Annotated in this window: 53 protein-coding genes, 1 other RNA gene, 3 pseudogenes and 1 riboswitch (2 of these 58 only partly in view); of the genes and pseudogenes, 24 read left to right on the plus strand and 33 right to left on the minus strand. The window is 65.5% G+C overall.

Features of this window, described 5'->3' with window-relative positions; translation table 11 throughout:
- From bioB to ASE11_RS21820, 8 genes are all read right to left on the minus strand, one after another.
- A protein-coding gene (gene bioB / locus ASE11_RS21785; RefSeq protein ID WP_414842478.1) for a biotin synthase BioB crosses the window boundary here: on the minus strand, nucleotides 1-85 show its start. Its footprint begins 911 nt before the window's first position; 85 of the gene's 996 nt are visible here — the first part of the coding sequence; its start codon is at nucleotides 83-85; the stop codon falls past the left edge of the window.
- Between the two features lie 39 nt (nucleotides 86-124).
- On the minus strand, nucleotides 125-706 hold the full coding sequence (gene cobO / locus ASE11_RS21790; RefSeq protein ID WP_056276727.1) for a cob(I)yrinic acid a,c-diamide adenosyltransferase: 582 nt from the start codon (nucleotides 704-706) through the stop codon (nucleotides 125-127).
- Between the two features lie 24 nt (nucleotides 707-730).
- A complete protein-coding gene (locus tag ASE11_RS21795) occupies nucleotides 731-1498 on the minus strand; it encodes an ABC transporter ATP-binding protein (protein ID WP_414842479.1) in 768 nt (255 codons plus the stop codon).
- Between the two features lie 116 nt (nucleotides 1499-1614).
- Nucleotides 1615-2586, minus strand: coding sequence for a FecCD family ABC transporter permease (locus ASE11_RS21800; RefSeq protein ID WP_056276730.1), 972 nt, complete (start codon nucleotides 2584-2586; stop codon nucleotides 1615-1617).
- Between the two features lie 29 nt (nucleotides 2587-2615).
- Nucleotides 2616-3494: an ABC transporter substrate-binding protein gene (locus ASE11_RS21805; protein ID WP_056276733.1), complete on the minus strand. Its 879-nt coding sequence runs from the start codon at nucleotides 3492-3494 to the stop codon at nucleotides 2616-2618.
- A complete protein-coding gene (locus ASE11_RS21810; protein WP_056276736.1) occupies nucleotides 3491-4054 on the minus strand; it encodes a bifunctional adenosylcobinamide kinase/adenosylcobinamide-phosphate guanylyltransferase in 564 nt (187 codons plus the stop codon). Before ASE11_RS21810 ends, ASE11_RS21805 begins: the two co-directional genes overlap by 4 nt.
- Complete coding sequence (locus ASE11_RS21815; protein WP_056276740.1) at nucleotides 4047-4868, minus strand: ABC transporter substrate-binding protein; 822 nt, start codon at nucleotides 4866-4868, stop codon at nucleotides 4047-4049. The genes ASE11_RS21810 and ASE11_RS21815 overlap by 8 nt, the downstream gene beginning before the upstream one ends.
- 7 nt (nucleotides 4869-4875) lie before the next feature.
- Entirely contained in the window at nucleotides 4876-6819 is a 1944-nt protein-coding gene (locus ASE11_RS21820; RefSeq protein ID WP_056276745.1) for a TonB-dependent receptor, read from the minus strand.
- Between the two features lie 78 nt (nucleotides 6820-6897).
- Nucleotides 6898-7159, minus strand: a riboswitch (cobalamin riboswitch).
- Between the two features lie 50 nt (nucleotides 7160-7209).
- On the opposite strand from ASE11_RS21820, the gene ASE11_RS21825 reads away from it, so the two are divergent.
- The 4 genes from ASE11_RS21825 (at nucleotide 7210) to ASE11_RS21835 (ending at nucleotide 8962) form a co-directional block, all read left to right on the plus strand.
- A complete protein-coding gene (locus tag ASE11_RS21825) occupies nucleotides 7210-7458 on the plus strand; it encodes a hypothetical protein (RefSeq protein ID WP_056276748.1) in 249 nt (82 codons plus the stop codon).
- 52 nt (nucleotides 7459-7510) lie between these two features.
- On the plus strand, nucleotides 7511-7894 hold the full coding sequence (locus ASE11_RS21830; RefSeq protein ID WP_056276750.1) for a cell division protein ZapA: 384 nt from the start codon (nucleotides 7511-7513) through the stop codon (nucleotides 7892-7894).
- A 70-nt stretch (nucleotides 7895-7964) separates the two neighbouring features.
- A non-coding RNA gene (gene ssrS / locus ASE11_RS25590) (6S RNA) lies at nucleotides 7965-8144 on the plus strand.
- Nucleotides 8145-8146: 2 nt separating this feature from the next.
- Nucleotides 8147-8962 (plus strand): sulfite exporter TauE/SafE family protein, encoded by an 816-nt coding sequence (locus ASE11_RS21835; protein WP_056276753.1) that lies wholly within the window; start codon nucleotides 8147-8149, stop codon nucleotides 8960-8962.
- A gap of 87 nt (nucleotides 8963-9049) precedes the next feature.
- On the opposite strand, the gene rraA is transcribed toward ASE11_RS21835, so the two are convergent.
- The gene (gene rraA, locus ASE11_RS21840) at nucleotides 9050-9553 is read right to left on the minus strand and encodes a ribonuclease E activity regulator RraA (protein WP_056276755.1); all 504 of its coding nucleotides are present in this window, start codon (nucleotides 9551-9553) and stop codon (nucleotides 9050-9052) included.
- A 270-nt stretch (nucleotides 9554-9823) separates the two neighbouring features.
- On the opposite strand from rraA, the gene ASE11_RS21845 reads away from it, so the two are divergent.
- The 4 genes from ASE11_RS21845 to ASE11_RS21860 all read left to right on the plus strand — a co-directional run bounded on the left by ASE11_RS21845 (nucleotide 9824) and on the right by ASE11_RS21860 (nucleotide 15370).
- Entirely contained in the window at nucleotides 9824-10273 is a 450-nt protein-coding gene (locus ASE11_RS21845) for an SWIB/MDM2 domain-containing protein (RefSeq protein WP_056276758.1), read from the plus strand.
- A 139-nt stretch (nucleotides 10274-10412) separates the two neighbouring features.
- Nucleotides 10413-12239, plus strand: coding sequence for an adenylate/guanylate cyclase domain-containing protein (locus tag ASE11_RS21850; protein WP_056276761.1), 1827 nt, complete (start codon nucleotides 10413-10415; stop codon nucleotides 12237-12239).
- A gap of 18 nt (nucleotides 12240-12257) precedes the next feature.
- On the plus strand, nucleotides 12258-13373 hold the full coding sequence (locus tag ASE11_RS21855) for a phosphatase PAP2 family protein (RefSeq protein ID WP_056276764.1): 1116 nt from the start codon (nucleotides 12258-12260) through the stop codon (nucleotides 13371-13373).
- Nucleotides 13370-15370, plus strand: coding sequence for a S8 family serine peptidase (locus ASE11_RS21860; RefSeq protein ID WP_056276766.1), 2001 nt, complete (start codon nucleotides 13370-13372; stop codon nucleotides 15368-15370). The genes ASE11_RS21855 and ASE11_RS21860 overlap by 4 nt, the downstream gene beginning before the upstream one ends.
- Before the next feature lie 100 nt (nucleotides 15371-15470).
- Here the strand turns inward: ASE11_RS21860 and ASE11_RS21865 are convergent, their stop codons facing one another.
- The 3 genes from ASE11_RS21865 to ASE11_RS21875 form a co-directional block, all read right to left on the minus strand.
- The gene (locus ASE11_RS21865; RefSeq protein WP_056276769.1) at nucleotides 15471-16121 is read right to left on the minus strand and encodes a Crp/Fnr family transcriptional regulator; all 651 of its coding nucleotides are present in this window, start codon (nucleotides 16119-16121) and stop codon (nucleotides 15471-15473) included.
- A gap of 6 nt (nucleotides 16122-16127) precedes the next feature.
- Nucleotides 16128-16823, minus strand: a complete 696-nt coding sequence (locus ASE11_RS21870; protein WP_056276772.1) for a helix-turn-helix transcriptional regulator — start codon at nucleotides 16821-16823, stop codon at nucleotides 16128-16130.
- Nucleotides 16824-16945: 122 nt separating this feature from the next.
- Nucleotides 16946-18646, minus strand: a complete 1701-nt coding sequence (locus tag ASE11_RS21875) for a thiamine pyrophosphate-binding protein (RefSeq protein WP_056276774.1) — start codon at nucleotides 18644-18646, stop codon at nucleotides 16946-16948.
- A gap of 38 nt (nucleotides 18647-18684) precedes the next feature.
- Between ASE11_RS21875 and ASE11_RS21880 the strand changes: the two genes are divergently transcribed.
- The 10 genes and pseudogenes from ASE11_RS21880 (at nucleotide 18685) to ASE11_RS21925 (ending at nucleotide 29044) form a co-directional block, all read left to right on the plus strand.
- The gene (locus tag ASE11_RS21880; RefSeq protein WP_056276777.1) at nucleotides 18685-19335 is read left to right on the plus strand and encodes a TetR/AcrR family transcriptional regulator; all 651 of its coding nucleotides are present in this window, start codon (nucleotides 18685-18687) and stop codon (nucleotides 19333-19335) included.
- A gap of 77 nt (nucleotides 19336-19412) precedes the next feature.
- Nucleotides 19413-20417, plus strand: a complete 1005-nt coding sequence (locus ASE11_RS21885; RefSeq protein ID WP_056276780.1) for a Bug family tripartite tricarboxylate transporter substrate binding protein — start codon at nucleotides 19413-19415, stop codon at nucleotides 20415-20417.
- Between the two features lie 21 nt (nucleotides 20418-20438).
- Nucleotides 20439-20927, plus strand: coding sequence for a tripartite tricarboxylate transporter TctB family protein (locus ASE11_RS21890; protein WP_056276782.1), 489 nt, complete (start codon nucleotides 20439-20441; stop codon nucleotides 20925-20927).
- A gap of 22 nt (nucleotides 20928-20949) precedes the next feature.
- Entirely contained in the window at nucleotides 20950-22449 is a 1500-nt protein-coding gene (locus ASE11_RS21895) for a tripartite tricarboxylate transporter permease (RefSeq protein ID WP_056276785.1), read from the plus strand.
- A 68-nt stretch (nucleotides 22450-22517) separates the two neighbouring features.
- Nucleotides 22518-23277, plus strand: a pseudogene (locus ASE11_RS26790) (sugar phosphate isomerase/epimerase family protein).
- Entirely contained in the window at nucleotides 23274-24629 is a 1356-nt protein-coding gene (locus tag ASE11_RS21905; RefSeq protein ID WP_056276790.1) for an enolase C-terminal domain-like protein, read from the plus strand. The pseudogene ASE11_RS26790 and the gene ASE11_RS21905 overlap by 4 nt, the downstream one beginning before the upstream one ends.
- 172 nt (nucleotides 24630-24801) lie before the next feature.
- Nucleotides 24802-25772, plus strand: a pseudogene (locus ASE11_RS21910) (tripartite tricarboxylate transporter substrate binding protein).
- A 43-nt stretch (nucleotides 25773-25815) separates the two neighbouring features.
- Nucleotides 25816-26979 (plus strand): Gfo/Idh/MocA family protein, encoded by a 1164-nt coding sequence (locus tag ASE11_RS21915; protein ID WP_056276794.1) that lies wholly within the window; start codon nucleotides 25816-25818, stop codon nucleotides 26977-26979.
- A 2-nt stretch (nucleotides 26980-26981) separates the two neighbouring features.
- Nucleotides 26982-28166, plus strand: a complete 1185-nt coding sequence (locus ASE11_RS21920; protein ID WP_056276799.1) for a dihydrodipicolinate synthase family protein — start codon at nucleotides 26982-26984, stop codon at nucleotides 28164-28166.
- Nucleotides 28166-29044 carry a sugar phosphate isomerase/epimerase family protein gene (locus ASE11_RS21925; protein WP_056276803.1) on the plus strand — a complete coding sequence of 293 codons (879 nt, stop codon included), beginning with the start codon at nucleotides 28166-28168 and terminating at the stop codon, nucleotides 29042-29044. Before ASE11_RS21920 ends, ASE11_RS21925 begins: the two co-directional genes overlap by 1 nt.
- Nucleotides 29045-29053: 9 nt before the next feature.
- On the opposite strand, the gene ASE11_RS21930 is transcribed toward ASE11_RS21925, so the two are convergent.
- The gene (locus tag ASE11_RS21930; protein WP_056276806.1) at nucleotides 29054-30283 is read right to left on the minus strand and encodes an MFS transporter; all 1230 of its coding nucleotides are present in this window, start codon (nucleotides 30281-30283) and stop codon (nucleotides 29054-29056) included.
- Between the two features lie 61 nt (nucleotides 30284-30344).
- Between ASE11_RS21930 and ASE11_RS21935 the strand changes: the two genes are divergently transcribed.
- Nucleotides 30345-31259, plus strand: a complete 915-nt coding sequence (locus tag ASE11_RS21935) for a helix-turn-helix transcriptional regulator (protein ID WP_321166274.1) — start codon at nucleotides 30345-30347, stop codon at nucleotides 31257-31259.
- Here ASE11_RS21935 and ASE11_RS21940 read toward each other — a convergent pair.
- Nucleotides 31226-33703 (minus strand): DUF1631 family protein, encoded by a 2478-nt coding sequence (locus tag ASE11_RS21940; RefSeq protein WP_082585944.1) that lies wholly within the window; start codon nucleotides 33701-33703, stop codon nucleotides 31226-31228. The genes ASE11_RS21935 and ASE11_RS21940 overlap by 34 nt on opposite strands.
- A gap of 223 nt (nucleotides 33704-33926) precedes the next feature.
- Between ASE11_RS21940 and ASE11_RS21945 the strand changes: the two genes are divergently transcribed.
- Nucleotides 33927-34181, plus strand: a complete 255-nt coding sequence (locus ASE11_RS21945; protein WP_056276810.1) for a hypothetical protein — start codon at nucleotides 33927-33929, stop codon at nucleotides 34179-34181.
- Between the two features lie 17 nt (nucleotides 34182-34198).
- Here the strand turns inward: ASE11_RS21945 and ASE11_RS21950 are convergent.
- From ASE11_RS21950 to ASE11_RS21995, 10 genes and pseudogenes are all read right to left on the minus strand, one after another.
- Nucleotides 34199-35564 (minus strand): annotated as a pseudogene (locus tag ASE11_RS21950) (aldehyde dehydrogenase family protein).
- An 86-nt stretch (nucleotides 35565-35650) separates the two neighbouring features.
- Nucleotides 35651-38269 (minus strand): ATP-dependent chaperone ClpB, encoded by a 2619-nt coding sequence (clpB, locus tag ASE11_RS21955; RefSeq protein WP_056277331.1) that lies wholly within the window; start codon nucleotides 38267-38269, stop codon nucleotides 35651-35653.
- Nucleotides 38270-38378: 109 nt separating this feature from the next.
- Nucleotides 38379-39131 (minus strand): GNAT family N-acetyltransferase, encoded by a 753-nt coding sequence (locus ASE11_RS21960; protein WP_056276813.1) that lies wholly within the window; start codon nucleotides 39129-39131, stop codon nucleotides 38379-38381.
- Between the two features lie 17 nt (nucleotides 39132-39148).
- On the minus strand, nucleotides 39149-39706 hold the full coding sequence (locus ASE11_RS21965) for a molybdenum cofactor biosynthesis protein MoaE (RefSeq protein WP_056276818.1): 558 nt from the start codon (nucleotides 39704-39706) through the stop codon (nucleotides 39149-39151).
- Between the two features lies 1 nt (nucleotide 39707).
- Complete coding sequence (locus ASE11_RS21970) at nucleotides 39708-39959, minus strand: MoaD/ThiS family protein (RefSeq protein ID WP_056276820.1); 252 nt, start codon at nucleotides 39957-39959, stop codon at nucleotides 39708-39710.
- A complete protein-coding gene (glp, locus tag ASE11_RS21975) occupies nucleotides 39956-41221 on the minus strand; it encodes a gephyrin-like molybdotransferase Glp (protein ID WP_056276824.1) in 1266 nt (421 codons plus the stop codon). Before glp ends, ASE11_RS21970 begins: the two co-directional genes overlap by 4 nt.
- Nucleotides 41218-41754: a molybdopterin-guanine dinucleotide biosynthesis protein B gene (gene mobB, locus ASE11_RS21980; protein ID WP_056276826.1), complete on the minus strand. Its 537-nt coding sequence runs from the start codon at nucleotides 41752-41754 to the stop codon at nucleotides 41218-41220. The genes glp and mobB overlap by 4 nt, the downstream gene beginning before the upstream one ends.
- Nucleotides 41751-43193, minus strand: coding sequence for a threonine synthase (thrC, locus tag ASE11_RS21985; protein ID WP_056276829.1), 1443 nt, complete (start codon nucleotides 43191-43193; stop codon nucleotides 41751-41753). The genes mobB and thrC overlap by 4 nt, the downstream gene beginning before the upstream one ends.
- Entirely contained in the window at nucleotides 43193-44515 is a 1323-nt protein-coding gene (locus tag ASE11_RS21990; protein WP_056276832.1) for a homoserine dehydrogenase, read from the minus strand. Before ASE11_RS21990 ends, thrC begins: the two co-directional genes overlap by 1 nt.
- A 26-nt stretch (nucleotides 44516-44541) precedes the next feature.
- On the minus strand, nucleotides 44542-45768 hold the full coding sequence (locus tag ASE11_RS21995; protein ID WP_056276835.1) for a pyridoxal phosphate-dependent aminotransferase: 1227 nt from the start codon (nucleotides 45766-45768) through the stop codon (nucleotides 44542-44544).
- 139 nt (nucleotides 45769-45907) lie between these two features.
- Between ASE11_RS21995 and ASE11_RS22000 the strand changes: the two genes are divergently transcribed.
- The 3 genes from ASE11_RS22000 (at nucleotide 45908) to ASE11_RS22010 (ending at nucleotide 48887) form a co-directional block, all read left to right on the plus strand.
- The gene (locus ASE11_RS22000; protein WP_056276838.1) at nucleotides 45908-46288 is read left to right on the plus strand and encodes an Mth938-like domain-containing protein; all 381 of its coding nucleotides are present in this window, start codon (nucleotides 45908-45910) and stop codon (nucleotides 46286-46288) included.
- A gap of 169 nt (nucleotides 46289-46457) precedes the next feature.
- Nucleotides 46458-46934, plus strand: coding sequence for a peroxiredoxin (locus ASE11_RS22005; RefSeq protein WP_056276841.1), 477 nt, complete (start codon nucleotides 46458-46460; stop codon nucleotides 46932-46934).
- A gap of 183 nt (nucleotides 46935-47117) precedes the next feature.
- Nucleotides 47118-48887: a PhoH family protein gene (locus ASE11_RS22010; protein ID WP_056276844.1), complete on the plus strand. Its 1770-nt coding sequence runs from the start codon at nucleotides 47118-47120 to the stop codon at nucleotides 48885-48887.
- A 69-nt stretch (nucleotides 48888-48956) separates the two neighbouring features.
- On the opposite strand, the gene dnaB is transcribed toward ASE11_RS22010, so the two are convergent.
- From dnaB to ASE11_RS22055, 9 genes are all read right to left on the minus strand, one after another.
- Complete coding sequence (gene dnaB / locus ASE11_RS22015; RefSeq protein WP_056276847.1) at nucleotides 48957-50384, minus strand: replicative DNA helicase; 1428 nt, start codon at nucleotides 50382-50384, stop codon at nucleotides 48957-48959.
- A 193-nt stretch (nucleotides 50385-50577) separates the two neighbouring features.
- Nucleotides 50578-51030 (minus strand): 50S ribosomal protein L9, encoded by a 453-nt coding sequence (gene rplI, locus ASE11_RS22020; protein ID WP_056276848.1) that lies wholly within the window; start codon nucleotides 51028-51030, stop codon nucleotides 50578-50580.
- 13 nt (nucleotides 51031-51043) lie between these two features.
- Entirely contained in the window at nucleotides 51044-51325 is a 282-nt protein-coding gene (gene rpsR, locus ASE11_RS22025; RefSeq protein WP_056276851.1) for a 30S ribosomal protein S18, read from the minus strand.
- An 11-nt stretch (nucleotides 51326-51336) separates the two neighbouring features.
- The gene (gene priB, locus ASE11_RS22030; RefSeq protein WP_056276853.1) at nucleotides 51337-51624 is read right to left on the minus strand and encodes a primosomal replication protein N; all 288 of its coding nucleotides are present in this window, start codon (nucleotides 51622-51624) and stop codon (nucleotides 51337-51339) included.
- Between the two features lie 26 nt (nucleotides 51625-51650).
- On the minus strand, nucleotides 51651-52049 hold the full coding sequence (gene rpsF, locus ASE11_RS22035) for a 30S ribosomal protein S6 (RefSeq protein WP_056276857.1): 399 nt from the start codon (nucleotides 52047-52049) through the stop codon (nucleotides 51651-51653).
- A gap of 163 nt (nucleotides 52050-52212) precedes the next feature.
- Complete coding sequence (locus ASE11_RS22040) at nucleotides 52213-54324, minus strand: sodium:solute symporter family protein (protein ID WP_056276860.1); 2112 nt, start codon at nucleotides 54322-54324, stop codon at nucleotides 52213-52215.
- A gap of 4 nt (nucleotides 54325-54328) precedes the next feature.
- Complete coding sequence (locus tag ASE11_RS22045) at nucleotides 54329-54589, minus strand: DUF4212 domain-containing protein (RefSeq protein WP_056277334.1); 261 nt, start codon at nucleotides 54587-54589, stop codon at nucleotides 54329-54331.
- 146 nt (nucleotides 54590-54735) lie between these two features.
- A complete protein-coding gene (locus tag ASE11_RS22050; protein ID WP_056276863.1) occupies nucleotides 54736-55308 on the minus strand; it encodes a tetratricopeptide repeat protein in 573 nt (190 codons plus the stop codon).
- Nucleotides 55305-55601 (minus strand): hypothetical protein, encoded by a 297-nt coding sequence (locus ASE11_RS22055; protein ID WP_056276866.1) that lies wholly within the window; start codon nucleotides 55599-55601, stop codon nucleotides 55305-55307. The genes ASE11_RS22050 and ASE11_RS22055 overlap by 4 nt, the downstream gene beginning before the upstream one ends.
- Nucleotides 55602-55772: 171 nt before the next feature.
- Here ASE11_RS22055 and ASE11_RS22060 point away from each other — a divergent pair, with 171 nt between their 5' ends.
- Nucleotides 55773-55860 carry the 5' portion of a putative nucleotidyltransferase substrate binding domain-containing protein gene (locus ASE11_RS22060; protein ID WP_200959403.1) on the plus strand. 1412 nt of this gene lie beyond the right edge of the window, so 88 of the gene's 1500 nt are visible here — the first part of the coding sequence; its start codon is at nucleotides 55773-55775; its stop codon lies beyond the right edge, outside the window.

Here is a 55860-nt window from a genome sequence, read left to right on the forward strand (position 1 = left end):
CGGCCACATCGTCGACCGACCAGCGTTCGGTGGTCGCGGTTGCAACAGAAGGGCGTGGCACGAGGCGCACAGGTTGTTCGTTCAGGGTCGTCGTGGTCATGGTTCTCTTCTTTCGGGAACAGGGTCAATCTTCGATGCCGCGTTGGGCGGGAATGCCCGCCTTGAACGCATGCTTCACCAGAGTCATCTCGGTCACGGTGTCGGCCAGCTCGATGATCTCGGGCGGGCAGCGCCGCCCGGTGATGACCACATGCACGTGGCGCGGGCGATCACGCAAGGTCTGCAACACGTCATCAAGCGGCAACCAGCCGTAGATCAGCGGGTAGGTCAGCTCGTCGAGCGTAACCATGAAGTACTCACCCCCGAGGATAGCCGCACGCGCTTTCTGCCAGCCGTCGCGCGCCAACTGGGCGGAATGCTCCAGGTCCTGGCTCTTCCAGCTGAAGCCGTCGCCCAAACCTTCGATCGGCAGACCGAGCTGCTCGAAGATGCGATGTTCACCAAAACGCGCAGAGGGCACTTTCATGAACTGAAATATTTTCACCAGCTTGCCGTGCACGTGCGTGCGGCCAAACGCGCGCAAAGCCAGGCCAAAGGCCGCTGTGCTCTTGCCCTTGCCGTCGCCGGTGTGAACGATGACCAGACCACGCCGCTCGCCCTCGGGTTTGTCGTAGCGCTTGTCGGTGGGCGGTGTTTCGATCTGCATGGTCGGTCTCCAGTCAAAAATGGTTCAACGGGGCAGCGCGACCCACTGGTCACCCAGCGGATGGATCGCGACGCGGTGGTCAAAAACTTCCTCCAGCGCCAGGTGGGTGGCCTTATCGTCGCAAGCGCCCTGGTGGACCACCCGGCCGTGCGCCATCACCACCATCTGGTCGGCGTGCAGCGCCATGCCGATCTCGTGCAGCACGCTCACCACGGTCTTGCCACGTGTGACCAGTTCGCGCACGAGCAGCAACCAGTCGGCCTGGTGAGGTGGGTCCAGGTTGGCCAGGGGTTCGTCCATCAGCATCACGTCGGCTTGCACCGCCAGCAGGCGCGCGAGCAGCACACGCTGGCGCTCGCCGCCCGAGAGCGCGCCCAGAGACCGCTCGCGCCAGTCCCAGGCCTGGGTGGCGCGCAGCGCCTGCTCCACGGCAACGCGGTCAGCGTGCGAGGACGGGGCCAACCAAGGCTGGTGAGGCAAGCGACCCAGCATGGCCACGTCCCACACGCTGAGGTCGTCGGCGCCCTGCTCGCCCTGCCCCAGCCACGCCAGGCAGCGTGCGCGTTCGCGGCCGCGCCATTGCGCGAGCGGGCGGTCCAGCAGCTGCACCTGGCCGCTGTGCGGCAGCAAGCCGGCCAGCGCCTTGAGCATGGTTGACTTGCCTGCGCCATTGGGGCCAACCACGCTGGTCCAGCGCGCGGCGGGCAAGGCCACGTCGATGCCGTGCAGCACGGGCGTGCCGCCCAGCGACACCCCAATGCCGCGGGCTTGCAGCGCAACGGGCGTTCGCAACACCTCCGTGCTGCGCACTGCGGTGCGAGCGCCTTCGGGCGGCCGGGCGGCGGGCGTTCGCAACACCTCCGTGCTGCGCACTGCGGTGCGAGCGCCTTCGGGCGGCCGGGCGGCGCTCACAACCCACCCCCCGGCCGGCGGCGCCGGTGCATCAACCACAGCAGGTAGCTGCCGCCGAGCACGGCGGTGAGCACGCCCACAGGCAGTTCCTGCGGCGCGATGATCCAGCGCGCCAGCACGTCGGCGGCCATCAGCAGCAGACCACCCATGAGCGCGCTGAGCACCACCAGCCGGCCGTGCGTGGTTTTGACGATGGAGCGCACCAGGTGCGGTGACGCCAGGCCCACAAAGGCAATGAGGCCGGTCTGCGCCACGGCCGCGCCGGTGGCCAGCGCCAGCACCGCCACGAGCACGCCGCGCACGGCCGCCAGCGGCAGACCCAGGCTCAGTGCCGTGGCCTCGCCCAGGGCCAGTCCATCGAGCACACGGCCCAGCATGGCGGCCACCAGCAAGGCCACCAGCAGCATGGCCGCCATCACGCCGCACGCGGCCCAGCCCACGAATCCGGTGCTGCCCAGCATGAAGCCCTGCATGGCCTGCAGGGTGTCGGGCGAGGCGATGGTGACCAGGTCGCGCCCGGCGCCCAGCACCACCCCCACGATCACGCCGGCCAACAGCAGCCGCAACGTGTGCTGCACACCCTTGGCCAGCGCCAGCGTGAGCACCACGCCGACCACCGCGCCTGCGAAGGCCGCGCTGGTCAGGCCCAGCCGCACCAGCCACTGCGTGGCAAACGGCGAGGCGCCAAACAAGGCCAGCGCCAAAGCCACACCGAGTGCCGCGCCCGAGGCACTGCCCAGCAAGTAGGGGTCGGCCAGCGGGTTGCGAAACAGGCCCTGCGCCACCGCACCGGCCAGCCCGAGCAGGCCACCCGCCACCCAGGCGCCCAGGGTGCGGGGCAGGCGGATGTCCCAGAGGATCTGCCACGCCACCGGATCGCCGCGAGCATTCAGCACGCTGTCAAACCCGGTGCTGCCCACGCCGGCGCCCAGCAGCAGCACGGCCGCTGCCGCGAGCAGCAGCGCCATGCCGAGCCAGAGACTGTGGCGTGCTCCGCTCACGGCAATCCCTTGGACGTGATGCAGCGCGCCATCACACGAGCAGCCTCGGCCATGCGTGGGCCGGGACGCACGAGCACGTCGGACTCGGCTTCGGTGAACACGCACACGCGTTGCTCGCGCAAAGCACGCATGCCGCGCCAACCGGGGCGCTGATCCATGCCCTGCACATTGCGCGAGCCGATCATGATGAGGTCGGGGTTGGCGCGCACCACGTACTCGGGGTTGATGCGCGGGAACGGGCCGAGATCGGGCGTGATGATGTTCTGCACCCCCAGGCGCGCCATCATTTCGCCAATGAACGACTGCGTGCCGGCCGCATAGCCGCCGGTGCTCACCTCGTAGTACACCCGCAGCGAACGCGCCCCGGGCGGCAGCGACTGCGCCGCGGCCGCCACACCGGCGTCGATGGCGCGCCAGATGCGATCGGCATCGGGCACTTCCAGCAACTGGCCCAGCTTGCCCATGACGCGCTGCGCATCGGCCGAGTTTTTGGGCTCCATCGCCAGCACCTTGAGGCCCAGCGCCTCCAGCCGTTGCACGCCGCGCGACGAGGTGGCCATCAGCACCACGTCGGGCCTGAGCGCCACGATGGCCTCGATGTTGGGATCGATACCGCCACCCGCCTTTGGCAGGCCGCGCACGAACGCGGGGTGGTTCGAATACCGGTCCACGCCCACCAGGCGCTCGCATCGACCCAGCTCACACACGGTCTCGGTGAGCGAAGGCAGCAGCGAGACAATGCGTTGCGGCGACTGTGCCAGCGTCACGGTCACGCCGCGGTCATCGGTCAGCTGGATGCCGGCTGCGTGCAGCGCGCCCACCCATACCAGGAGTGCAGCCGCGCTCAACCAGCGCCCGAAGGCAAGGTGTTTCATGCGGATTCTTTCAAGGTCAACGGCAGGCCGGCGGCCATGAGCGTGACGCGAGCGCAGGCGCCCGCCACGGACTGGTTCAGGCCACCGAGCGCATCCACGAAATCACGCACCTCGCGCCCCATGGGGATCACGCCCAGACCGATTTCGTTGCCCACCAGCACCACCGGCCCCTTGGCCTGTTCGATCGCGCGGCACAGCGCTTTCGTCGGAACCTCGGCGTCCAGCGGCGCGCCCTGCGCCGGCATGAGCAGATTGGTGAGCCACAGCGTGAGGCAGTCCACCACCACCAGGGTGTGTGGCGAGCTGTGCCGCTGAAGCTCCTCGGCCAGTGCCACAGGTTCTTCAACCGTGACCATGCCGGGCACACGCACCGCGCGATCGCGCTGGTGGCGTGCGATGCGTTCGCGCATCTCGTCATCCCAGGCCTGGCCGGTGGCGACCAGCACCGCGCGGTGCGCCACGGTGGCATCCAGCCATTGCCGCGCGATCAGCTCGGCGCGGCGCGATTTGCCGCTCTTCTGGCCGCCAAGGATGAATTCGCTGCGCGCAACGTCAACCATGAACGTTCATCCAGTCGGTGACGATGCGGTGCATCTGCGCCACGCCGTCGGTGAGCGCAGCCGGCCCGGGCTGCAGGATGTCGGCCGACTTGATCTCGAACAGTTGCCCGGTCTTCACCGCGGCCACGTCCTGCCAGCCGGCGCGCGCGGCGACCTTCTCGGGCCGGAACTTCTTGCCGCACCAGGAGCCGATGACGATGTCGGGATTGCGGCGCACGATCTCGGCGCCGTCCGCAATGATGCGGTTCTTGCCCAGCGACTGCGTGGCCAGCTCGGGGAAACAGTCGTCACCGCCAGCAATGCCCAGCAGCTCCGAGACCCAGCGGATGCCACTGATGTGCGGCTCATCCCACTCTTCAAAAAACACGCGGGGGCGGCGCTTGCCCTGCACCTGCAGCGCCAGCACCGACTGGCGAATGCCATCGAGCTGCGCCCGGTTGGCCGCGATCCAGGCCAGCCCCGCATCGGCACAGTCCACCATGGCCGCCACCTGGAACAGCATGGAATGGATCTCCTCCACGCTGCGCTGGTTGAACACCGTCACCTGCACGCCGGCGCGGATCAGCAAGGCCGCGATGTCGGCCTGCAGATCGGAAAAGCCGAACACGCAGTCCGGCTGCAACGCCAGGATCTTGTCGATCTTCGCGCTGAGAAAAGCGCTGACCTTGGGCTTCTCTTCCCGCGCCCGGCGCGGGCGCACCGTATAGCCCGAGATGCCGACGATGCGGCTCTCCTGCCCGAGCAGGTAGAGCCACTCGGTGGTCTCTTCGGTGAGACAGACGATGCGCTGCGGACCCAGGGTGGCGGCGTTCATGGCGATATCAGAACGACACCCGCAAGGCGGCGGTGAAGGTCCGACCGGCTTCGGGGTAGATCGACGAGGTCTGCCCGCCCACACAGCCGAACGCCTGGGTGTAGAAATCGCGATCGAACAGGTTGTTCACACCGAACGACAATTCCATGTTCTTCACCTGCACGGCATAGCGCGCATCCGCCGTGGTGTAGGCCGGCATGCGGCAGACATTGGCGAAATCGGGATGCTGCGAACCGACGAAGTTCACGCCGCCGCTGACGCGGTGGCCGGCCAGCGGCACCCAGTCAGCGCGCAATGCCAGGGTGCGACGCGGCGCGAGTGGCACGTCCATGCCACTGTTGGGGCCTTCCCGGAAGGTGGAGCGCCGCAAGGCCAGCCGCGCACCCAGCGAAAGCGTGTTGCTCAGCTTCCAGTCACCATCGACCTCCAGCCCCTGACGGCGGGTCGGGTCGAAGTTGACGTTCGCACCCAGACCAAACGGACCCGGCGCAGTGCGGTCGTAGCCGATCTCGTCGGTGAGGTTGCTGCGGTACAGGCGCGCTTCGAGCTTGTAGGCACCCTCGGCCCAGCGCATCCCGGCTTCCAGGTCGCGAGAGGTCTGCGGACGGATCATCACCGCCGGATTCGTGAAACTGAACTCATCCACGTTGGCCAGGCGGAAGCTGTTGCCCACGCGGCCCCACACCGTCGTGGTGGTGCTCAGCGGCTGGCTCAGACCCAGCTCCCACGCCGTTTCGCGCTCGGACAGGTTGACCGGCGCGAAACCGTCGTCAACGCGCTTGTCGAGCTCTTCCGTGCGCACGCCAGCGGACAAGCGCGTGCCGCTGGCCATGGTGAAATCGTCCTTGAGGTACCAGCCGCGTGCCGTCTGGTCGGCCACCGAACCGAAGGCCCCCTGCACCACGCGGTCCCACTCGCCACGGTCGTGCCCGATCACCAGCGCGTTGCGCGCTGCGCCCCATTGGCTGGTGTGGCGCGCCTTGAGCGCCAGCTGGTGCGACTCCACCTCGTAGGCATACACGGAGGTCGGACGCACGCTGGTGAGCGACTTGTCGCGCGAACCCGCATCCATCCCGAGCTGCCAGTTGCCCAGCATGGCTTCTGCAAACACGCCGCTGCGTTCGTTGCGGATGCTGGCGTGGTTGCTGGGCTGGGTGGTCTGGCGCGGGTTCGCCGCGTACTGAGCCGCGGTCAGCGAACCCGGCAGGCCGGTGTCCAGGGCATCGCGGTCGTGGCGCAGGCCCAGTCGCAACGCGTCGTTGGACCATTGGGCCGTGAAACCGGCACCATCGGTTTCCGAACGGAAGTTGTCCCGGTGGTTGTCGGTCTCGCGCCGCTGGCCGTGCAGATCAAGCGAGAAACCGCCGCTGGCCACGGTGGCATTGGCGCGCAGTTCCCGCAGGTCGTTGCTGCCCACGGCGCCGTACAGCGTGGCGCTGTTGCGACGCGCCGAGCCGTTGCCCGCCTTGGTGGTGATGACGATCACGCCGCCGGTGGCACCTTCTCCGTACAGCACCGAACCGCTGCCACGCAACACCTCGATGCGCTCGATCGCATCGATGGGAATCCCGGCAAGGCGGGTACCACCCAGATCAGCTTCATTGAGGCGCACACCGTCGAGCACCACCACCTGGTTGCTGTCAGACGTCGCGCCGAACCCGCGCAGGTCCAGTGCGTAGTCACCACCACCGTAAGAGTCTTGTCGGCCCGGCACGCCCAGCAGTTTCATCACCGCTTCGTTGACGGTGGTGACACCAGCCGCTCGAATCTGGTCGGCCGTGATGACGCTCACCCCCATCGGCAGCGAGGTCAGCGTTTCATTGAAACGCGTGGCGGTGACCACGGTCTCGGGCAGCTCACTCGAAGCGGCGGTTTGGGCGTGGGAAGGCAGCGCGGCCAGAACGGCCAGCGGCAGCGCGGCCAGGGGCGCGCGCAAGATGCAGTTTTTCATGTTGAAGAAACAAGAGACAAAGCTCTCACCGCCTTCCCCGACGGTGCCTGAGCGTCACGGCGGCGCGCCCGTTGTCAGACACACCACCACCTTGTTGGCCGGTATCCGGGCTGACAGAACAACCTTCATCGCCTTCCCAGATGGCAACGTCCCGTTGGGGCATGCTCTCCAGTGGCTGCGTGATGAAAGCGGAGTGGCCTGATCTGCGTCAGGTCTCTCGTCTGCTTACCGTTGCGGGGGCAGCGCAGGTTAGGTTCGTCCTTGTGGACTCTCCCTCCTGCTTCCCGTTGAACTGCGGCATGTGAACCACACCGCGAGCACCAACAGGCGGCATTCTAATCCGCGCCGGCTTAGGGCAACCCTACAATGCGAAAACTGCGAGTCCCCACCATGGCCGATCCCAAGCACCTTGACCAGATCACCGAGCGTGTCGAACGCCTGCTGTTGCGGCACGAAGAACTGCAGCGCACCAACGCCCTGCTGGTCGAGCAGGTGCACACGCTGCAGGCCGAGCGCGACTCACTCAAGTCCCGCCTGATGGCCGCGCGCGCGCGCATCGATGCGCTGCTGGAGCGCCTCGCACCCAGCCACATCGACCCGGCCAGTGCCCAGTCCGACAACCACAAGGACCGAGCATGAGCGCCGTACTTGAGTCAGCTCGCACTGCAGTGCAAAGCACGGAGGTTTTCCAATGAACAAGCCAGGCAGCAAGCAGATCGAGGTTCAGATCATGGGCCAGAGTTATCTGCTCTCGTGCCCGCCCGGTGGCGAGTCGTCGCTGCTCGACGCGGTCGAACGCGTGGACACCGCCATGTGCCGCATCCGCGATGCGGGCAAGGTGAAAGCACGCGACCGCATCGCCGTGCTGGCCTCGCTCAATCTGGCGTTCGAACTCTCGCAGAAGGAAGCCGAGAGTTTCCAGGCTTCGTCATTTGGCCAGCCCGACAACAGCGCGTTTGCCGAGGCCGGTGGCGCCTTCGACCACGAGCCCCTGGACCCGCAAACCCAGGCCCGCGTTGATGAACTCATGCGCCGTCTGGACCAGACACTCGACAAGGACGGCCGGTTGCTCTGACACCGTCCGTCACTGCGCCCTCTTTTCTTTTCCGCTGGCCCGCACGGGCCTCGCGCAGCACCTACAATTTCCCTGTCTGCAGTGCGCGCCGGGCTTTATATTTCCTTGAACCAATGCTCATAGAGCCCGGGCTTGGTACATTGCGTGGCTGGCGTGAGCGTCTCGCGTCAGACGATCCCAAAGCCACGCTGCCCTTGCCCACCTGAACCCCGGTTCAGGATGCCGGTCCGGCGGCACTTGCAGACACCTTTCATGCCTTTCGATCCCCTGTTGATTCTTGAATTGGCCGTGCTCGGCCTGGGTACCGGTTTTCTGGCCGGCTTGCTTGGAATCGGTGGAGGCATGCTCATGGTGCCCTTCATCACCTTCATTCTCTCGGCTCGGGGTGTGGAGGCTGACCTCGCCGTCAAGATGGCCATCGCCACCTCCATGGCCACCATCATCTTCACCTCCATCTCCAGCGTGCGTGCGCACCACAAGCGCGGAGCCGTGCGCTGGGACATCGTCAAGGGCCTTGCACCGGGCATCGTGCTGGGTTCGATGATCGCCAGCCTGGGTGTGTTCGCCTTGCTCAAGGGCAGTTGGCTCGCCTTCTTCTTCGCCGGCTTCGTGAGCTTCTCGGCCACACAGATGCTGCTGGACAAAAAACCCAAACCCACGCGCACCATCCCCGGCACCCCCGGCCTGCTCGGCGCGGGCGGCGTGATCGGTTTCCTCTCCGGCCTGGTCGGTGCGGGCGGTGGCTTCGTCAGCGTGCCCTTCATGACCTGGTGCAACGTGACCATCCACAACGCGGTGGCCACCAGCGCAGCGCTCGGATTCCCCATCGCACTGGCCAACGCCGTGGGCTACATCATTGCGGGGCAGAACGTGCAGAACCTGCCCGCAGGCGCGGTGGGCTACATCTACCTGCCCGCACTGGTGGTGATCGCTTGCGTGAGTGTGCTGATGGCGCCGCTGGGCGTTAAGGCAGCGCACGCGCTGCCGGTGAAGACGCTCAAGCGCGTGTTCGCCGGCCTGCTCTACATGCTGGCCGCCTACATGCTCTACAAAGGGTTGACGGCCTAGGGGGAGCCCCCACGCTCCGCCGCTGCGCGGGTCGCTGCCCCCCGAGGGGTCTGGCCTTGCTTGGGGCGGCCCTGCGCCGCGGCCCGCTCAGCTCATCGCTCGGTCGGCCACCACGATGCCGTCTTCGTCGGCATAGAGCCAGTCCCCCGGTCTCACCCACACACCCTGGATCTGCACCGCCACATCGCGCTGGCCTTCGTTGCGCTTCTCGGTGGGCAGCGGCATGGATGCCAGCGCGCGGATGCCGGTCTGGCTGGTCACGAGTTCGGCCACGTCACGCACACAGCCATCGATCACCACACCGGCCCAGCCATTGCGCGCAGCCGCTGCGCCCAGGTTGCCGCCCAACAAGGCGCGGCGCAGCGAGCCGCCACCATCGACCACCAGCACACGGCCCTCGCCCGCGCTGTCCACCGCCGCCTTCACCAACGAGTTGTCTTCGAAGCATTTGACGGTGACCACCGGTCCGCAGAAACGGCGCACCGCACCAAAATCGCGGAACACCGGCGGCAGCACGCGAAAGGCGCCAGAGGTCTCGTTCTTGTGTGCATCGCACAGATCGCAGGTCGCAAATGGTGGTGTGTTGGTCATGGTATTTCCTGTCGAAAACTGAAGCGCGGACTGTGAGCAAAACAGCGCCGCATTTGAGCAGATGCGCCTGCACGCCGCGCCGCTGGCGGCTCTGCGTGCGTCGAAGTGTTGTTTTCCCCGCCAAAATGCAGCTTCCTCCCTCTGAAAACGAAGAAAAAACCGCGTCGCCCACCTTGGATTGCAAGTGCATCTCCATTAGCATCCGAGACACCAGTGTGAAAGCGCGTTTTCCACTGGGGACAAGTCAAACTTCTAGAAGGAAATTCAACCATGGCAACTGCGAAAAAAGCTCCCGCTAAAAAAGCGGCCCCGGCCAAGAAGGCTACTGCTCCGGCAAAGAAGGCCGCTCCGGCCAAGAAAGCCGCTGCACCTGCCAAGAAGGCTGCTCCTGCGAAGAAAGCTGCTCCGGCCAAAAAAGCCGCTCCAGCCAAGAAAGCTGCACCCACCAAGAAGGCAGCACCTGCCAAGAAGCGCACCCCCAACGCTGCGTTCATGAAGGCACTGACCCCCAGCGCCGCTCTGGCCGCCATCGTGGGTGCAAGCCCCCTGCCGCGCACCGAAGTCACCAAGAAGATCTGGGAGTACATCAAGAAGAACAAGCTGCAGGACTCGGTGAACCGTCGCATGATCAATGCCGACGCCAAGCTCAAGGAAATCTTCAAGAAGGCCCAGGCCTCCATGTTCGAGATGACCAAGCTGGTCAACGACCACCTGAAGTGATCCTGGCTTTCGCACCCGGTTGGGTGTGATTCCCCCGCAAAGCCGACGCAAGTCGGCTTTGCTGTTTTTGCCATCTCCACAACTGACGCTCGAGAGCAGTTGTGAGAAACTGCAACGCAACCCGCATACCCCCACCGGCATGACAAGCAGCCCCACCCCGAACACCTTGCAGACCCCGGACACAGGGGCTGGGGAGACTGCGCTTGCACTGCCGCAGCAGCGCCACAAGGTGGTGCTGGTGATGGACCTGGTGGAGTCGGTGCGCCTGATGGCCGCCAACGAGGCCGCCGTGGTGAACCAATGGCGCGGCTTCGTGCACCACGCCACCAGCACGGTGCTGCCCGACTGCAAGGGCCGCATGGTCAAGAGCCTGGGCGACGGCATGCTGGTGGAGTTCGACCAGCCCACCGATGCGGTGCGCGCGGCCCTCACGTTGCACAAGTACTTTGCCCCGCTCAACGACACCTTGCCGGTGAACCAGCAGCTGTTTCTTCGGGCCGGGCTGAACGCCACGCACCTGTATGCCGACGAGAACGACGTGTATGGCCACGGCGTGAACCTCGCGGCCCGCGTGGCCGACCTCGCTGCCCCGGGCGAGACCATCATCACCGCCAGCATCTTCGACGGCATCGTGGTCGGCATGGATGCCGAGGTGGAAGACCGCGGCGAAAACTACCTCAAGCATTGGCCCGAACCGGTTCGCACCTGGGCTGTCCATCCCGTGAGTGCGGGGTCGTCCGCGATCCGCGCCCAGGTGCCGGAAGGCACTGCGCTGGACTTCCGCCCTTCAATCGCCGTCGTGCCCTTCGAGACGCGCAGCCACGTCACCGAACAGTTCGTGATTGGCGAACTCATTGCCGACGGCGTCATCGCGCAGCTCGCGCGCAGCCCCGATCTGCGCGTGATCTCCCGCCTGTCCACCACTGCCTTCCGGGGACGCACCTCTTCCGCAGGCGACATCGGTCGACATCTAGAAGCCACGTTTGTGCTGGGCGGCAGCTACGTGACCTACGGCGACAAGGTCGTGATCATGGCGCAGCTCACCGACAACCGCCGCGAAGAAGTGATCTGGGCCGATCGGCTCACAGGCGACGTGCGAGACCTGATGGAAGCCCAGAGTGCACTGCTTGACGCCCTGTGCTCGGCCTGCTCCAAGGCATTGCTGAACGACGTGGTGCAACGCACCCTGGTGCTGCCCTTGCCCCAGCTCGACAGCAACGCCCTTTTGCTCGGTGGCATCACGCTGATGCACCGCTCCACGCCGCGAGACCTGCAACGCAGCCACCAGTTGCTCGAAGCGGTGGTGGAGCGCCACAAGCGCGTGGCTACGCCATGGGCCTGGCTGGCCAAGTGGCACATCATGCAGGTGGTGCAAGGACTCTCGGCCGAACCGGCGCGAGACTTTCAGCGCGCGATCGACACCGCCGACCGCGCACTCGATCTGGAACCTGGCAGTTCGCTGGCCATGGCCATCAAAGGCCATGCGCTGTGCCACCTCGGTGAAGACGTGGACACATCGCGCCGACTGCTGCAGGAAGCCACGCAGAGCAACCCGAACGACCCTATGGCCTGGCTGTACAACAGCGTGTGGTCGACGATGTGGGGAAATGCAGAAGATTCGGTGATGGAGACCGAAAACGCTCTGCATCTCTCGCCGCTGGATCCCCAGAAGTACTACTTCGAGATGATGTTGGCCACCAGCTACCTGGCCGTAGGGCAGTTGGCTCGATCGATCGAAATGGGTCAGTCGTCTTTGAAGAAGAACAGATATCACTTACCGACCATTCGAACCCTGCTGATCGCGCAGTACGAATTCGGTGCGGAGTCTGACGCGATTCAGACCTTTCAATTGCTCAGATCGCTTCAACCCGATCTCACGGTGTCGAAATACCTTGCCTCCGGAAAACAAAGTCCCCTGAGAAGAAAAGGGGCGAAAGTCCTGGCGGCTCTCGGTATGCCCAACTAACAATTTCAAGGAGTAGTCATGAGCGGTGGCCTGAGCGGGGGTTTGAGTGGCGGTTTGAGCGGGGGCCTCAGCGGCGGCCTCAGCGGTGGGTTGAGCGGCGGGCTCAGTGGAGGTTTGAGCGGCGGGCTCGGCACTGCGGTGGTGTCGGCCGACGCCCTGCTCCTGAGTCGCGCAGCGATCGTGGGACCCTTCGTTGGGGCCACTTTGCATGTCAGCGAGCCTGCTTTCGACAAGCCCGACAACCTCAGGCTTTGGGCCGATGGCCCCCGCGTTGAAGCTTGTTTCACCGAACTCGTCGAGGGACTGCTCTTCAAAACGCGAAATGGTCCCAAGGAGGCGGTGCTGGAGTTTGCCAATCTGCAGTCCAACAACATCCAGCGCAAGCCCTTGGTGCACATGCGTGCACCGACCAAGGCGCAGTTCAAGAAGCAGCTCGATCTGGTAGCGGCTTACGCCGACTTGCGCGCCGACCGGGCCGCGGAAATCGTGGATCAACGCACTCCGCCGATCGCATTCTTTTCGTCCGTGATCGGCCTCACGGCGCACCGCCACAAGAAGACGCTGCAGCTGATCGACCTCGTGTTCTCGTTGTGTGTTTTCGTCGAGATGCGCTTCAAGCACATTTTCGCGAGCGTCCGCCCAGTGGCCTTCTCGCCGCAGATCCAACCCATGATCGAAACACCGGGGCACGGCAGTTGGCCCAGCGGCCACGCCACCGAAGCCTTCGCGATGGCAGTGTTGCTCGAAGCACTGCTCAATGCCGCGCCCGGTGCCGGCACGCCCCCCAACGGCACGGAAAGCCGCGAACAATTGCAGCGCCTGGCCGCGCGCATCGCGGTCAACCGCACCGTGGCAGGCCTGCACTTCCCGGTGGACAGTGCAGCAGGTCGCCTGCTCGGCACCGCCCTGGCCGAGTTTCTGGTAGCGCGGGCCACCGGCACCAAGGTGCACGAGCGCGGTTTCGACGGCCGCCTGTTCGAAGGCCCCAATGGCGAACCGCTGGACTTCAGCCTGCACCAGTCGATGGACCACACCAGCGGCCACGCCTACACCCGATCGGCGAGCACCACGGGTGTGGGCAACGCACCCCTGGTTGCCTGGCTCTGGGGGGAAGCGCTCAAGGAGTGGGCATGAGCACAGCGCCGGGCCGCTCCCAAGCAAGCTCGCACCGCAGCCCGCAAGGCGAAGGTACCTCAGTGAGCGGCGCAAGCTGGTCGCCCCTGCCCACAGGCGAATTCACCGGCATCCACTGGAGTGCGCCTGGCGCGATTGACGGGCAAGACCCCTACCTGGCCTGGGCCGAAGCCGACAAGTTCGCCGGCTACCGCGGCAAGCCCAAAGGCAAGCCGCCGAAGTGGCTGCCCATCGTCATCGAGCTCACTGCACCTGCCGATGTTCCGGCGCTGGTGGCTGCCTCCAGCACGAAGTGGCTGCAGATACCGCGCGTGTACCTCAATCTGCCTGCGCTGCGCTTTTGCACGGCGCACGTGAAGCCCAAGTTTTTTCAGCGGCTGCGCTCCGATCCGCAACTGCGCGGCCTGATCCAGCGCCTGGAACTCGGCCTGCCGGTGGGCCACCACACGCAGCCGATCCACGACCCCTGCACGCCCGGCGCACATCCCGTCAACGCACCCGATCGCCTGAACGGAAAGGTATTGGGCCTGATCGATGGCGGACTGGCCTTTGCCAACCAGGTCTTCCTCAACGCCAAAGGCCGCCCACGGGTAAAACACTTCTGGCGCCAGGACGACACGCAGGATGGCAACTGGCCGGGCAACGAACCGCACCACCAGACACCGCTGGATCCAGCTCGCGCCGGCCCCCGACCACGCGACATGGGCTACGGCCACGAACTCTCGGGCGCTGCGATCAACAAAGCCATGGCGGACCACACGCACCATGGCCGGCTGGACGAAGACGCGCTTTATGAGCACCTCCAGCTGTGGGACCTGAGCAAACCCGTCAACCACGGCACACACGTGATGAGCCTGGCCTGCGGCTCGGGCAACCTGCTGCAACTCCGGGACGACGAGGCCAGTCGCTGCGACCTGATCGCGGTGCAGCTGGACTGGTCCAACGTGCTCGATACGTCTGGCGGCGCGATGAACGTGAGCGTGCTCGACGCACTCATGTACATCCTGGCGCGCTGCACGCCCCAAGCCCAACTGGTGGTGAACATCAGCTGGGGCACGTTGGCCGGCCCGCACGACGGCAGCTCCATCCTGGAGGCTGCTATGGACCAGCTGATCGATCTGTGCGAGGGACGTCTGCAGGTGACCGTGCCCGCGGGCAACGCCTACCAGAGCCGCACCCACGCCAACGACACGCTCGCACCGGGCGCATCGGTGCCCTTGCACTGGCGTGTGCAGCCCGACGACCGCACGCAGAGTTTTCTGGAGATCTGGCTGCCCGACGATGCGCAAGGTATCGAGATCAGCGTGACACCACCCGGCCATGCGCAAGCCTTGCCGCCGCTGCGCAAAGGCGCGTCGGGCCTGTGGCTGGGGGCCGACGGCCTGCCGATGTGCGGCCTGATCTTTCCGAACGACTCGGCGCTGGGCATCGGCAGCACCTGCGCCCTGCTGGCGCTGGCGCCCACCTTCAGCCGCAGTGCCAAGGCAGTCACCGCACCGCTTGGCTCATGGCAAGTGACGTTGACCAACACCGGCACCGAGCCCGTGGTGTTCGATGCCTATGTGGAGCGGGACGACGTGGCGCTGGGTCAGAACACCGGCGCGCGGCAGTCCTACTTTGAAGACGCGTGGTACGACACCAGCGGCAACATCGGCAGCTTCGTGGACCACCCGGGCAACCCCACGCCCATCCGGCGCAGCGGCACCTTCAACAGCCTGTCGACCGGGCAGAACACGGTGAGCGTGGGCGGCCTTCGCCAGCACGCATCGCCCAGCGGGCACTTTGCGCTGTACTCCCCGCGCAAGCCCGACCCGGACGCCAGCCGGCCGCAACGCCCCGGCGTGAAAAAGGTGCCCGACACACTGGCCGCGAGCGACACCAACCCCGCCTTGTGGGGCGTGCTGGGTGCCGGCAGCCTCAGCGGCAGCGTGGTGCGGCTGGCGGGCACCAGCTCCGCTGCGCCGCAGGAGGCGCGCCGCCTGATCAATGGCGCTTGAGTGCCAGAACTCTCCAACCGGGAACACCGCGGAACCGGCTTTGCCGGGCCGCAGGTGTTGCCCCCTGGGGGGAAGCGCCGAAGGCGCATCGGGGGGAGCACTACCAGCGGGCCGGCAAGGTCTTGAGCAGCCAGATCCAGCGCTCGCGCACGGCGATGTAACCGCCGGTCTCCAGGTCTTTCAGCAAGCGGCTCACCATCTCGCGTGAGCACGCCAGGTGTTGAGCCATCTGCTGGTGGGTCAGACGCTCCTTGAGCGCGCGTTCACCCCGCTCGTTGGGGATCTGCGCCAGGGTGTTGAGCAAGCGGACCAGGCGTCCATACACGTCTATCAGCGCCACGCTGCGCGCGCTTTCGGTGGCCAGTCGGGCGCGGCGGATCAGGCGCGCCATGAGTTCCAGCGCAAATTCGGGGTGCTCGGCGATGTACGCCAGCAAGGTGGTGCGGGTCACCACCGAACAGGTGCTGGGCTCGGCGGCCTCCACGTTGGCCGAGCGGGGCCCGCCATCGAGCGACATCTCGCCCACGTACTCCAGTGGACCGTAGAGGCCCAACGTGAGTTCGCGGCCGTTGTTGTCCGACAGGAAAGCCCGCAGGCGGCCCTGCAGCACGATGTACAGCGTGTCGCCGGTCTCGCCTTCCTGGATCAGAAGCGTGCCGCGCCGGTAGCGGCGCTGTACACCTTGCGAGGCCAGCGCTTCAATGTGTTGGTTGGGATGGGCAAATACAGAGGCGGAAGGTATGACTGGCATCCATGCTCACGGGTGGATTGACTCCGCGGCATTGTGGGGCATCGGCATCACGATGCGCAAGGCGGGCACAACCGGCGGCAGGCTGTTGATGCGCTGCAGCAGCCGGCGGATGCTGGCCGAGCCCGCCTTCTCGCGCAAGGTCTTGATCTGGCTGCGGATGGTGGACGAGGCCACGCCGTGCTCGGACGCGATTTCCGGGATCTCCAGGCCGCGGCACAAACCCATGAGCACCGCTTCTTCGCTCGGGCTCAGACCAATGGTGCGGGCAAACATGCGCACCGCCAGGTTGTCGCAGGTGCTCTGACGCGACAGCATCACCAGCACGGTGGGCGGGTCGGCTTCTAGCGGGTGACTCAGGGGTGTGAAGGTCATGGCGAGCTCACGCTCACCCTTGTTGAGCAGCGCCAGTCGGCGCTGGCCGCGAAACGCAGCCTCCATGGCCAGTTGCATCTGGGCGGTGAACTCGGCGTTGCTGCCCAGCAGCGTGTTGCCGTACGACATGAGCATGCGTCCGCTGGCGAGTTCGTGCCGCGCCAGGTGGTTGGCATGCAGGATCGTTCCCTGCGCGTCGATGATCAGCATGCCGTAGTCGACCTCATCGAGCACACGCAGCAGGTGTGCGCGTCCCATGGAGGGCTGACCTGGCACCCCGCCCAGCTCGTGAAACTCGGATAGCTTGGTTGCACCGGTTGCTTGCCACATGGCCACTCTCCTTTGATTGGATAAGACCAGTCTAGGCAGGCAGTGCCTCCAGAGGGTGTATGGGAGTGCCAGGGGCTTTGTGATCTATTCACCAAATCGCCACGCGGCCCGGCGTGTGGCGATCAGCCGGGCGACTGCGCGCGCGCGCGGATGGCCGTGAGCGTGCCACGTGTCGTGATCACATCCACATCGATCAACACCTCGATCAAGCTGCCGCCCGGCGCGGCCAGGGCGCGCTGCAGCGCGGGCTCGAACTCTGCCGTGTGCGTGATGCGCTCGGCCGCATAACCATAGGCGCGGGCCAGCGCGCAGAAGTCGGGGTTGGACAATGCCGAGCCGCTGACGTTGGCAGGGTACTCGCGCTCCTGGTGCATGCGGATGGTGCCGAAGCTGCCGTTGTTGAGCAGCAGCACGATGCTCCTGGCGCCGTGCTGCACGGCGGTGGCGAGTTCCTGGCCGTTCATGAGGAAATCACCGTCGCCAGCGATGGTGAAGGCCGTGCGCCCGGTGAGAATGGCCGCGCCGATGCCGGCCGGCACGCCGTAACCCATGGCGCCGTTGGTGGGTGCGAGCTGCGTCTTGTGGCCTTTGGCCAGACCGTGGTGGCGGTAGAAGCGGTGCAACCAGCTGGCGAAGTTGCCGGCACCGTTGGTGAGCACCGCGTCCGCGGGCAGGTGCTTCTGCAGCGTATGGATGACGGCAGGCATGTCGATGGTGCCGGGCAAGGTGATGCCGCCGTTGGCGGGGTCGATGTTGGCCAGGTAGTCGGCGTGGCAAGCCTGCGCCCAGCCGGCCCACCTCACATCGGGTGGCGCGGTGAGCACCTCCAGGCTGCGCGCGGCCGCGTTCATGGTGGCGTTGATCGCCAGCGTGGGCTGGTAGACGCGGCCCAGCTCTTCGGCGCTGGCGTGGATGTGCACCAGCTTCTGTTTCGGCACCGGTGCCTCGATCAGCGTGTAGCCGCCGGTGGTGGCCTCGCCCAGACGCGGCCCGATGGCGATGAGCAGATCGCTCTCGCGCACCCGCGCAGCGAGTGCCGGGTTGATGCCCAGCCCCACGTCGCCAGCGTACAGAGGGTGGTGGTTGTCGAAGGTGTCCTGGAAGCGGAACGCGTTGGCCACCGGCAGTTGCCAGTTTTCGGCGAAGCGTTGCAGCGCGGCGGCCGACTGCGGCGTCCAGCCGCCACCACCGGCAATCACCAGCGGGCGCTCGCTGGCCAGCAGCAGGGTGCGCAGTTCGCGCAGCGCGCCCGGGTCGCTCCAGGCCTGCACCGGCTCCACGCGCGGCAAGGGCTGCGCGTCCACGGTTTGCGTGAGCATGTCTTCGGGCAGCACCAGCACCACCGGACCGGGCCGCCCGTTCATGGCGGTGGCAAAGGCACGCGACACGTACTCGGGAATGCGGCGCGCGTCGTCGATGCGCTCCACCCGCTTGGCCATGCCCTTGGTGGACGGACCGAAAAACGATGCGTAGTCCACCTCCTGGAAGGCCTCGCGGTCGCGTGCGTCGCTGGCCACATCGCCCACGAACAGCACCATGGGTGTGGAGTCCTGGAACGCGGTGTGCAGACCGATGGAGGCGTTGGTGGCGCCCGGGCCGCGCGTCACGAAACACACGCCCGGCCGGCCAGTCAACTTGCCCTGGGCTTCGGCCATGAAAGCCGCGCCGCCTTCCTGCCGGTTGGTGATGAAGCGGATACGCTCGGCGTGGGCGTGAAAGCCGTCGAGCACGGCGAGGTAACTTTCACCGGGGACACCGAAGGCGTGGGTCACGCCTTGGGCAATCAGGCATTCAACGAGCAGATGGCCGGCTATGCTGGGCATGGATTGACTTTATTAACCAAATGGGGAATTATTCCAGCATGAGCACCACACCCACGCCGGTTGCAGAAGAGCGCCTGAGAGACGCCGACCGGTCGCAGAATACCATCCTGAACGCGGCGCGCGACGAGTTCTCGGAGCATGGCCTGGGGGGTGCGCGCATGGACCGCATCGCCGAGCGCGCGGGGCTGAACAAGCGCCTGATCTACTACTACTTCGAAGACAAGGAGAAGCTGTTTCAGGCGGTGCTGGAGCAGGCCTACCGGCAGATCCGCGAGGAGGAGCGCCAGCTCAACCTGCTGCACCTCAAACCCGAAACTGCGCTGCGCCGGCTGGTGGAGTTCACCTGGAACTACTACCTTGAACACCCCGAATTCCTCACCCTGCTCAACAGCGCCAACCTGCACCGCGCGCGGCATCTCGAACAATCGGAAAGGGCGCGCCAGCTCAACTCGCCGCTGATCGCCACACTGGGCGAAATCCTGGAGCGCGGCCGCGCAGACGGCACGTTTCGCGGCGGCGTCGATCCACTTCAGCTCTACGTGTCGATCGCCGGGCTGTCGTACTTCTACCTGTCGAACAACCACACGCTGTCGGCCATCTTCGGACGCGATCTCATGACGCCCAAGGCGCACAGCGAAAGGCTCTCCCACATGTGCGACGTGATCCTAGGGTATGTCCTGATGAACTGAGCGGTTTTGCGGCTTGACGTTGGGCGGGTGGATTTTTAGTATTAACCGTTCGGTGAATTAACTCCAGGAGACATTGCATGACAACCGTTCCCCTCCGCCAACTGCTCATCACCTCCCTGCTAGCTGTGGCCTCGGCCAGCGCGATGGCCCAATGGAAGCCCGACCGACCGATCACCTTGATCGTGCCCTGGGCCCCGGGCGGCTCCACCGACCAGGTCTCGCGCGTGACCGCGGCCGAGCTGGAGAAGCACCTCGGCCAGAAGATCGTCATCATGAACCAGCCCGGCGCCTCGGGTTCGGTGGGCACCAAGAACGCCATGGCCGCACCGGCCGACGGCTACACCTGGACCGCCGGTGGCGCCAAGGACCTCGGCACCTACAAGGTGCTGGGCATGCTCGACACCTCCGCCAGCGACTGGAACCTGTACCTCAACGTGGCGCACATCGCAGTGGTGGGCGTCAACGCGGACACGCCGTACAAGACCATGACCGAACTGCTCGCGGCCATGAAAGCCAACCCGGGCTCGGTCTCGGTGGCCACCGCGGGCGTGAACTCCAGCGGCCACTCGGCCATCGAAGCCATCGCGCGCGCCGCTGGCGTCACCTACAAACACGTCACCTACGACGGTGGCGCACCCGCTGCCGTGGCCGCCGCCTCTGGCGAGACCCAGGTAACCACACAGCTCGCGGCCGAGCAGACCGACATGATCCGAGCCAAGAAGATTCGCCCGCTGGCGGTGGTGGGCGACAAGTCGATCGAGATCGAAGGCTTCGGCACCATCCCGCCGCTGTCTCAGTTCATCCCCGGTTTCAAGGATCCGATCAACTACTTCGGCATCTTCGTGCCCAAGGCCGCACCGCCCGAGGTCAAGCAGACGCTGGACAGGATCTGGGCCACCGAAATGGTCAAGAGCGATGCGCTGAAGAAGTACGCGCAATCGCGTGGCGCCATGTTTGCGCCGATGGCGGGCGAGGAAGCACAGAAGGCGGTGTTCCCGGCCATCCAGTCGTACGCCTGGACGCAGCAGGCCGCCGGCAAGGCCAAGGTGTCACCCGACACCGTGGGCATCCCCAAGCCCTGATTCCCCCACACGGAACACCGCATGACCGAGGGTGAAACATCCGCCCGCTCCGACCTCTGGGGCGGTGCGGGCTGGGCGGGCTTTGGCCTGTTGATCGTGGTGCTGGCGTGGCGCATGGAGCGCTTCGAGTCCATGGGCGCCGAGCTCTACACCATGCCGGGCTTCGTGCCGGGCATGCTGGGCGGTGTGCTGCTGTTGCTGGGCACCGTGCTGATGCTGCGCAGCTGGCTGCGCATCCGCCAGCAGAGCGGCACACCAACGGCCCAACCTCTGTTCAATCGGCGCATCGGCATCACGCTGGCGCTCTCGCTGACCTACGCCGCCGGGCTGATCGGCCGCGTGCCGTTCTGGTTCGCCACCGGCGTGTTCGTCGCCGCCTTCGTGGCGCTGTTCACGCCGCCGGAGCATTCCGCCGCGCGCCGCCTCACCGTGTCCCTGCTTGCTGGCGTGCTCACCTCGGCCGTGGTCACCACCGTGTTCCAGCAGATCTTCCTCGTCCGTCTCCCCTGAGCCTTCCCCAGCACACCACGCCATGTTTGACGGACTGATCCTCTTCGGTGAATCGATCGTGCGCTTCAGCACGCCCGAGGCCATCGCCTACGCCCTGCTCGCCTCGCTGGTCGGCGTGATCATGGGCGCCCTGCCCGGCCTCACCGCCACCATGGCGCTGGCGCTCATGACCACGCTCACGCTCAAACTGCCGCCCAGCCAGGCGCTGCTGATCCTGATCTGCACCTACGTGGGCTCCATCTACGGCGGCTCGCGCTCGGCCATCCTGCTCAACATCCCGGGCACGCCCGCGTCGGCGGCGTCGTGCCTCGACGGCTACCAGCTCGCTCGCCAGGGCATGGCCGGTCGCGCCATGGGCATCGCCACCACCGGCTCGGTCATGGGCACGCTGATCGGCATGTTCTTCCTGGCCACCTTCACGCCGGTGCTGGGCGGCCTGGCGCTGAAGTTCGGCGCCTACGAGTTCTTCTGGCTGGCGCTGTTCGGCGTCATCATTGCCGGCACGCTCACCGGCGACGACCCGCTCAAGGGCTGGATCGCCGGCATCGCGGGCCTGTTCGTGGCCACCATCGGCCAGGAGCCTCAGTACGGCTTCGAGCGCTTTGCCTTCGGCGTGCGCGACCTGGCCGGCGGCATCCAGCTCGTGCCCGCGCTGGTGGGGGCCTTCGGTTTCGCCGAGCTGCTCACCGCCATGCGCCAGCGCCAGCTGCCGGTGAAGATCAGCGCGTTCGACACCGTCATCCCCAAGCTGCGCGACGTGACCCAGTACTGGCGCACCATCCTGCGCTCGGGCCTCATCGGCACCGGCGTGGGCATCGTGCCCGGCGTGGGCGAGGACGTGGCGGCCTGGTCGTCGTACGCCGCGGCCAAGCGCGCGAGCCAGGAAAAGGAGAAGTTCGGCAAGGGCTCGGTGGAAGGCCTGATGGCCGCCGAGACCGGCGACAACGCCTGCGTGCCCGGCGCCATGATCCCGGTGCTCACGCTGGCCATTCCGGGCTCGGCACCGGCCGCCGTGCTGATGGCGGCCATGATCATCCACGGCATCAAGCCCGGCCCGCTGATCATGGTGGAGAACCCGCAGTTCGTGTACGACGTGGTCGCCATGATGCTGTTCGCCACCATCGGCATCCTGATCTACGGCCTGCTGCTCACCAAGGCGCTGGTGCAGGTGTTGCGCGTGCCGCAGCACCTGATCGTGCCCATCATCTTCGTGCTCTGCGCGGTCGGCAGCTTTGCCATCGCGGGGCGGTTGTTCGATGTCTACGTGATGCTGGCCTTCGGCGTGATCGGCTTCTTCCTGCGCCACTTCGGCTACCCCATGGCGCCGCTGGTGCTGGGCATCGTGCTGGGCGACCTGATGGAGAAAAACCTGCGCCGCGCGCTCATCCTGTCCGACGGCAGCCTGGCGCCTTTCTTCACGCGCCCCATCGCCGGCACGGTGGCCGCGATGATCTTCGCCACCATCGGCTGGAAGCTCTGGAGCCTGTACCGCCGGCCGGTCCAACGCAAGGCCGCGGCATGAAGCTGGCGCTGTGCAACGAGGTGCTGCTGCCGCTCAGCCTCGTCGAGCAATGCGAGGCCGCCGCACGCATGGGATACGACGCACTCGAGATCGCGCCCTTCACGCTGACCAACGACCCCACGACGCTCGACGCTGCGGCCGCGAACCAGGTGCGTGCCACTGCGAACAGCCATGGCCTGGTGGTCTCCAGCCTGCACTGGTTGCTCGTCAAACCCGAGGGGCTGTCGCTGGTGACGGACGACGCGGCCCTGCGTCGCCGCACGCTTGACCTGCTGCGCAGACTGATCGACTTCGCGGCCGCTTGCGGCGCGCGCGTGCTGGTGCACGGCTCACCCAGGCAGCGCTCCCCGGCACCAGGCCAGAGCGTGCTGGAGGCCACCGCGCGGCTGGAAGCCGCGCTGGCCGAACTGGCGCCGCACGCGGCCGCGGCCGGCGTCGTCTATTGCATTCGAACCGCTCGGGCCTTTCGAGACGAACGTGATCAACACCGTGGCCGAAGCGGCCGCGCTGGTGGACCGCATCGGCTCGCCCGCCATCCGCACCATGCTGGACGTGAGCGCCGCATCGCACAGCGAAAGCGATCCCGTGCACGAGGTGCTGCGAACCTTCCTGGCCAGCGGCCACATCGCCCACGTGCAGGTGAACGACAAGAACCGTCGCGGCCCCGGCCAGGGCGACACCGATCAGCGCCCGGTGCTGCAGGTGCTGAAAGACATGCGCTACACCGGCTGGGTGGCCGTGGAGCCTTTTGAATACCTGCCCGACGGACCGGGCTGCGCCGACATCTCGGCGCGCCATGTGCGCCACATCTGGAGAGACCTGTCATGACCGCCGTGAGCCTGCGCATCCACGAGGTGCAGCTGTACCAGCGCCACGTCACGCTGCGCCTGCCGTTCCGCTTTGGCGCGGCCACCGTCACGCAATGCCCGCAGGCGTTCGTGCGGGTGGTCGGCGACGTCGACGGGCGCAGTTTCGAAGGCGCCAGCGCGGAGCTCATGGTGCCCAAATGGTTCGACAAGTCGCCCGCGCTCACGCACGAACAGAACTTCGAACAACTGCGTGAGTCACTGCGCAATGCGCGCGATGCGGTGTTGGCAGCCCGCGAGCCCATGAGCCCGCACGCGCTTTCGCAGACGGCCGGCGACAACGCCATCGCCGTATCAGTGGCGCGCGGTCTGCCCCGCCTGGCCGCGCAGTTCGGCCCGGCCCTGCTCGACAAGGCGGTGGCCGACGCGGCCCTGCGCGCGGCCAACCGATCGTGGGTCGATGGGCTGCGCGCTGGTGTGCTGGGCGACCCCTGGAGCACACAACTGGAACTGGTGCGACCCACCCAGGTGGTGCTGCGCCACACCGTGGGCCTGGCCGACCGACTGACCGCGCACGACGCAGGCACCGACCCGCAAGACGGCCTGCCCGCCACGCTGGAAGCGGCCATCCAGCGCCACGGCCTGCACCATTTCAAGCTCAAGCTCTGTGGACAGATCGACGCCGACGTGGAACGGCTCACGCGGATTGCCGAGGTGCTGGCGCGCCTGGGCGGCAACCACCGCGTCACGCTGGACGGCAACGAAACCTTCACCGACGCGGCCAGCCTGGGCCGCTTCTGGCAGGCGCTGCAGGCCACCCCCGCCCTGGCCGACCTGCTCGAGCGCACCCTGCTGCTGGAGCAACCGCTGGCGCGCGCCGTGGCGCTGCGCGAGTCCATTGCATCGCTGGGCATTGGCGTGCCGGTGATCCTGGACGAGTCCGATGACCACGCCGGTGCGCTGGAAGAAGGCCTGGTGCTGGGCTACCGTGGCATATCGAGCAAGGCCTGCAAAGGCATCTACCGCTCGCTGGCCAACGCACACCGCATTGCGCAAGACCCGCGCCTGCTGCTCTCGGGCGAAGACCTGACCTGCCAGGCGGGCCTGGCGGTGCAGCAGGACACGCTGCTCGCAGCCAGCCTGGGCGTGCGCCACATCGAGCGCAACGGCCATCACTACGTGGACGGCTTCGGCACCGCGCCAGCGGCCGAGGCGCAAGCCTTCGCCGAGGCCCACCCCAGCCTGTACGACACCGCCTCGGGCCGCGCGCACCTGAGCGTGCGCCATGGCCAGCTCGACCTCACCTCATTGCACGTCACCGGCTTTGCGTCGGCCGCCGTGCCGCAGTGGCGCAGTCTGCAGACCATCGCCTGATCATTCACCATTTGGTGAATTGATGCGCCGATCAGAATGCGAAGTCTCAGTACAAACCCTAACATCTATCCCGTAAAAGTCCATTGCAGCGAGCAGATTCCATTCCTATAATTTCCTCTATTCACTGAATGGTGAATTAAAACAGCGACTGCACAACACCCCGAAGACCAGCATGAAACTCATCCACGCGACCGCCCTGACCGTTTTCGCCCTCGCCGCCGGCCTGCCCGCCTCCGCGCAGCAGGCCTACCCGAACAAGGCCATCCGCGTGATCGTGCCGTTTGCCGCCGGAAGCACCACCGACATCATTGCGCGCGCCATCACCGACAAGATGAGCCAGAGCATGGGCCAGCCCATCGTGGTGGACAACCGCGGCGGCGCCAGCGGCACCATCGGCCAGGCGGCGGTGGCCATGGCCGCGCCCGACGGCTACACGATCATGATCCACTCGTCGTCGCACACGGTGAGCCCGTCCACCTTCGCCAAGCTGTCGTTCGACACCGCGACCGACTTCGCCGGCATCACGCCGATCACGTCCACGCCCAACGTGCTGGTGATCGCCCCCGGCAAGAACATCAAGACGCTGCCGGCACTGCTGGCCTACGCCAAGGCCAACCCGGGCAAGATGAACTTCGCCTCCGCCGGCCAGGGCAGCGCCACCCACCTGAACGCCGAGAAGTTCAAGATGGCCGCGAAGATCGACGCGCTCAACATCCCGTTCAAGGGCTCGGCCGAAGCCGTGACCGAAGTGCTCTCCGGCCGCGTGGACTATTACTTCTCGCCCATCGCTCCGGTGATCGGCCAGATCAAGGAAGGCCACCTGCTCGCCCTGGCCGTGGGCTCGCCGCGCCGCGCCAGCGCCCTGCCCGACGTGCCCACCACCACCGAGGCTGGTGTGCCCGGCTCCGAATTCAACTTCTGGATCGGGATGATGGCCCCGGCCAAGACGCCGCGCGACATCGTCAACCGCCTGCACGACGAGGTGGTGAAGGCCCTGGCAACGCCCGAGGTGAAGAACGCTTCCTCAAGCTCGGCGCCGACGCCTGGACGCTCTCACCCGAGCAGTTCGATGCCTACATCAAAGACGAAATCAAGAGCAACGCCGTGCTGGTGAAAGCCGCCGGCCTGCAAGTGGCCCATTGAATCTGAACCCGCTGAATTTTCAAAGAAAGAGAAGGACCTGACGATGGCTGTTCAACAACTTGGGATCATCATGCACGGCGTCACCGGGCGCATGGGCATGAACCAGCACCTGATCCGCTCCATCTGCGCCATCCGCGCACAAGGCGGCGTGACGCTCTCCAACGGCGACCGGGTCATGCCCGACCCCATCCTGATCGGCCGCAACGCCGAGAAGATGGAAGCGCTGGCCAAGACCCACAACATCGCGCGCTGGGGCACCGACCTCGACGCCGCGCTGGCCAACAAGAGCGACACCATCTTCTTCGACGCCGGCACCACGCAGATGCGACCCACCCTGCTGGCCAAGGCGATCCGCGCCGGCAAGCACGTGTACTGCGAGAAGCCGATCGCCACCAACCTCAACGAGGCCGTGGAGATCGCGCGCCTGGCAGAAAGCTCGGGCCTCAAGCACGGCGCCGTGCAGGACAAGCTGTTCCTGCCCGGTCTGCGCAAGCTCGACATGCTGCGCCGCGCCGGCTTCTTCGGCCGCATGCTCAGCGTGCGCCTGGAGTTCGGCTACTGGGTGTTCGAAGGCGACCTGCAGCCGATCCAGCGCCCCAGCTGGAACTACCGCAAGGAAGACGGCGGAGGCATGATCCTGGACATGATGTGCCACTGGCGCTACGTGCTGGACAACCTGTTCGGCGAAGTGAAGTCGGTCTCGTGCATCGGCACCACGCACATCCCCACGCGCTGGGACGAAGCCGGCAAGCCTTACGAGTGCACCGCCGACGATGCGGCCTACGCCACCGCCGAACTGGTCGGCCACAACGGTGAGAACGTGATCGCGCAGCTCAACATGAGTTGGGCCACCCGCGTGAATCGCGACGACCTGGTGACCTTCCATGTCGACGGCACGCACGGCTCCGCTGTCGCCACGCTGACCGGTTGCAAGGCCCAAAGCCGCGTGAACACGCCGCGCCCGGTGTGGAACCCGGACGTCAAAAACACCATGGATTTCTCCGATCAGTGGCAGGACGTGCCGGACACGCAGGTGTACGACAACGGCTTCAAGATCCAGTGGGAACACTTCATCCGCCACGTGGTGGAGAACGAGCCCTACAAGTGGACTCTGCCCGAAGGCGCCAAGGGTGTGCAGCTGGTGGAAGCCGCGCTGGACAGCTGGAAGGAACGCCGCTGGGTCGACGTACCTCCACTGAAAGTTTGAAGATGGCACTGTCCCTGAAACTGCCCAACACCTCGGGCCAGGTCGAGGCCTACGCGCTGCGCGGCACCACCCCGGTGAAGCCCGCAGCGGGTGTGAAGTTCAACCGCATCGCCTACTCGGCCGCCCACGTGGTGGCCGACCCGCTGGCCGCCATCGACCCCTGGTTGCAGTGCGCGGTGGACTGGGACGAAACCATCGCTTACCGCCAGCGGCTCTGGTCGCTCGGCCTGGGGGTCGCCGAGGCCATGGACACGGCCCAGCGCGGCATGGGCCTGGACTGGCCCACCTCGCTGGAGCTGATCGGCCGCTCGCTGGACGCCGCGAAAGACGTGCCCGGGGCGCTCGTGGCGTCCGGCTGCGGCACCGACCACCTGATGCTGGAGAACGTGAAGACGGTCGATGAAGTCATCGCCGGCTACGAGGAACAGATGGCCGCGATCGAGAAACTCGGCGGCAAGCTGATCGTGATGGCCAGCCGTGCGCTGGCCCGCGTGGCGAAAAGCCCGGCCGACTACGAGCGCGTGTACGACCGCATCCTCAGCCAGGCGAAACAGCCGGTGGTGCTGCACTGGCTGGGCGACATGTTCGACCCCGCGCTCAAAGGCTACTGGGGCAGCAACGATGTCGACCAGGCGATGGACACCGCGCTCGCCGTGATCGCGGCGCACCCGGACAAGGTGGACGGCATCAAGATCTCCCTGCTCGACAAGGACAAAGAGATCGCCATGCGCCGCCGCCTGCCGCCAGGCGTGCGCATGTACACCGGCGACGACTTCAACTACGCCGAACTCATCGCTGGCGATGGTGTCGGTAGCGAAGTCACGCATGGTCAGAGCGATGCGCTGCTGGGCATCTTCGACGCCATCGCACCGGCCGCCAGCGCTGCGCTGGGCGAGCTCGCGCAGGGCAATGTGCAGAAGTTCCACGACATCCTGGGCCCCACAGTGCCGCTGTCGCGCCACATCTTTGCCGCGCCCACGCGCTTCTACAAGACCGGTGTGGTCTTCATGGCCTGGCTCAACGGCCACCAGAAGCACTTCACCATGGTCGGGGGCCAGCAAAGCACACGTTCGCTGCAGCACTTCGCCGAGCTGTTCCGCCTGGCCGACGCGGCCAACCTGCTGGAGCAACCTGAGCTGGCGGTGCGGCGCATGGGCACGCTGGCCGCGTTGCATGGGGTGGAGTGATGCGTGATTTCTCGCAAGACCACCGCTGGCTCTCCATCAACACCGCCACGGTTCGCAAGAGCCGGGGCAAGGATCTGCCGCTGACCGACATCCTCGACGCCTGCGCGCGGCATGGCATCGGCGCCATCTCGCCCTGGCGTGATCAGGTCGCGGCCGTGGGACTGAAAACCATCTCGGCCCAGGTGAAGGCGCTGGGTCTGAAGCTCTCGGGCTATTGCCGCGGCGGCATGTTCCCGGCGGTGGACGCCGCTGGCCTGCAGGCCGCACGCGATGACAACCGCCGCGCCGTCGATGAGGCCTGCGAACTGAATGCGGCCTGCCTGGTGCTGGTGGTCGGCGCCCTGCCCGGCGCGCTGGCCGGTCAGGCCGCGCACAAGGACATTGCGCGCTCGCGCCAGCAGGTGAGCGACGGCATTGCCGAGCTGCTCGACTACGCGAAGGCCGCCGGCATGCCGCTGGCCATCGAGCCGCTGCACCCCATGTACGCGGCCGACCGCGCCTGCATCAACACCCTGGAACAGGCGCTCGACGTCTGCGACGCGCTTGACCCGGGCCAGACCGGCGCGCTCGGCGTGGCGGTGGACGTGTACCACGTGTGGTGGGACCCGAAGTTGCGGGCGCAGATCGAACGCGCGGGCCAAAGCCGCCTGCTCGCCTTTCACGTGTGCGACTGGCTCACCCCCACCACCGACCTGCTCAACGACCGCGGCATGATGGGCGACGGCGTGATCGACATCCCGCGCATCCGCGGCTGGGTGGAAGCGCAGGGCTTCGCGGGCTTCAGCGAAGTGGAGATTTTTTCCACCGGCAACTGGTGGCAACGCGATCACGACGAGGTGTTGACCACCTGCATCGAGCGGCACCGCAGCGCCGTGTGAAGCACGGCTTCAGGCGGTGCGCCGGCCCACGCCCAGCGCCGCCACCACCGACAGCCCCAGAAACACGGCGCTGCCCACCAGCGTGGCAGCGAACCAGCCACGGTCCATGAACAGGCCGAACAACAAGGGCGCGGCGGCAAAGCCCACGTCCAGCCCGGAGTACACCGTGCCATAGACACGGCCGGTCGCACCCTTGGGCGTGGCGCGCTTGATCATCAGGTCGCGGCTGGGGCCACCCACGCCCACGGCAAAACCGGTGGCGGCCAACGCCACCAGCGTCCCGATGGAGCCCAGCCAACCGGTGGCGCACACCAGCAGCAGCACGGCACCCAGCGCCATGGCCCAGGCCACCACGTGGTCGCTGGAGAGCTGATGCTGGTGGCTGTACGCCGCCACGAAGCCGCCCACCAGCATGCCGAAGGCCGCGCACAGCATGTAGGCGCTGATGGTCAGCGTGGCCACTTCCATGCTCGTGCTGTGCATGGCCTTGAGGATGGACGGCGCAAAGCTCTGCACCACCGCCAGCGACATGGTGGAGAGCAGAAAGAAGGCAAAACACCACCACACCACCGGCAACCTCAGAAAGCCGAGATCACCCCCGCGCGGCGCGCCCGCCGCTTGCACCACCACCTCGGTGCGCAGCTTGTCGCGCTGCCAGAACATCACACCCAGGATCACGAGGTACAACAAGGCCGCCACCTGGTAGGCCACGCGCCAGTCGGCCCAGGCCGAGATGCCCACCAGCAGCGCGGGCGCCAGCGCCCAGCCCAGGTTGCCGGTGAGGCCGTGGGCGCTGAAGGCATGGCCCAGCCGGGGCGCCGACACGCGCTGGTTGAGGATGGTGAAGTCGCAGGGGTGCAAGGGCGCGTTGCCCGTGCCAGCCAGCACCGCCACCAGCATGAGGCCCGCGTAGCTGTTGGCCTGCGAGGCGGCCACGGCAGCCAGGAAGAACATGCCGATCGCCCCAAACAGCACCGGGCGCGCGCCGATGCGGTCCACCACAAACCCGGCCATGGCCTGGCCAATCCCGGAGATGACGAAGAACACCGTCATGAGCAGGCCCACATCGGCAAACGAGAGGCCGAACTCGCGGATGAACACCGGGAACAGCGGCGCGAGCAGCAACTGCGAAAAATGCGAGGTGCCGTGGACGAGGCCCACCAGGCCGATGACGGCGGCGTCCTGTTTGAGCGGAATGGGATTGGCGGGCGCGGCAACGCGCAAGGTGGCGGTGTTCATGGACACGATGGTAGGGCGGGTGGAGAATGCGCAATCGCGACAGAACGACAAACATCGTCGAATGTCAGCCAACCCCAGCCGGGAGCCCACCATGCGCCGCCCATCCACCCACCGCCGGCTTCTGCCAACAACCGACACCGACCCGTATTGCCCCACGCCGGCGCATCCAGTGCGCTGCCGTGCGCGCCAGGTCGACAGCGACGACCAGTTCGAACCGCACCACCATGCCTGGGGGCAATTGGCCTACTGCGCACGTGGGCTGCTGCAGGTGACGGTGGTCCACACCGACGCGGCTGACGAACACTCGCCACTGGAGACCACCACCATCGTGCCGCCCTCGCGCGCGGTGTGGATCCCGCCGCTGGCGCGCCACGCGGTGACCATCGTGGAGTCGGCCCAGCTGCTCACTCTGTACATCGACGCCAGCGCCGTGCCAGCGCACTGGACGCGTTCGCGCGTGCTGGTGGTCTCGCCCCTGCTGCGCGAACTGGTGCATGCCCTGAACCGGCCGCTTCGGCCGTCGGGCGAAGCCGGGCGCGCGCTGCACACCCTACTGTTTGACGAGATGGAGCACGCCGACACCCAGCCGCTGGGTGTGCCCATGCCGAGCGCCACGGGCGGCGATCGACGGCTGCGCAACCTGTGTGAAGCGGTGATGGAGGCCCCGGCCCAGCACGCCACGCTGGCAGCCTGGGCCACGCACGGCGGCGCCAGCGAGCGCACCCTGGCGCGGCTGTTTCGCGACGAACTGGGCACGAGCTTTCAGCGCTGGCGCCAGCAGGTGGTGCTGGCGCACGCCCTGCCCATGCTGGCGCGCGGTGTGTCGGTGGGGCGGGTGGCCGAAGCCAGTGGCTATGCGAGCGAGAGCGCGTTCTCGGCCATGTTCAAGTCGGCCATGGGCCTGCCGCCGACGCGTCTTCGCGAGCAGGCCAGGGCACAACCTCAGGCCGGCACGGCCTCTTCGACGCGGGCCTGATCGGCCGCGATGGCCTCGATGGCCTTGCGCACCACGCTCTGACCGTCCACCGGGCGCAGCAGGCGGTTGGCAATCAGGCGTTCGCAGCTGCGTTTGGTCATGGAATGGGGGCGACCACCGCGGCTCACGAACATGAAAAGCGTGCCGCGGTTGCTCGCCCAGATGAGCTGGGCACGCAGCCATTCGCGGTGCGAATACAGGTCGACCCAGTCGCCTTCGCGCAAGCCCGCCAGCACCGTGATGGCGTCGAACGGAATGCCCTCTTCGCTCTCCGCTTCATCCACGCTGGTCGCCTCCGCCGGCGTCACCTCGGGCACGCCCCGGTTCTCGGTGAGCTCGGAGAAATCGGTTGGCATGGTGTCTTCAAAACCCGCCGCCTCCAGCTCTTCGCGTCCCAGCCAGGGCTGGGCGGCCTTGCGCGGCTTGCGCTGCTCGGGTGTGGCCGGCAAGGTCTCGTCGAGCTCCATCGACATCGACGAGGTGTCCAGCGGAACCGGATTCGACGCGCTCGCGTCGGCCCGTGCGCGCGCGCGCCGCAGACCCAGCACCGGCTGATGCAGGCGCATGAGGGCGTCAAAGAAAGGTTTGGTTTCGTCGCGGGTCTTGCCCAGCGACTCCAGCCCGGCGTGCAGCGTGGCCAGCATGCCCGGCACCATTTCCAGCAACTGAGCCGGCAGGCGCAGCGTGACGTCCTTCTTGGTGCTCCACAACAGGTTGGAGACCACCTTGCGGTAGCCCCCGGGATCGACCTGACCCTTCTGCGCTTGAAGCTGGGCGGAGGCAATGGCCAGCGACCAGGGGCCGTAGAGAAAGTCGAGGATGAAGCCGGGCACGTTGTCCACATCGGGGCGCTGGCTCAGGTCCCACGCCACCTGGTCGGCCAGGGTCTGGCGCGCTTCGGCGTGGCGGATCGCCTGCAGGTTGTTGTCCTGCGCCGCCACGTCCTGGCGGTCCTGGCTTTCCCATTCCTGCAGCAGCTCGTCGAGCGCGATGGCAAAGGCCTGTGGATCTTCTGTCTCCAGCTCGTTGAGGGCGTTGAACGCCTGCTGCACCGGCTGGAAGAACTCGGCGAACTCGCTGGAGAATTCGTCGTTGTATTTGAAGCTGCGCTGCGCCACGCACTCCACCAGGCGGCGGGCCGGGTGCGCGTCTTCGCTGAAGAAGCGCGGATTGGCCATGGCCAGGCGCAGGAGCGAGGGCTCCAGCGCGACCACCGCTTCGCGCACCGGTGCCAGCAGCAGCGGGTCTTGGGCCACCTGGTTGACCAGCTTTCGCACCACGTCCAGGCCCATGGCCTGCGCCACGCGCTCGGCCTTCTGCTTGAGCTGCATGAGCACACGGGCGCGCTCGTGGGCCGCTGCGAAATCGCCCCAGGTCTTCTGGCTGAGCTGGGTGCCGATGTCCACCGCGCGCGCGGGCCGGTCGACCACGGGCAGCGCCTTGTATTGCTCGCTGCGCCGCACCACCATCGACTCGTCAAGCGTGGGGATGGCGGCAAACGCCTCAATGGCCGCGAGTTCCTCGCTCACCTGCTCGTAGTACTCGGGCGCGAGCGACTGTTCGTAGCGCTGCCCACCCTTCTCCAGGAAGTTGTGCAGGTACTGGTTGTCCACCGGTGTCTGCAAGCGCGCCAGTTGCGGCATGTCGGGCATGGAGTCGCCAAAATGCGCATCGCGCGTGCTGTCGCCGCGATAGTCCAGTGGCGCCGGGCCCGACGGGTTCCATTCGGTGGCGGCCGGGCCGGCGCCGCGCGCAGCCCGGGCTGCACTGGCCGCAGAGCGGGCCGCCGCGCCCGGGGCCTCGGCGATCAGCCGCACGCGGTAACCGGCTTCCTGCACGTTGGCGCGCTGCAGCACCAATGCCAGGCGGGCATACAAGCCCTTGAGTTCATGGCCGATGGTCTTGCCGCAATGGCGCAGCCACAGGGCGCGCATCTGCGAGTCCGGCTCGTCGAGCGACATCATCTCGCGCAGCGCCCGCACGAAAACCGCCGGGCGCAGCGGGTTCATGTCGGCCTGCACGGTCGAGAGCCCCTGCAGCGAACTCATGAGGGCATCGAGCACCTTGAGTTCCTGCTCCAGCGGCGGCAGCAGGCTTTGCAGCAGACGCGCGGATTCAATGGATTCGGTGACCGTGTCGTCTTCCACCAGCGAGAGGTAGGTGGATTCGCTCAGCAGCGAGGTGCGCGAGGACTGAGGGGCATCGGTGGGCACTGCAAACGCTTCACGCAGGCGCTGCGGGAAATCGGCCACCCAGCCTTCCTTTTCCTGGCGCATGCGCCACCAGGCGCTGGCCAGGCGGTCGCGCTGAGCGACTTCAAGGCACTGCTTTTCGGCCTCCTGCAGGCTCACCACCGCCGCGTCAAGACAGCGCCCCAGCATCGCGGGGGCGTCTTCAAGCGCCTCGGACAGGCACTGTTGCAGCAATCTGGGGGGTACCGTCATCGCCTGGTTGCGGCGCTCTGCCGCTGGGTCGGAGTGTGAAACACGTCACGGTTATACCTGCGCAAGCCACCGAGGGCACGACACCGCTGAGATAAGGCAGATATCGGTCTCCGAACGGTCAACCGGTCCGCCGAATGGCCCCGGCGTCAAGACACTGTCACAACTGGCATGCAACATGCATGGGTGCTGTCCACACACGCGCAGGCTTCAGGGAAACACAACAATGATGCAAACCATCCGGCGTTACGCCAAGACGAACATGGCATGGGAGGCCCTCTCACGACCCGACGCCGTGGGCCGCCAGGCCCACACGCTGCTGCTCATGGCCAACGGCCGGCGTAGCGAGCAGGAGTTGTCCCTGCTGCTGGGCTCGGATGTGTCCGAACTGGCCTATGGGTTGATGCAAAAGGGTTACCTGCAGAACACGGCGGCCGTGGTGCAGCCCGAGGCCGACGACGACGCGCTCGCTGGCGTCTGAGCGGGCTCAGCCGCGGATCACAGCCAGCGCTTGAGCAGGCCCATGATCTGGTCGAAACGCGGGCCATAGGGCGGGTAGAACAGATGCCCCATCGAGAAGCGCGACTGCACCAGAACAGGTTTTTGCTGGGTAAGGCGCAGGAAGCCGGTTTCACCGTGGTACGCGCCCCAGCCGCTCTCGCCCACGCCTCCGAAGGGCAGGTTCTCGTGGGCCACGTGCATGAGGGTGTCGTTCACGCTCACGCCGCCACTCACGGTGTTGTTCATCACCCGGTCGCGCGCGGCGGTGTCGGTGCCGAACCAGTACAGCGCCAGCGGGCGCGCGGCGGCGTTGATGCGTTTGATGGCCTCATCCAGCGAGTCGTAGCTCAACACCGGAAGGATGGGGCCGAAGATTTCTTCGTCCAGCAGCCGAAGGCCCGGACCGGGGTTGAACACCAGGGTGGGGTTCATCTGGCGCGCGGTGGAGACTGCAGCCGCCGCGCCGGGTGGCGCCACGTCGACCACACGAGCGCCCTGCGCCGAGGCTTCACTCAGCAGGGCTTGCAAGCGGACATGGTGGCGGTCGCTCACGATGGCGGCGTAGTCGGGGTTGCCGGCGATGGTGGGAAACAGGCGCGCCACGGCGGCCGTGTAGGCGCGCTCGAAGGCGGCCTCCTGGCCGCGCGGCAGCAGCACGTAGTCGGGCGCGATGCAGGTCTGGCCAGCATTGAGCAGCTTGCCGTGCGCGATCTTCACGGCCGCCTCATCCAGATTGCAAGACGCATCCACAACGCAGGGCGATTTCCCGCCGAGTTCCAGCGTCGTGGGCGTGAGATTGACCGCGGCGGCCGCCGCCACCGTGGGCCACATCGGCGCCGCCGAGCACCACGCTGAATTCTTCTGCCGAGAAGGCGCCCTGCACCAGCGAGGCCATGAGGGCCGAGGTGTGGGGCGTGAGTTCACTGGGCTTGAGCATCACCCGGTTGCCCGCGGCCAGCGCTGTGGCGGCGGGCCCCAGCGTGAGCTGCAGCGGGTAGTTCCAGGGGCCGATGATGCCCACCACGCCGAGCGGCTGGCGCTGGATGTGCGCCCGGGCGGGCTTGAGGTACAGCGGCGTGGCCACGCGCCGGGTCTTCATCCAGTGCGGCAGTTCCTTGTGCAATTGGCCGATGGCCGCGCGCAGCACGAACAGGTCGGCCACCTCGGTGAGCTGGCGCGAGCGCACGCCGAAGTCGGCTTGCACCGCGTCGGACAACGCAGCGCCGTGCGTGTCGATGAGTGCCTTCAGGCGGGACAGCCGCTCGCGGCGCAGCGCCAGCGGCACATCGATCTTGGCGCGGCTGGCATGCTGCTGGGCGTCAAACAGCGCACGCAAGGGAAGGGTCGGGGGTATCTGGGTCATGAGCCGGATGATAGGTCTGGCGCCCCGGCAGTGGTAGGGGCAGTCCCCCATCCCGACGGATGGAGGTCTGCCGCTTCAGGCTTGGCTCAGGCCTCGGCGACGGCGTCGCCGAACTCGAACACGCCCGGGTTCTGCACCGGGTCCACGTCCACCGGAATCGACGACTTCGGCGGGTAGCGCCCTTCGAGCAGGAACTTCGAGAGCGGGTTCTCGATGCGCTGCTGGATCGCGCGCTTCAAGGGCCGCGCACCGAACACCGGGTCGAAGCCGACCTTGGCCAGTTCGGCGAGTGCTGCCGGCGAAACCTGCAGGTGCAGGTCCATCTTGGCCAGGCGCGCTTCGAGCACCTTGAGCTGGATCGCGGCGATCGACTCGATGTGTTGCGCGTCCAGCGCGTGGAACACCACCGTCTCGTCGATGCGGTTGAGGAACTCTGGCCGGAAGTGGTTCTTGAGCTCGGCCCACACGGCGTCCTTCACGTCCTCGTAGGGCTCGCCCACCATGGCCTGGATCATGTGCGAGCCGATGTTGCTCGTCATCACGATCACGGTGTTCTTGAAGTCCACGGTGCGGCCCTGGCCGTCGGTCAGGCGGCCGTCGTCGAGCACCTGCAGCAGCACGTTGAACACGTCGGGGTGGGCCTTCTCCACTTCGTCGAGCAGCAGCACGCTGTAGGGCTTGCGGCGCACGGCCTCGGTGAGGTAACCGCCCTCCTCGTAACCCACGTAGCCGGGCGGCGCGCCGATGAGGCGGGCCACGGAGTGTTTCTCCATGAACTCGCTCATGTCGATGCGCACCAGGTGGTCTTCGCTGTCGAACAGGAAACCGGCCAGCGCCTTGCACAGCTCGGTCTTGCCCACGCCGGTGGGGCCGAGGAACAGGAAGGAGCCGGTCGGACGGTTCGGGTCGGAGAGGCCCGAGCGCGAGCGCCGGATGGCGTTGGCCACCGCGCCGATGGCCTCGTCCTGGCCGACCACACGCTCGTGCAGCTTGCCTTCCATCAGCAGCAGCTTGTCGCGCTCGCCCTGCATGAGCTTGCTCACCGGAATGCCGGTGGCGCGCGCCACCACCTCGGCGATCTCTTCGGCGCCGACCTGGGTGCGCAGCAGCTGCGGGCGGCCCTTGCCGTCCTTGTTCTGCGCCTTGCCGGCTTCAACCGCCTGCGCGTCCTTCAGCCGCTTTTCCAGCTCGGGCAGCTTGCCGTATTGCAGCTCGGCGACTTTGTTGAAATCGCCCTTGTCGGTGAAGGTCTTGATCTGCGAGCGGATGCGATCCATCTCTTCCATCACGTCCTTGGAACCGAGCGCGGCGGCCTTCTCGGCCTTCCAGATTTCGTCGTAGTCGGAGATCTCCTTCTCCAGCCGGCCGATCTCTTCCTCGATCAGGCCAAAGCGCTTCTGCGAGGCCTCGTCCTTCTCGCGGCGCACGGCTTCGCGCTCGATCTGCAGCTGGATCAGGCGGCGGTCGAGCCGGTCCATCACCTCGGGCTTGGAGTCGAGTTCAATCTTGATCTTGGACGCGGCTTCGTCGATCAGGTCAATCGCCTTGTCGGGCAGGAAGCGGTCGGTGATGTAGCGGTGGCTCAACTCGGCCGCGGCCACGATGGCCGGGTCGGTGATCTGCACGCCGTGGTGCACCTCGTACTTCTCCTGCAGGCCGCGCAGGATGGCGATGGTCGCCTCCACGCTGGGCTCGCCCACCAGGATCTTCTGGAAGCGGCGTTCCAGCGCGGCGTCCTTTTCGATGTACTTGCGGTATTCGTCGAGTGTGGTCGCGCCCACGCAGTGCAGCTCGCCACGCGCCAGCGCCGGCTTGAGCATGTTGCCCGCGTCCATCGCACCTTCGGCCTTGCCCGCGCCCACCATGGTGTGCAGCTCGTCGATGAAGACGATGGTCTGACCCTCGTCTTTCGCCAGTTCGTTCAGCACGGTCTTGAGGCGTTCTTCGAACTCGCCGCGGAACTTGGCGCCTGCCAGCAGCGCGGCCATGTCCAGGCTCAGCACGCGCTTGCCCTTGAGCGAATCGGGCACCTCACCGGCGACGATGCGCTGCGCCAGGCCCTCGACGATGGCAGTCTTGCCCACGCCGGGTTCGCCAATGAGCACCGGGTTGTTCTTGGTGCGGCGCTGCAGCACCTGGATAGCGCGGCGGATCTCGTCGTCGCGGCCGATCACCGGGTCGAGCTTGCCCATGCGGGCGCGCTCGGTGAGGTCCATGGTGTACTTCTTGAGCGCCTCGCGCTGGCCTTCGGCCTCGGGGCTGTCCATGGACTGGCCGCCGCGCACCGCGGTGATGGCCGACTCCAGGCTCTTGCGGTTCAAGCCGTTTTCATTGGCCATGCGGCCCAGCTCGCCCTTGCTGTCGGCCACGGCCAACAGGAACAGTTCACTCGCGATGAACTGATCGCCGCGCTTGATCGCTTCCTTTTCGGTGGCCTGCAGCAGCTTGGCCAGATCCTGGCCGACCTGCACCTGGTCTTGCCCTTGCACCTCAGGCAGGCGCTTGATCGCCGCCTCGGCGACCTTGGCCAGGCCAGGCACATTGACGCCCGCGCGCTGCAGCAGCGACTGGGGACCATCGGCCTGACGCAGCAGGGCCAGCAGCAGGTGGGAAGGCTCGATGTAGGCGTGGTCGGCGCCCAGCGCCAGCGTCTGGGCTTCGCTCAGCGCTTCCTGAAATTTGGTGGTGAGTTTGTCGAGTCGCATGAAAGTGCTCTCCGGGTGATCTGAACTGTTGGGCATGTGGAGCTGCTCCACAGGTTTTCAAGCCAGCAACCAGCTTGCGCCCGCCCGCGGCATGCAGGCTTGACGCAGATCAATCCACCAACGGTGGGCGCCAGTAGGCGTAAGGCCAGGCCAGGGTGAGACCTGCGCGGTGGTACAAGGCCTGCGCCGGCAGGTTGCTCGCATCGACCTGCAGGAACACGCCGGCCAGACCACGACGGAGAGCCTCGAGCGCCATGGCATGCAGGACGCGGCCCGCCAGACCCTCGCCGCGCCGGGCGGCCGCTGTGCGCATGCCGTGCACGCCCAGCCAGCCGTGGCTGAACGACGCAGCGCCGCAGGCCACCGTCTGCCCGTGCTCCCGCACCGAGGCGTAGAGGGTGTCGGTGGCACGGCTGAGCGAACGCGAACGGCTGGCACCATCGGCCGGGTCCAGGCCCTCGCCCAGGAACATGGCCATCCACCCAGCGTCGGGCCTGGCATCCAGTTCACCTGGCGGGCCGGGGTGCAGATCCATCAGCCGGTGGACCTCTCCCGTCATGGTCAGGGTCGGCTGGTCGCGCTGCCAACCTCGCAGCCTCAAGGCCTCATGCCACGGCTGAAAGGAAGGCAGATCGGGCAGGCGGAACCGCGGTTCGAATCCCAGCGCGGCGTAGCGCGCCAGAATGGCGGGCAAGCGTTCGGTGTCGTGTGTCCCGTGATGCAGTGGCACGGCGCTGCGGGCACGGCCCACGGTCCCGTGGTCCATGGCCAGCAGCCAGCCATCCATGGGCTCCACCACCTCGGGAGCCACCGCTTGCAGCGTGGCACGCTCGATCGATTCGATGTCTGCAGCGCTGAGCATGGCCTCGCTGCGGCTGTTCAGCTGTTGGTGGCCGCGATGCCCCAGCGCGCCAGGGCTGCGTCGTCGCTCACGCGGGCATCCACCCAGCGCGCGCCCTCGGGGGTCTGCTCCTTCTTCCAGAACGGCGCTTGCGTCTTGAGGTAGTCCATGAGGAACTCGCAAGCCTGGAAACTCTGGCCACGGTGTGCAGAGGTCACGACCACGAGCACGATCTGATCCAGCGGCTGCAGCAGTCCCACGCGGTGGATCACGCGGGCGCCGAAGATGTCGAAGCGCTGGTGCGCCGCGTCGATCATGGCTTCGATGGACTTCTCGGTCATGCCGGGGTAGTGCTCCAGCTCCATGGCAAGCACTTCCTCGCCGTCGCGCTCCGCCGCCGGGCCGCCCCAAGGCGGAGCAGCCCCCTCGGGGGGCAGCGAACCACGCGTAGCGGGGAGCGTGGGGGCCATGTTTCTGTCGCGCACCGTGCCGATGAAACTGCAGACCGCGCCCACGCCTTTGTCGGCTTTGCGCAGCAGCGCCACCTCGGCGCTGAGGTCGAAGTCCTCGGTCTGAATGGAGACGCGAGTGCCCATCTCAGCCGCCCGTGACAGGAGGAAAGAAGCCGACTTCGGCGCCCTCGCTGAGCGCAGCGGTCTCGTCGCTCATGGTCTGGTTGAGCGCCACACGCACCGAGCGGCCTGGCGCGAGTGCGTCAGCGTAGGCGCCACCGCGAGCCACCAGCTCGGCCCGAAGGGCGGCCAGCGTGTTGGCTTGGGTGTCGAAAAATTCGCCCCCCATGCCCAGGGCCTCGCGGATGGAAGCGAAATAGCGCAGTTGGACTTTCATGCAAACAGGTCCGCAAAAGAGATGAAGGACACGAGGTCTCCGTGGGCGATGGTTTTGCCAGCGGGGTTGTCCACCAGACCGTCGCCCCACACCGTCGAGGTCAGCACACCCGAGCTCTGATTGGGAAACAGATCGAGACCACCGGCAGCATTGCGTCGCACGCGCAGGAACTCACGGCGCTTGTCGGCCTTGCTCAGCGTGAAGTGCGCGGGCAGCATGGTGGCTTTCAATGCAACCGTTTCGACCCCTTGCAAGCGCAACAGGAAAGGCCGCACCAACAGCAGGAAGGTAACGAAGCTGGACACAGGATTGCCCGGCAGGCCGATGAAGTGGCAGGCCTCGCCAGCATCGCGCTTCACGGTGCCGTAGGCAAACGGCTTGCCGGGCTTCATGGCGATCTGCCAGAGATCGAGCCGGCCGAGTTGTTGCACGGCCGGCTTGATGTGGTCTTCTTCCCCCACCGACACGCCGCCACTGGTGAGGATGAGATCGTGGTGATCGGCCGCGGTCTTGAGTGCGGCCAGCGTGGCCTCGCGCTGGTCGGGCACGATCCCCAGGTCGCTCACCTCACAGCCCATGCGGTGCAGGAGCGCCCGCAGGAAAAAGCGGTTGGAGTTGTAGATGGCACCGGGCTTCATGGCCTCCGGCGCAACCTCGCCCGGCATCACGAGTTCGTCTCCGGTGGAGAACAGCGCCACACGCGGGCGCGCCACCACGTTCAGGTGCGCCAGGCCCAGGCTCGCGGCCAGGCCCAGGCTCGCTGGCGACAGGCGTTCACCACGGGTCAGCACCACCGCGCCGCGCGTCACGTCTTCCCCCGCACGCCGTACCCACTGACCCGGCCGGGGCACGGCCTGGATGTGCACACCGTGGATGTTGCCTCCCACTTCGACCGTGTCTTCCTGCATCACCACCGCATCGGCCCCGGCGGGCATGGGCGCTCCTGTGAAGATGCGCGCGCAGGTGCCAGGCTCCAGTGGCTCGCCCGAGTGGCCGGCGGCGATGCGCTGCGTCACCGGCAGCACCTTGCCCGCCTCAGTCACGTCGGCAGCGCGCAGGGCGTAACCGTCCATGGACGAGTTGTCGTTGGGTGGCACCTGCAGCGCAGACACGAGGTCTTGTGCCAGCACGCGGCCGTCGGCATCGAAGGTGGCCACCGCTTCGGTGGACTGCAACGGCCCGACGTGCGCCAGCAAGCTCACCATCGCGTCGTCCAGCGACATCAATGGCACACGGGTCTGTGATGGAGGGGGCGTGGTCATGGCAGGCTCAACGGGGTGCAGTATTGGAATCGCACTGCATTGTCGACCAACCAGGCGGCTACGTCATCGGCACGGTTCAAATCCAGCACGGTGCAGTGGACGGACATCGGCAGGGTGTCCGGGGTGTCGGTGGCGATGGCCACGATGTGTTGGTCGTCGGGAAAGCGCAGCGGCTTGCCATGGGCCTGCCGCCACACCTCCACCTTGGGCAGATCGCTCTGCTTGAAACCCTCGACCAGCACCCAATCGACGTCTGCGCGCAACTGGGCAAGGAGGTCGTGTACCGAATGCTCGACGACGGTCTCCAGTTCACGCATGAGCACCATCCGTTTGGGCGAAGCCGCAAGCACCTCGAAGGCTCCGGCTTCGCGGTGGCGCCAGGTGTCCTTGCCGGGGTGATCGATGTCAAAACGGTGGTGCGCGTGCTTGACCACGGACACGCGCTGCCCGCGCAGCTTGAGCTCGGGAATCAGCTGCTCGACCAGCGTGGTTTTGCCCGATCCCGAAAAGCCCGCAAACCCGACGACCTTCATGCCCGGGCGCAATGCTCGGCGATGAAGGCCTGAACGGCAGCCGTGCTTGCCGGCATCACCCGCACGCGCTTGGGCAGATCCTCGATGCCCCGGAACTGCGGCGGACGGTGCGGTTGCTGTCCCAGGGCCTCGACGATGGTCTCGGCGAACTTGATCGGCAACGCAGTCTCCAGCACGATCATCGGTACGCCGGGCTGGAGATGCTCACGCGCCACTTTCACGCCATCGGCCGTGTGCGTGTCGATCATCACGCCGTGGCGCTTGAAGGTGTCACGAATCGTCTCGAGGCGGTTTTCGTGCGTGCTCGTGCCACTGCGAAAACCATAGTGGCTGGCGGCGCCCGCAAACGCCGGATCTGCGCTCAGGTCGAAACGACCTTCACGCGACAGCACGTCGCCGAACAATGCCTTGACGCGCTCGCCGTCACGACCCAGCAGGTCGAACACGAAGCGCTCGAAGTTGCTGGCCTTGGAGATGTCCATCGACGGGCTGGAGGTCTCGTGCGTGTCGGCGCTGGCCCGCACGCGGTACACGCCTGTGCGAAAGAACTCGTCAAGCACGTCGTTCTCGTTGGTCGCGACCACGAGCTGCTCGATCGGCAGGCCCATCTGGCGCGCCACGTGGCCGGCGCATACGTTGCCGAAATTGCCACTGGGCACGGTGAACGAGACCTGCTCGGTGTCCTTGGTGGTGGCTTGGAAGTACCCGGCGAAGTAGTAGACGACCTGGGCCAGCAGCCGCGCCCAGTTGATCGAGTTCACGGTACCGATTTTGTGGCCGCGTTTGAATTCGAGGTCGTTGCTGACGTTCTTGACGATGTCTTGGCAGTCGTCGAACACGCCTTCGATCGCGATGTTGTGGATGTTCTCGTCCATCAGGCTGTACATCTGCGCCTGCTGGAACGGGCTCATGCGGCCATGCGGGCTCAGCATGAACACGCGCACCCCGCGCTTGCCGCGCATGGCGTACTCGGCCGCGCTGCCGGTGTCACCCGAGGTCGCACCCAGGATGTTGAGTTCCTCGCCACGGCGCGCCAGTTCGTATTCGAACAGGTTGCCCAGCAACTGCATGGCCATGTCCTTGAAGGCCAGCGTGGGGCCGTTGGACAGAGCTTCGAGGTGGAAGCCCGGTTCGAGCTGCTTGAGCGGCACGATCTGCGGCGTGCCGTACACCGCTTCGGTGTAGGTCTTCTCGCACAGCGCACGCAGGTCGGCGGGGGGGATGTCGTCGATGTAGAGCGAGAGGATCTCGAACGCGAGCGCTGCGTATCCGCCGGTCGCGCCGCCGTTGAATGTGGCGCGCAAGTGCTGAAGCGCCGTGGCATCCAGTCGGGGATACGCCTCGGGCAGGTACAGGCCGCCGTCGGGTGCCAGGCCTTCCAGCAGGATCTCGCAAAAGTGCTTGCGCCCCGGGTCGCCACGGGTAGAGAGGTACAGCATCAGTTCAGCTCTTCCTTGCGGATGCGCACGATGGGCGCGAGCACGGTGGGCAGTTTTTGCAACTGCGCCAGGGCATCGTTCATGGTGCCTTCGCGCGTGTCGTGCGTGAGGATGATCAGGTCGGTGGACGTGCCGCCTTCGCCGCTCACCTCGTCGGCCTCGCGCTGCAACACCGCGTCGATGCTGATGCCGGCTTTGGCCAGCAAGCCTGTCACTTCGGCCAGCACGCCGGCCTCGTCGGCCACGCGCAGGCGCAGGTAGTAGCTCGTCACCACCTCGCTCATGGGCAGCACGCTCAGGTCGCTCATCGCATCGGGCTGGAAAGCCAGGTGCGGCACGCGGTGGTGCGGGTCGGCGGTGTGCAGGCGTGTGATGTCCACCAGGTCGGCAATCACGGCGCTGGCGGTGGGCTCGCTGCCCGCGCCCTTGCCGTAGTACAGCGTGGTGCCCACGGCGTCGCCCTGCACCACCACCGCGTTCATCGCCCCTTCCACATTGGCGATCAGGCGTTTGGACGGCACCAGGCTCGGGTGCACGCGCAATTCGATGCCTTGGGCCGTGCGCTTCGTGATGCCCAGCAGCTTGATGCGGTAGCCCAGCTGTTCGGCGTACTTGATGTCGGTCGCGCCGAGCTGCGTGATGCCCTCCACGTAGGCCTTGTCGAACTGCACCGGGATGCCGAAGGCGATCGCGCTCATCAGCGTGACCTTGTGCGCCGCGTCCACACCTTCGATGTCGAAGGTCGGATCGGTCTCGGCGTAACCCAGGCGCTGCGCTTCCTTGAGCACGACGGCAAAGTCCAGACCCTTGTCGCGCATCTCGGAGAGGATGAAGTTGGTCGTGCCGTTGATGATGCCGGCGATCCACTGGATGCTGTTGGCAGTCAGTCCTTCGCGCAGCGCCTTGATGATGGGGATGCCACCGGCCACCGCCGCTTCGAACGCCACCATCACGCCCTTGGCCGAGGCCGCGGCGAAGATCTCGGTGCCGTGCACCGCCAGCAAGGCCTTGTTGGCGGTCACCACGTGCTTGCCCGCGGCAATGGCTTCCAGCACCAGCGCCTTGGCGATGCCGTACCCGCCAATGAGCTCGATCACAATATCGATCTCGGGATTCGCGATGACCGTGCGTGCGTCGTTCACCACCTTCACGTTCGGGCCCACGATGGACTGGGCGCGCGCGGTGTCGAGGTCGGCCACCATGGTGATCTCGATGCCACGACCGGCACGCCGGCGAATCTCTTCCTGGTTGCGCTGGAGCACGTTGAACGTGCCACTGCCCACGGTGCCTATGCCCAGAAGGCCTACTTGGATCGGTTTCATGTCGGTCATGGTTGGGGAGCAAAAAATCAGGTGCCGTGGCGTTTACGCCAGCCTTCAAAGAACTTCGCGACGCGGTTGATGGCCTCGCGCAGATCGTCTTCGTGAGGCAGGAACACGATGCGGAAATGCTGGTTGTCGGGATAGTTGAAGCCCGAGCCCTGCACCAGCATCACGCGCGTTTCCTGCAGCAACTCCAGGAACATCTGCTGGTCGTCCTCGATCGGGTACATCTTCGGGTCGAGCTTGGGGAACATGTAGAGCGCGGCCGACGGCTTGACGCAACTCACGCCCGGAATCGCGGTGATGAGCTCGTAGGCCAGATCGCGCTGGCGGCGCAACCGGCCGCCCTCGCCCACCAGATCGTTGATGCTCTGGTAACCGCCCAGGGCCGTTTGAATGGCCCACTGACCCGGCACGTTGGCGCACAGGCGCATGTTCGAGAGCATGTTCAGGCCCTCGATGTAGTCCTTGGCCGGCTTCTTGTCGCCCGAGACGACAAGCCAGCCCGCGCGGTAGCCGCACGAGCGGTAGCTCTTGGAGAGCGAGTTGAAGGTCAGCGTGAGCACGTCTTCCGACAGGCTGGCGATCGCGGTGTGCTTCACGCCGTCGTACAGCACCTTGTCGTAGACCTCGTCGGCAAAAATCACCAGGCCGTGTTCGCGCGCGATCTCCACGATGGACTTGAGCAATTCGTCGGAGTACAGCGCGCCGGTCGGGTTGTTGGGGTTGATGACCACGATGCCTTTGGTGGCCGGCGTGATCTTGCGGCGAATGTCGTCGAGGTCGGGCATCCAGCCATTGGATTCGTCGCACATGTAGTGCACTGGCGTGCCGCCAGACAGGCTCACGGCGGCAGTCCACAGCGGGTAGTCGGGCGCGGGTAGCAGCAACTCATCGCCGTCATCGAGCAGCGCATTGGTGGCCATCACGATCAGTTCGCTCGCCCCATTGCCGAGGTAGATGTCGTCGAGCGTCACGCCCTTGATGCCCTGCGTCTGGGTCTCGTGCATCACCGCCTTGCGCGCGCCGAAGATGCCTTTGCTGTCCGAATAACCCGCCGAGTTCGGCAGGTTGCGGATCATGTCCTGCTGGATCTCCTCGGGCGCGTCAAAACCAAACACCGCCAGGTTGCCAATGTTCAGACGAATGATCTTGTGACCCTCGTCTTCCATCTTGCGCGCGGCATCCATGATCGGGCCCCGGATGTCGTAGCACACGTTGGCCAGCTTGGCGGATTTCTGAATGGTCTTCAAAGTCACTCCCTGGGTGTTCTGGGGTCGTGCGGGGCGGGGTTCCCGGTGTGCTGCACCGGGCGTTATATTCGGTCTTGTCTGCAGGGAAAACCTGCAATTTGACCACAGTTCCGCACCCCGTCCGATTGGCTGCCGCCCCATGAAACTGCACTCCGACAAGCTGGATATCCAGTCCTTCACAGGCTATGGCGATGGCTGGATCGCAGTGAACGGCCAGCGCCATTCCCACAGCCTCATGCTCACACCCAAAGGCCAGTTGCAGCCCTGGCCATGTTCGCGTTTTGAGTTGCTGGAAACCTCTCACTTCAACATGCTCATCCAGCTGGCCGCCGAACCTCCCGAGCTCATCGTGTTCGGCAGTGGTTCACGGTTGCGCTTCGCACCCCCGGCCTTGCTGCGCGACCTGATGGCACAGCGCATCGGTGTTGAAACCATGGACACGGCCGCCGCCTGCCGCACCTACAACATCCTTGCGGGAGAGGGTCGTCGAGTGGTCGCGGCCTTGTTGCTGGAGACCTGAGCCCCCCCCGGCAACCACCCTGGGTTGCCACTGTGACGGCTGAGTCCAATCAGGGTAAAATACCGGATTGTTTCCTGCCACGGGTCCCATTGCTGCAATGCAGGGCTCGCCGTGAAACAGCCGGGAAGCCAACGCATCACCACCAACTTACGTCAGGGGTCCACGCAGTATGGCAGTCGTTGTCAATAAACCCATTCCCGAATTCGAATCGATGGCCACGGGCGGCATCAAGGTCAGCAACCAGACGCATCTGGGCCAGACCATCGTGCTGTACTTCTATCCCAAGGACAACACGCCCGGCTGCACCACCGAAGCCATGCAGTTCCGCGACAAGTACAAGGATTTCGTGAAGGCCGGTGCCCAGGTGTTCGGCGTCTCGCGCGACAACATGAAGTCGCACGACGACTTCAAGACCAAGCTCGAACTCCCCTTCGAGCTGATCGCCGATACCGAAGAAAAAATGTGCCACATGTTTGGCGTGGTCAAGAACAAGATCATGTACGGCAAAAAGGTCAAGGGCATCGAACGCAGCACCTTTCTGATCGGCCCAGACGGCGTCCTGAAGCAGGAATGGCGTGGCCTGAAGGTGCCGGGTCATGTTGAAGACGTGCTCAAGGCCGTGAAGACACTGAAGAAAGCTGCCTGATCTGCATCAGGCCAAGGGCTGTGGGCGTGGAGTTTGCGTCACGGGACTCATGCATAATGAATTCATGACGCCGGGAAGCCTCTCAGCCCCACCCCTTCTGCATTCTTCCAGCAGCCCCGAAAGCCGCCCGGTCACCCCGGCGGCTTTTTGTTTTCCAGCCCTGCGCTGAACACACAAGCCCACATGCCACTGCCTCCCGCTCCCTCCAAACGCGCCGCCCTTCTTTCACCTGAGGCCTACAGCCTCAAAGCAGCCGACGAACCGTTTGATCTGCCAACAACAGATGCCGCACCCGTGCCGCCAGCGCCGGCCCCTGCGCCCGCGCGGCCGGTCGAGCGCGGAACAGCCACATTGGCACCGCCCGCCGGCAAGCCGGCTGGCCGGGGTCGCAAACCGGCTGCAGCGGCTCCTGTTGCTGAGTCACCGAAAGTTCAGCCCGTTCAGGAAAAAGCCATTCCAATCATGGCGCTGGTGAACAGTCAAACCACGAAAAGCCCGGTCGCCGCTCAAGTCACCGCCTCATCCGGTAGCCGCCGGCGCTCTACGGGCAAGGCGAGTTCTGGACCGGCCAGGCTCTTTGTGCTGGACACCAACGTGTTGCTGCACGATCCGATGAGCCTGTTCCGCTTCGAGGAACACGACATCTTCCTGCCGATGATCGTGCTCGAAGAGCTCGATGGTCACAAGAAAGGCATGACCGAAGTGGCGCGCAACGGGCGCCAGACCAGCCGCACGCTCGATGCCTTGGTGGCCCAGCAAGGTGGCGACATGACCAAGGGCCTCAAGCTCTCGGCCACCGGTCACCACGGTGCGCGCGGCCTGCTTTTCTTCCAGACCGAACCGCTGGAAAGCAACCTGCCGTCCAGCCTGCCGCAAGGCAAGGCCGACAACCAAATCCTGGGCGTCGTGCATTCGCTGCGCCAGCGCCATCCCGAACGTGAGGTCATCCTGGTGTCGAAAGACATCAACATGCGCGTGAAGGCCCGCGCGCTGGGCCTGGCCGCCGAAGACTACCAGAACGACAAGACACTGGACGATGGCGAGTTGCTGTACGCCGGAGCACTGGCACTCCCACAGGACTTCTGGACGCGCCAGAGCAAAACCATCGAGAGCTGGCAAAGTGGAAGCCACACCTTCTACCGCGTCAGCGGCCCGGCGGTGGGTCAGTTCTACATCAACCAGTTCGTCTACTTTGAAGCACCCGGCGAGCCTTCGTTGTACGCCCGTGTGACCGAGATCCGCGACAAGACAGCGGTTCTCAAGACACTCAAAGACTACACCCACTTGAAGAACGCGGTCTGGGGCGTGACCAGCCGCAACCGCGAACAGAACTTCGCGCTCAACCTGCTGATGGACCCGGAGATCGACTTCGTGACGCTCGCCGGCACTGCAGGCACAGGCAAGACGCTGATGGCCCTGGCCAGCGGTCTCACGCAAGTGCTCGACGACCGCCGCTACACCGAGATCATCATGACCCGCGCCACGGTGAGCGTGGGCGAGGACATCGGTTTCCTGCCCGGCACCGAAGAGGAAAAGATGGGCCCATGGATGGGCGCACTGGACGACAACCTGGAATTCCTGGCCAAGGGCGACGGTGGCAATGCCGGCGAATGGGGCCGCGCGGCCACGAACGAACTCATCCGCAGCCGGATCAAGGTCAAGAGCATGAACTTCATGCGCGGTCGCACCTTCATGAACAAGTACGTGATCATCGACGAGGCACAGAACCTGACGCCCAAGCAGATGAAAACGCTGATAACGCGTGCAGGCCCGGGGACCAAGATCATCTGCATGGGCAACCTCGCGCAGATCGACACGCCCTACCTCACCGAAGGTTCGTCGGGTCTGACCTTTGCGGTGGACCGCTTCAAAGGCTGGCCGCACGGTGGGCACATCACCCTGGCGCGCGGCGAGCGTTCGCGTCTGGCCGACTTCGCGAGCGAAGTGCTCTGAACCCGAGGATCACGCTCCCCATGAAAAACCCGGCCTCGGCCGGGTTTTTCATGCGACCCAACGGGTCGGTCAGAAATCGCCGCCGCCCGCGAGACTCTCGAACCGCGTAAGCATGTTCAGGAAGGCCAGCTTGACCGTGCCCGTGGGCCCGTTTCGCTGCTTGCCGATGATGATCTCTGCCACGCCAGGTTCCTTGCAGGCGTCCTTCGTGTAGTACTCGTCGCGGTAGATGAACATGATGATGTCCGCGTCCTGCTCGATGGCGCCGGACTCGCGCAGGTCGCTCATCATGGGGCGCTTGTCGGTGCGCGTCTCCACGCTGCGGTTGAGCTGCGATAGCGCGATCACCGGGCACTGCAGCTCCTTGGCCAGCATCTTCAGGCCTCGCGAAATTTCACCGAGCTCCGAGGCGCGGTTGTCACCGTCACCCCCACTGCCGCTCATGAGCTGCAGGTAGTCGACCACGATCAGGCCGAGCTTGCCGCACTGGCGCGAGAGCCGCCGGGCGTTGGCGCGCAGCACGCTGGCGGTCAGGCCCGGGGTCTCGTCGATGTGCAGTGAGACGTTTCGCAGCTTTTCAATGGCTTCTGTCAGGCGCGGCCACTCGTCGTCGGTGAGCTTGCCGTTGCGCAGGTGGGACTGGTTGATGCGGCCGATCGAACCGACGATACGCACCGCCAGCTGGGAGGCGCCCATTTCCATCGAAAAGACCGCCACCGGCAGACCCTCGTTGAGCGCCACGTGCTCGGCGATGTTGATCGCGAACGCGGTCTTGCCCATGGACGGGCGCGCGGCGAGCACCACCAGGTCGCCGGCCTGCAGGCCGGAGGTCATGCGGTCCAGGTCAACAAAGCCGGTGGGCACGCCGGTGACGTCGTTGGGGTTGTCGGCCATTTCCTGCACACGGTCGAGCAGCTCGACCACCAGCGTGTCCATGCCTTGGAAGCCCTCCTTCATCCGCGAACCTTCTTCGCCGATGTTGAAGATCTTCTGCTCGGCCTCGTCCAGGATCTTGTCGACCGACTTGCCCTGAGTGTTGAAAGCTGCCGTGGCGATCTCGTCGCTGGCGGCCACCAGCTTGCGCAGGATGGCGCGCTCACGCACGATCTCGGCGTAGCGGCGGATGTTGGCCGCGCTCGGCACGTACTGCGCCAGCGAGTTGAGGTAGGCCAGGCCACCCGCCTCTTCGGCCTTGCCCAGATTTTGCAGATGCTCAAACACCGTTACCACGTCGGCCGGCTTGCTGGCGTTGACCAGCGTGGCGATCACCGAGTAGGTCAGGCGGTGTTCGTAGCGGTAGAAATCGGAGTCGTTGAGAAGGTCCGCCACCCTATCCCAGGCGCCGTTGTCGAGCAACAGGCCGCCGAGCACGCTGGACTCGGCTTCAATGGAGTGTGGGGGGACGCGCAACTGCGCGATCTGGCGGTCGGCACCACCAACGCCCTCATCCAAGCCGGCATCAAAGGAAGTGAAAGTACTGGAAAAAACGGCGGACATCGGCGTGGAAAAAGTAAAGGGCCATGGTACGCGCTGGCCTCTCGAAAGTCATGGGACAAGTCTGTGGACAAGTCCGGTAAAAGAGGTGGATGACGGACGGGCCCACCGCGACACATGGATCGCATCCCAAGAAAAAAGCCGCGGCCCGAAGGCAGCGGCTTTTGAGCGAAGCGCCTGAGCGCTCGCGCGGAATTCAGGCGGTTTCGCCGAGCACCGAGACGTTGACGTCCACCGTCACGTCCGTGTGCAGGTTCACGCTCACCGTGTAGTCGCCCACGTTCTTCAAGGGACCATTGGGCATGCGAACTTGCGACTTCGCGACCTTGAAGCCTTGTTTGTTCAACTCTTCAGACACGTCGTGGTTGGTGACGGAGCCGAACAGGCGACCGTCAACGCCGGCCTTCTGCGACAGCTTGACCGTCACAGCGGCGATTTTTTCACCCAAAGCCTGGGCTTCGGCGTGTTTGGCTGCTGCCACTTTTTCGAGTTCGACGCGGCGTGCTTCGAATTCGGCGATGGCGTTTTGCGTGGCACGGCGAGCGCGGCCGGACGGGATCAGGAAGTTGCGGGCGTAGCCGTCTTTGACCTTGACCACATCGCCGAGGGCGCCGAGATTGACAACTTTGTCGAGCAGGATGATTTGCATGTCAGGCTCTCTTTCAGACGCGGTGCTGGTCGCTGTAAGGCAACATGCCGAGGAAGCGCGCGCGCTTGATGGCGGTGTTGACCTGACGCTGGTAGAAGGCACGCGTGCCGGTCAGGCGCGCGGGAATGATCTTGCCGTTCTCGGCGATGAAGTCGCGCAGGACATCAACGTCCTTGTAGTCGACTTCTTCGACGTTGGCCACGGTGAAGCGGCAGAAGCGCTTGCGCTTGAACAGCAGCGATTGGGTGTTGCGCTTGGGGCGCTTGTCTTTGTTGAAACGTTTGGGTGACGCCATGATGGGCCTTCCTATGTCTTGCTGAAATCTTGGATGTGGAACACCACGCCTTTGCCATTGCGCGCATTGGTCAAGAAGCCGTGAAACTCACAGACCGAATCGAGTCCCTGTCGGGAGAGGATTTCGGCGTGCGACCCGAAGGCTATCGCCCTGAGTTGCAGCTTCACTTGCCTGGGGGTGTCCAGTTCGACGATCTGTGACTCGTGTTCGAGCACGAGGTTGACGGCCGGTATGCCTGCCGGTGTGTACCGCAGGCTCTGAACCTGCACCACCACGGCCGACAATTGAGTCTGGTTCACCCGTTGACGTTAACGCGCACCGGGCATCAAGCCTGGGCCTGTTCCTGCGGTTGGTGCTGCTGGGGGCGTTGCTCTGGCTGCTGAAGCTTGCGGGCTTCTTCGCGCTCGACCGACTTCATCATCGACGATGGGCCGGTGTCGGCTTTCTTGCGCAGCACGGTCAGGTGGCGCAGCACGGCGTCGTTGAACTTGAAGGCATGCTCCAGTTCAGCCATCACGGCCTGATCGGCCTCGATGTTGACGCACAGGTAATGGGCCTTGGACAGCTTGTTGATCTGGTAAGCCATCTGGCGACGACCCCAATCTTCAACGCGGTGGATCTTGCCGCCGCCGGCGGTGATCATGCCCTTGTAGCGCTCCAGCATGGCTGGAACCTGTTCGCTTTGATCCGGATGGATCAGCAAAACGATTTCGTAATGACGCATGGACTCTCCTTGTGGATGAAAAAGCTACCCCCAGCGTCGGTTGGGGTGCAGCAAGGCAAGCCCGCGATTCTAGCAAATAACCCGGCCAGTCGCAAAACTGGCCGGGTTCGGAGGATCCACCGGGCGCCAAGGCACTGGGTGGATAGGGTTCAAGCGCTACGGATCAGGACATGCGCAGGTTGGGGTAACGCACGTGCTCCACCAGTTCCTGCACCTTGCGGCTGGGCGCCGGGGTGACCAGGCTCAGCAGGATGATGATGGCAAAGCCGACTGGCACGCCGAACAACCCGGCCGAGATCGGCTGGATGCCCCACCAGAGTTCGATCGGCGAGGTCACGCCAAAGACGCCGCGCAACCAGGGCTGGGTGGTCACCATGTAGTAGAAGGTGATACCCAGACCAGCAGCCATGCCGATCGATGCGGCGATACCGGAAGCTCGCTTCCAGAAGATACCGAGCACCAGCGCCGGGAAGAACGCCGCCGCCGCGAACGAGAACGCCGCCGAGACCAGGAACAGGATGTCCGCCGGTTTCTGCGCCGCCACGTACGCTGCACACAGTGCCACGATCAGCAGGAGCATCTTGGAGATGGTCACGCGACGGGCAGTGGAGGCGTTGGGGTCGATCATCTTGTAGTACAGGTCATGCGACAGCGCGTTGGCGATCGTCAGCAGCAGGCCGTCGGCGGTCGACAGTGCGGCGGCCAGACCACCTGCTGCCACCAGACCGGAGATGACGTACGGCAATCCGCCAATGGCAGGCGCCGCGAGCACGATGATGTCGCCACCGATGCTCATCTCGTTGAGCTGCAGCAGGCCATCCTTGTTGATGTCCGTCACCGACAGCAGGCCCGGGTCCACCCGGTTCCAGGCACCGATCCACTCCGGCAGGCTGTTGAATGGTGTACCGACCAGCACCGTGAACACCTCGTATTTCACCATCACGGCCAGAGCCGGGGCTGTGAAGTACAGCAGGAAGATGAAGAACAGCGACCACGTCACCGACTGACGCGCTTCCTTCACACTGGGCACCGTGTAGTAGCGCATCAGGATGTGAGGCAACGCTGCCGTGCCGATCATCAGGCAGAAGATCAGGGCCAGGAAGTTGCGCCGCGACGTGTCGAAGGTCGCCTTGGCTGCTGCATCGCCATTGGGGTCTCCTGCAAACTGCTGCGCGTGCGGCGGCATGCCATTGAGCGGCTTGGCCTTGGTGTCGGCACCGGCCTTGGCAGCCGTCCAGGCGGTCTTGGCTGCAGCGGCGTCCTTGGGCAAGGCGGAGATCGCCTTTTCCGCCGCCGCGATGTCGGCCGACGGCGCATTGGCAGCACGCAGTTCGGTCAGCTTGGCCTCGGCAGCAGCCTTGTCGGCAGCCAGCGCGGCGGCAGGATCCTTCAGCTTCTCGGCCAGGGCCGCGGATCGTTGCTTGAAGAGCTCGCGAACTTCAATCTCTTTCGGATCCGCCGTGAGCTTGGCCTCTGCCTGCGTCACCTTCAGCAGTTGCTGACCATAGATGGCCTGCGGCACCGGCACGCTGGTCTGCTTCACGGACAGCCACACCACCGGGATCATGTAAGCCACGATCAGGATGATGTATTGCGCCACCTGCGTCCAGGTCACCGCGCGCATACCACCCAGGAACGAGCACACCAGAATGCCGCCCAGGCCCAGGAACACGCCCAATTCGAACGCCACGCCGGTCAGGCGCGAGGTGATGATGCCCACGCCGTAGATCTGAGCCACCACGTAAGTGAACGAGCACAGGATGGCGGCGAAGATGCCGATGAAACGCGGCAGGTTGCCGCCGTAGCGTTCGCCCAGGAAGTCGGGGATGGTGAACTGGCCGAACTTGCGCAGGTAGGGCGCGAGGAACAGCGCCACCAGACAGTAGCCACCGGTCCATCCCATGATGAAGGCCAGGCCACCGTAACCCGTCAGGTACAGGGTGCCGGCCATGCCGATGAAGGACGCGGCAGACATCCAGTCCGCGCCCGTGGCCATGCCGTTGTAGACCGCTGGCACGCGACGCCCCGCGACGTAGTACTCCGCAGCGTCGGTCGTGCGGCTCATGATGCCGATGCCCGCGTACAGGCCGATGGTGGCGAGCAGGAAGATGAAGCCAATCCACTCGCGAGACAGACCCATCTGCTCGAGGATGGCCAGCGCCACCACGAAGATGAAGAAGCCCCCGGTGTACCACGTGTACACCTTGTTGAGCTGTTGTTTGAAGGCCTTGTTGCCTTGGCCACCGCCGGCTTGGGTTTCGAACATACCTGCCATGGTGTTACTCCTCGGTCTCTTCGACACCGTGTTCGATGTCGAGTTTGTTCATGTACCAAGCGTAGTACCCAATGATCAGGCAGTACACCACCAAGGCGCCTTGGGCGCCCATCCAGAAACTGAACGGCCAACCGAAGAAGTTGAAGCTCAGTTCACGTGCGAAGTAGCTCACCACGAACGTCACGACGAACCAGATTGCGAGCAATATGGCTGTGATGTTCAGGTTTTTCCGCCAGTAACGGCGGTGCTTGTCAGTCAGTTCCATGCGATCGTCCTCCATCAAGAACACCCTCTCGGGCACGCCACGAACACCGCCTTTGTCCCCCAGGCAGCCTGCAACCGGTCCGCGTTTCTCGGAAACCGGCTCCCACCGGCTTCCCCTTTTGAAGGCTGCGCAGCAGCAGCGTGAAATCAGGCCTGGGCTTGCCCAAGACCGGTCTCAAGCTCCAGCTGAGCTGCCACTTTGGGCTCGAACTTTCGGAGATGGCGAATGATCTTCGCCGCCTCGTCGGGCTCTTGCCGATCTACATGAACCCGGGCCAGCTGATACCAGCCGTAGGGGCTCATGGGTTGCAGTTCGGTGTTCTTCCGCAGGGCGGGGATCGCTTCATCGAAGCGTCGCTGGCGGATGAGGCTCAGGGCCAGGCCGTACCAAGCCCGGTCGAGCTGGGGATCTATCTCGGTGGCACGGCGAAAGGAAGACTCGGCCTCTTCCAGCTGACCCATCTCTTCGCTGAGAAAGCCCAGGTTGAACCAAGGCGCGGCCTGAGCGGGCTGGAGGTCCACCAGACGCTTGAGCACCTGCAGCGCACCCGCTTTGTCGCCCAACTCGGCCAGCACGTGGGCACGTGTGGCCAGCGCGTAAACATCCGACGGGTTGGCAACCAGCAAGGCGTCCAGTTGTTCGAGTGCTGCAGATCGGCGCCCAAACACCAGCAGGCCTTTGACCTGCCAACGGGCAAACCAGTGATTGACAGGGTTCATTGACACAGGCTCACCCCGATCTTGAGACAGTGGTTGATCTTGGCGATCGTCACACCCACCCACACAAAGGCCAGAATGAAAAACGCCACCAGCGGCAGGTGGCGTTCGAGCACAAACTTCGGGGTCACCAGCCGTGCCACCTGAACGAAAGGTTTGCCGACTTGCTGGAGCACTTGATAGAACAGATTCTGATCTTTCTTCTGGCCCGCGAGCAGGCCCAAAACCCACTGACCGAACAACGACAGCAGCGCGATTTCGGCGATCAGCTTGACTGAAGAAATGAAGAAGAGCATGGTGCCTTCGGTTGGTTTGGGGTCATTCTGGATTTGCACCTTACCGACTTCTTACAAACGGACTTGCAGCCCGCTTGAGGCAGGTCAAACCCTCTAAGGATTTACCCGAGGTTTTCATCGCAGGCACGGTATAGGATGAAGAACGGATTCTTAAGTCCTACAACACCCATCATGACCACTCTTCCGACAGAAGAATCCCGCTTCACCCCAGCCCCGAGCGAGGCAGCCGCCCCACTGGGCGACGCTGCGCTCAACCTCA

The organism is Hydrogenophaga sp. Root209, assembly GCF_001428625.1.
Taxonomy (GTDB): domain Bacteria; phylum Pseudomonadota; class Gammaproteobacteria; order Burkholderiales; family Burkholderiaceae_C; genus Hydrogenophaga.

Bases quoted from the DNA above. Each gene is read 5' to 3' on its own strand.
- ASE11_RS21965 (WP_056276818.1), bottom strand. From the start codon at position 39,706: ATGGGCACTCGCGTCTCCATTCAGACCGAGGACTTCGACCTCAGCGCC.
- clpB (WP_056277331.1), bottom strand. From the start codon at position 38,269: ATGCGACTCGACAAACTCACCACCAAATTTCAGGAAGCGCTGAGCGAA.
- ASE11_RS21945 (WP_056276810.1), top strand. From the start codon at position 33,927: ATGATGCAAACCATCCGGCGTTACGCCAAGACGAACATGGCATGGGAG.
- mobB (WP_056276826.1), bottom strand. From the start codon at position 41,754: ATGAAGGTCGTCGGGTTTGCGGGCTTTTCGGGATCGGGCAAAACCACG.
- rpsF (WP_056276857.1), bottom strand. From the start codon at position 52,049: ATGCGTCATTACGAAATCGTTTTGCTGATCCATCCGGATCAAAGCGAA.
- ASE11_RS21885 (WP_056276780.1), top strand. From the start codon at position 19,413: ATGACAACCGTTCCCCTCCGCCAACTGCTCATCACCTCCCTGCTAGCT.
- ASE11_RS21810 (WP_056276736.1), bottom strand. From the start codon at position 4,054: ATGGTTGACGTTGCGCGCAGCGAATTCATCCTTGGCGGCCAGAAGAGC.
- ASE11_RS21805 (WP_056276733.1), bottom strand. From the start codon at position 3,494: ATGAAACACCTTGCCTTCGGGCGCTGGTTGAGCGCGGCTGCACTCCTG.
- rraA (WP_056276755.1), bottom strand. From the start codon at position 9,553: ATGACCAACACACCACCATTTGCGACCTGCGATCTGTGCGATGCACAC.
- ASE11_RS22010 (WP_056276844.1), top strand. From the start codon at position 47,118: ATGCCACTGCCTCCCGCTCCCTCCAAACGCGCCGCCCTTCTTTCACCT.
- ASE11_RS21865 (WP_056276769.1), bottom strand. From the start codon at position 16,121: ATGCCAGTCATACCTTCCGCCTCTGTATTTGCCCATCCCAACCAACAC.
- ASE11_RS21820 (WP_056276745.1), bottom strand. From the start codon at position 6,819: ATGAAAAACTGCATCTTGCGCGCGCCCCTGGCCGCGCTGCCGCTGGCC.
- ASE11_RS22045 (WP_056277334.1), bottom strand. From the start codon at position 54,589: ATGGAACTGACTGACAAGCACCGCCGTTACTGGCGGAAAAACCTGAAC.
- ASE11_RS21875 (WP_056276774.1), bottom strand. From the start codon at position 18,646: ATGCCCAGCATAGCCGGCCATCTGCTCGTTGAATGCCTGATTGCCCAA.
- ASE11_RS21870 (WP_056276772.1), bottom strand. From the start codon at position 16,823: ATGTGGCAAGCAACCGGTGCAACCAAGCTATCCGAGTTTCACGAGCTG.
- ASE11_RS21890 (WP_056276782.1), top strand. From the start codon at position 20,439: ATGACCGAGGGTGAAACATCCGCCCGCTCCGACCTCTGGGGCGGTGCG.
- ASE11_RS22055 (WP_056276866.1), bottom strand. From the start codon at position 55,601: ATGCTCTTCTTCATTTCTTCAGTCAAGCTGATCGCCGAAATCGCGCTG.
- ASE11_RS22050 (WP_056276863.1), bottom strand. From the start codon at position 55,308: ATGAACCCTGTCAATCACTGGTTTGCCCGTTGGCAGGTCAAAGGCCTG.
- ASE11_RS21845 (WP_056276758.1), top strand. From the start codon at position 9,824: ATGGCAACTGCGAAAAAAGCTCCCGCTAAAAAAGCGGCCCCGGCCAAG.
- ASE11_RS21825 (WP_056276748.1), top strand. From the start codon at position 7,210: ATGGCCGATCCCAAGCACCTTGACCAGATCACCGAGCGTGTCGAACGC.
- ASE11_RS21925 (WP_056276803.1), top strand. From the start codon at position 28,166: ATGCGTGATTTCTCGCAAGACCACCGCTGGCTCTCCATCAACACCGCC.
- ASE11_RS21895 (WP_056276785.1), top strand. From the start codon at position 20,950: ATGTTTGACGGACTGATCCTCTTCGGTGAATCGATCGTGCGCTTCAGC.
- ASE11_RS21830 (WP_056276750.1), top strand. From the start codon at position 7,511: ATGAACAAGCCAGGCAGCAAGCAGATCGAGGTTCAGATCATGGGCCAG.
- rpsR (WP_056276851.1), bottom strand. From the start codon at position 51,325: ATGGCGTCACCCAAACGTTTCAACAAAGACAAGCGCCCCAAGCGCAAC.
- ASE11_RS21835 (WP_056276753.1), top strand. From the start codon at position 8,147: ATGCCTTTCGATCCCCTGTTGATTCTTGAATTGGCCGTGCTCGGCCTG.
- ASE11_RS21860 (WP_056276766.1), top strand. From the start codon at position 13,370: ATGAGCACAGCGCCGGGCCGCTCCCAAGCAAGCTCGCACCGCAGCCCG.
- ASE11_RS21905 (WP_056276790.1), top strand. From the start codon at position 23,274: ATGACCGCCGTGAGCCTGCGCATCCACGAGGTGCAGCTGTACCAGCGC.
- ASE11_RS21815 (WP_056276740.1), bottom strand. From the start codon at position 4,868: ATGAACGCCGCCACCCTGGGTCCGCAGCGCATCGTCTGTCTCACCGAA.
- ASE11_RS21940 (WP_082585944.1), bottom strand. From the start codon at position 33,703: ATGACGGTACCCCCCAGATTGCTGCAACAGTGCCTGTCCGAGGCGCTT.
- ASE11_RS21935 (WP_321166274.1), top strand. From the start codon at position 30,345: ATGTCAGCCAACCCCAGCCGGGAGCCCACCATGCGCCGCCCATCCACC.
- cobO (WP_056276727.1), bottom strand. From the start codon at position 706: ATGCAGATCGAAACACCGCCCACCGACAAGCGCTACGACAAACCCGAG.
- dnaB (WP_056276847.1), bottom strand. From the start codon at position 50,384: ATGTCCGCCGTTTTTTCCAGTACTTTCACTTCCTTTGATGCCGGCTTG.
- ASE11_RS22005 (WP_056276841.1), top strand. From the start codon at position 46,458: ATGGCAGTCGTTGTCAATAAACCCATTCCCGAATTCGAATCGATGGCC.
- ASE11_RS21850 (WP_056276761.1), top strand. From the start codon at position 10,413: ATGACAAGCAGCCCCACCCCGAACACCTTGCAGACCCCGGACACAGGG.
- ASE11_RS21970 (WP_056276820.1), bottom strand. From the start codon at position 39,959: ATGAAAGTCCAACTGCGCTATTTCGCTTCCATCCGCGAGGCCCTGGGC.
- ASE11_RS21915 (WP_056276794.1), top strand. From the start codon at position 25,816: ATGGCTGTTCAACAACTTGGGATCATCATGCACGGCGTCACCGGGCGC.
- ASE11_RS21990 (WP_056276832.1), bottom strand. From the start codon at position 44,515: ATGAAACCGATCCAAGTAGGCCTTCTGGGCATAGGCACCGTGGGCAGT.
- ASE11_RS21930 (WP_056276806.1), bottom strand. From the start codon at position 30,283: ATGAACACCGCCACCTTGCGCGTTGCCGCGCCCGCCAATCCCATTCCG.
- ASE11_RS21855 (WP_056276764.1), top strand. From the start codon at position 12,258: ATGAGCGGTGGCCTGAGCGGGGGTTTGAGTGGCGGTTTGAGCGGGGGC.
- ASE11_RS22040 (WP_056276860.1), bottom strand. From the start codon at position 54,324: ATGGCAGGTATGTTCGAAACCCAAGCCGGCGGTGGCCAAGGCAACAAG.
- glp (WP_056276824.1), bottom strand. From the start codon at position 41,221: ATGACCACGCCCCCTCCATCACAGACCCGTGTGCCATTGATGTCGCTG.
- ASE11_RS21880 (WP_056276777.1), top strand. From the start codon at position 18,685: ATGAGCACCACACCCACGCCGGTTGCAGAAGAGCGCCTGAGAGACGCC.
- ASE11_RS21920 (WP_056276799.1), top strand. From the start codon at position 26,982: ATGGCACTGTCCCTGAAACTGCCCAACACCTCGGGCCAGGTCGAGGCC.
- ASE11_RS21800 (WP_056276730.1), bottom strand. From the start codon at position 2,586: ATGGCGCTGCTGCTCGCGGCAGCGGCCGTGCTGCTGCTGGGCGCCGGC.
- ASE11_RS21960 (WP_056276813.1), bottom strand. From the start codon at position 39,131: ATGCTCAGCGCTGCAGACATCGAATCGATCGAGCGTGCCACGCTGCAA.
- rplI (WP_056276848.1), bottom strand. From the start codon at position 51,030: ATGCAAATCATCCTGCTCGACAAAGTTGTCAATCTCGGCGCCCTCGGC.
- ASE11_RS22000 (WP_056276838.1), top strand. From the start codon at position 45,908: ATGAAACTGCACTCCGACAAGCTGGATATCCAGTCCTTCACAGGCTAT.
- thrC (WP_056276829.1), bottom strand. From the start codon at position 43,193: ATGCTGTACCTCTCTACCCGTGGCGACCCGGGGCGCAAGCACTTTTGC.